Below are 56,072 nucleotides of genomic sequence, written 5' to 3' on the forward strand. Positions count from 1 at the left end.
ACGCGCTGCCGTCCGCAGCCTGCTGGGCCGGCGTCTGCGACGAGCGGGCGGCGTCCGCGGCGACGCGGACCTGGTCCGCGGTGTACCCGCGGTCCTGCTCGACCAGCTTGACCCGCAGCGGCCGGTCGCCGTCGTTGGTGAGCCGGACCTGCTCGGTGGCGCTGTGCCCGGGTCGTACGTCCAGCGACAGGTCGGACTGACGGACCGTCAGCCGGCCCGACTCCAGCGTCCAGTCCCGACGGACGACCCGGTCCTGCTCGACCCGCACCTTCGCCGTGCTGTCGGCGTAACGCAGGCCGCTCACGGTCACCGGAGTGGTTCCGTCGCCTTCGGCGAAGAACCAGTAGTAGCCGTCGTCGAGGGCGGTGTCGTCGTCGGTGGCCCGGCTGGTGGCCAGGGCAGCCCGGTCGGTGCCGGTGGAGACGGTGGCACCGAGGACCGCGCCGCCGGTGTTGTCGTCGCGGACCTGCCCGGCGATGATGCCGCCCGGCACGAGGGCGCACGTCCGCCGGCCCACGAAGACGTTGTCGAGCTGCCACCAGTACGACAGGTTCCCCTGGTAGCGGAACCGGACCTGGATTCCGGACTTCCCGGCCACCTGCGGGATCGGGATCTCCACGTGCCCCCGCACGTCGACGTTCGGGAGGCGGTAGACCTCGTTCCAGGTCGCCCCGTTGTCGAGGCTGAGGTCGATGGAGCCCTCCTGCACGCCGAAGTTGGAGGCGGGGAAGTCACTGTCGAACCCGATCACCGGCTGGGCGATGCCGGCCAGATCCACCGACGGGGTGACAAGGGTCGTGTCGATGTCACCGGACTGGGCCCAGGTGTTGACGGCGGCGAAGCCACCGTCGCCACCGGTCAGGTTGCCCCGGGTGCCCGGGTCGTCGAAGCGCCAGGTCTGGCCGGCACCGGATTCGTCGGTGACCTTCCAGCCGTCCTTCGGCCCGTCGGTCCAGCCGGTGAAGTCGGTGCCGAGGCCCTGGTAGCGCCAGGTGTAACCGGGGGCGGCGCACGACGCCTCGACGGCGAGCCGTACGTCGTGCCGCACGTCGCTCGGCCGGCCCTTGGGCTGCGGGTCGACGCTGACGGTCGCCGTGCTCGTGGTGTAGCCGGGCATGTCGACCGGCGACACGCGCAGGGTGTAGTCGGCACCGACCGGCAGCTCGACCCGGTAGCGCCCGGCGTAGGGGTCGGTGTAGACCGCGTCCGTCGGGTAGCCGTCGATGGCGATCTTCGCGTAGACCGGCCAGCCGTGCCCCGAGCCGTCGGTGACGGTACCGGTGAGCGTGCGGGTCGCGATCGCCGTCATCCTGATGTCCTGGGTCAGCTTCGCGTCGGCGGCGACCACTACCCGGACCGGCGCCGGAGCCTGGTAGCCGAACTCGGCGGCCACCACGTCGTACGTGCCGGCCGGGACGGCCAACTGGTAGGCGCCCTTGGCGTCGGTCACCGCGTGGTAGGTGTTGCCGGCGGTGTCCGTGGCGGTGACCGTCACCCCGTCGAGCGCACCCTGCTTCTTGCCGTGCGGGTTCTTGCCGCTGGTGACCGTCCCGCTGACCTGACCGGTCCGGCCGAGGGTCAGCGCCGAGACACCGTTGGGGGTGCCCAGGCCGGTCGGTCCGTCCCAGCCGGGGCCGGCGGTGCACAGCAGGTCGCCGCACCATCCGTTCGAGCCCTCGGTGACGTCGAAGAGCCCGGCGTCGGCGCCCTTGCGGTACGGGTAGGTGACCGGGTACGTCCCGGGAACCGCGTCACCGGCGAGGGCGTACATCCCGGCGACGAGCGGCGCGGACAGCGAGGTGCCGCCCCAGCGCGCCCAGCCGTCCTGGCCGGAGGTGTTGTAGACGGCCAGTCCGGATTCCGGCGCGGCCGTGGCGGAGATGTCGGCGTTGGCCCGCTTGTCACCGCAGTGCGTGTCGATGTCGTTCTGGTACGACGGCCGCGGCTCGACGAACGAGCACCCGCTGCCCGCCGCTTCCCAGGCGGTCTCCGACCAGCCACGGGCGTTGGAGGCGTCCTTGGTCAGCAGCGTGCCGCCGACCGACACCACGTCCGGGTGGGTCGCCGGGTAGCTCTGCACGTTGCCGATGTCACCACTGGAAACGGTGATCACGATGCCCGGGTGGTCGTAGTGGGCGTGGCTCGCGTACTGGGTGGCCGACTCGCCGGCGACGCCGTACGAGTTGGAGATCGCGTCGGCGCCGAGCCGGGCGGCGGTGTCGACGGCGTAGCCGAGGCTGCCCATCGAGTTGTTGTCGGCCTGCACCAGCAGGATGTCGCACTTCGGGCACGCCGACGAGACGGCGTCCAGGTCCAGGGCGGCCTCGATCGACCAGTCCGGGCTCTCGACCGGGTAGTCGGTCCCGCCGCGCTGGTCGACCTTGCGGAAACAGCCGTTCGCGGTGGTGCACGGCGGCAGGCCGTAGTGGGCACGGAAGACCGCCAGGTCGGCCTCGGCGGCCGCGTACCCGAACGCTCCGACGATGGCGACCGTCTGACCCTCGCCACCGTCGGGAAGCCGGTAGGCGGACTTGATGTCCGCCGGTCCCAGGGCGTCGGCCGGCGGGCCGGCGAGCTTCGTCCGCCGCTGCGTGTCCTCGGCGAGCCCGACCGCGAAGCAGCGGGCCCACGGGCCGTCCTCGCCGGCCTTCTCGTTCGAGGTGGTGTTGCAGCCGGCCGGCTGGTAGCGGGTCGCCTCCCAGCCCGCCGCCGACGGCTCGGCCTTCGGTGCCGCCTGCGCGGGGCTACCGGGCAGCGCGCCGACGGCGAGCAGTGACAGTGTGAGGGCTGCGGTCAGCCCGCCGAGAAGGCCCCTGTGAAGCCGTCTCCGCCGTAAGGGCACGGACATCCATTACTCCTTACCAGTGATGCCACGGACACGCCTCGTCGTTGAGGCCGCGCACCCTCCCGTCAGGACGGACACGATCCTGGACACGAATGGGCCACACGTTGACGGATGATCTTGGCATGCGCCGAAAGCCACGGACAATGTGCCGGGACTTCATGTTCCGGACAGCTGACCGGATCCCGACGGAGGCTTCGGATGTGGCATGTGGTGGACGTCTCGGAGGCCGAGGAGCGCGTCTACGAGGCGCTGGCTCGGCGTCGGCAGGCGACGGCCGGGGATCTCCTCGGCGACGTCGTGCTGTCCCGGGCGCAGCTGACCCGTACGCTCGGCCGGCTGGTCGACCGCGGCTTGGCCAGCCGGCTCTCCGGCCGCCCCACACGGTACGCAGCGACACCCCCCGACCAGGTCGCCACCGTCCTGATCGCCGAACGGGAGCGCGACCTGCTTCGGCTGCGTACCCATGCCGACCAGCTGGCGAAGGAACTTCGGCGACACGACGGCACCGGCCGTCATCCGGCGGAACTGGTCGAGGTGATCGAGGGACCGGTCAACCTACGAGCCACCCTCGTACGGCTTCAGCGCGAGGCGCGCGTGCAGATCCGCGGGCTGGACCGGCCGCCGTACCTCGACAATCCGGTCAGCGGCAACACCGAGGAGGCCCACCAGATCGCCAACCGCGGCCTGACCTACCGGGTGATCTACGACCGGTCGGCGCTGGCGATACCCGGCCGGATGGCGGAGATCTGGCGCGGCATCCAGAGCGGCGAACGCGCCCGGGTCGCCAGCAACGTGCCGATGAAGATGATGCTGAGCGACGACCGGCTCGCACTGATCCCCGTCATGACGGGCGGGCAACTGGCCGACGCCGCGTACCTGATCCACCCGTCCTCGCTGCTGGACGCGGTCTGCGAGCTGTTCGAGGCGCTCTGGGAACGGGCCGTCGCGATCAACCGCGCCGTCGTCAACCGCGGCGGCGCCGACCGGCCGGACGCCGTCGAGCTGGCCGCCGAGAGTCACCCGGACCAACTCTCCGACCGGGACACCGAGCTGATCGGTCTGCTGGCCGGCGGCGCCACCGACGAGCGGATCGCCCGCACCCTCGGCTGGAGCGTACGAACGGTGCACCGGCACGTGCATCGGATCATGACGATGGTCGGCGCCGAGACCCGGTTCCAGGCCGGCATGGAGGCGGTCCGCCGCGGCTGGATCTGACCGGCCGGGCGAGCACTCGCCACACCCGGCCGGTGCGCCGCTCAGCGACCGGTGAAGTCCGGCTTGCGCTTCTCGACGAAGGCGGCCATGCCCTCGCGCCGGTCGTCGGTGGCGAACAGCGCGGCGAAGAGCTGACTCTCCCAGGCCAGGCCCGAGTTCAGGTCCATGTCCAGGCCACCGTCGACGGCCAGCTTCGCCGCGCGCAGCGCCTGGCTCGGACCGTGCACGTACGGGCGGACCAGTTCGACCGCGGTCGAGTAGACCTCGGCGGCCGGCACGACCCGGTCGGCCAGACCGATCCGCAGCGCCTCCTCCGCGTCGACCATCCGGCCGGACATGACGAGTTCCTTGGCCCGGGCCGGGCCGACCAGGCGGGCCAGCCGCTGGGTGCCGCCGGCACCCGGGATGATGCCCAGCTTGATCTCCGGCTGGCCGAGCTTCGCGTCCTCGGCGACGACCCGCCAGTCGCAGGCCAGGGCCAGCTCGCACCCGCCGCCGAGCGCGTACCCCGTGATCGCGGCCACCACCGGCTTCGGAATGCGGGCGAACACGCCGAGCGCGCTGGAGAGGTCGGCCGCCCGAGCCGCCATGTCCACGTAGGACATGTCGGCCATCTCCTTGATGTCCGCGCCCGCGGCGAAGACCTTCTCCCCGCCGTACACGATCACGGCGCGGACCTCGGGGTCGGCGGACGCCTCGGTAGCGGCGGCGCGCAACTCCTCCTGGACCTGCTTGTTCAGCGCGTTCATCGGCGGCCGATCCAGCCGGATGGTGCCGATGCCGTCCTTGGTCTCCAGCCGCACGAACTCGCTCACGCCGCCCTCACTTCCTCGTCGAAGTCGCGTGCCAACCATACGGCCACGCTCGTTTGGTACGTAGTCTGGTGTCAGCCCCGGGGCCGGGAGTCCAGCGATGACGACGTACTACGACGACAGGTCGGTGCAGGTCACCTCGACCTCCATCCGGGTCGACGACCGCATCTACCCGCTCGCCGAGATCAGCATGGTCTGGCACCGGCGGGGCAGCCGCTCCTGGCGGGTCCTCGCGGGCCGGGGTGCGCTCGGCGCGGCCATGGCCGGCCCGCTGGCGGCAGCCGTCCTGGGCGTCGGGCTGGCGCTCTGGCTGGACCGCTCCCCCACCGTCACCATCGCGATCGTCGGCGCCTCGGTGCTGGTCGGGCTCGCCGTCGGACCGGTCGCCGATTTTCTCTTCGAGCGCCTGGACCGCTCCTACGCCCGGGGCAGCCGCCAACGGGAGCTCTGGGTGCGCTGGCAGGGCCGGCCCGTCCTGCTGCTGCGTACCGGTGACTCGCTCCGGTTCGGTCAGATCTACCGAGCCGTGCAGCGGGCGGTCGAGCAGGCGCCGCCGCTGGGAGCAGCCGGGGATGCCGCCCGCCCGGTGCGCAGTCGCGGACGGCGGAACTAGAAACGGATCGGCACGTCCGGCAACATGTCGAGACCGCGTAGCAGGCCATACAGGTCCTGCTCGCCCCAGAACTGCACGATCCGGCCCCCGGCCAGCCGGTACATCTTGCACGCGCTCTGCACCGCCGTCGCACCGGTGGCGTCCCGTCGGTAGGTCAGGGCGAGTGACACGATGACCCGGTCCCCGGCGGGAAAGAGCTCGACGAGCTCCAGGTCGACCACGGTGAGCCCGGACGAGGCGACGGCCCGCTCCACGTAGTGCCGGCCCCGCACCGCCGTGCCGGACCCGTAGATCTGCACGTCCTCCGCGACCACCGCGCGCAGTTCGGCCAGGTCCTTGCTGACGAAGGTACGCAGGTAGCGCCTGACCACCTCGACGTTGCGCTGCTGCTCGGCCCGCTGGTGTTCGGTCCCCTGGCGTTCGGTCCCCTGGCGTTCGGTCCCCTGGTGCTCGGTCCCCTGGTGCTCGGTCCCCTGGCGTTCGGCCCGCTGGTATTCGGTCCGCTCACGCCCGGTCGTCAGGTGCTCACCCATGCCGCGACGCTACGCCCTGCCGGAGCCGCCCACCGCCCCGCGAACCGCCACTCAGCCATGCCCGTCGGCGGAGGCCAGCACGATGCTGGCGCGTGCCGAACGGCTTGCAGCCAGCACTCCAGGACGACAGCCGGCGCTCCAGGACGACAGCCGGCGCTCCAGAGCAGCCGGCGCTCCAGGACGACAGTCGGTGCTCCGGGGCGAGGCCGGCATGGTGTGGCGCCGGTCCGCTGTCGAGCTGCCCCAGATCTGGGGCAGCTCGACAGGATGCCGGCACCTACCGGGCGGACCGGCGAGCGCGGGGCAGACCCGCGAACGCGGAGCAGACCTGCGAACGCAGGGCAGACCTGCGACCGCAGGGCCGAGCCTTGCCGGGGCGTGGTTAGGCTGAGTGATGACGGCCTATTACCGGGACGACGCGGTGCGGGTGACCTCCGAGTCGATCCGTTCGGGTGGTCGCGTCATCGCTCTCGCCGACGTCACGTACGTCTGGCACGCCCGGGGTCGGGCGACACTCGCCGTACGCGGGCGGGTGCTCGGACGCGGTGTGCTGGTCCTGCTGCTCTCGCTGCCTCCGCTGGTGGCGCTGATCTGCGTCGTGTCGCTGGTCTGGTCCGCGCAGGACCGCGGCGAATGGAAGCTCGCCCTGCTCATCCTCGGCGCCTGTGTGGTGGGCGCGCTCGCGCTGACCCCGTTCCTGGAGATTCCGCTCGGCTGGTTGGACCGCTCGTACGAACGGGGCAGCCAGGTCCACGAGCTCTGGGTGCAGCACCACGGCCAGGAGGAACTGCTGGTGCGCACTCCCGACGCGCTGCGGTTCGGCCAGATCTACCGGGCCGTGCAGCGCGCCGTCGAGCAGCACACCGACCATCGCTGACGGCCAGCCCACGGGCGGCGGCCGCGGCGACCACCCGGGGCGGAACGGCAGCCAGGCCGGCTAGCAGTCGCAGCTGACCGTGGATCGGGGTGCGGTCAGTTCGTCGACCGGCCGCCGGGTCAGCCCGGTACCCGTCACCACCGGCAGCCCTTCCCGTACCCAGTACTCGTAGCCGCCGAGCATCTCCTTCACCGGATAGCCGAGCCGCGCGAACTCCAGGGCGGCGCGGGTGGCGCCGTTGCATCCGGGACCCCAGCAGTAGGTGACGACTGTGGAGCCGACCGGCACGGCCTCGGCCGCGAGCGTGGCGATCTCGGCGGTCGGCAGGTGCACCGCGCCCGGCAGGTGCCCCTGCGCCCACGCAGCCGTGCCGCGGGAGTCGACCACCACCAGCCCGGGGATCCCGGCGGTGAGGTCCGCGTACACGTCGCTGACATCGGTCTCGAAGCTCAGCCGGGCGAGGAAGTGGGCGGTGGCGGTGACCGGGTCGGCCGCCGGAACGGCGAAGGTGTGCGTCATGGCATCGATCCTGCGCGTGGACGGCGCGCGAGACGAGTGGCGGTAACGCCGTCCTGCGCTAACATCCCGCCATGGTTCCCGTGCCCGTCCCGATCCACCCCGCCCCTCGTCCGCGTGCCGCAGATGGGGTGGACCGGAGCGTGTCGGTCCTCGCGTACCCGGGTATGTCGGTCTTCGAGACGGGCATCGTGACCGAGGTGTTCGGGCTGCCCAGACCGGAGCTGCACGTCGACTGGTACGACCTCAGGGTGTGCGCCGAGCGGCCCGGCCCGGTGCCGGTGGTCGGTGGCGCCACTCTGGACACTCCGTACGGCCTCGACGTGCTGGGGCAGGCGCGGACGGTGATCGTCCCCGGGGTACCGGACGTGACCGCGGAACCCTCACCGGAGCTGGTCGCCGCGCTGCGCCGGGCGCACCGGCGTGGTGCCCGGATCGTGTCCATCTGCTCGGGGGCGTTCGCGCTGGCCGGTGCCGGTCTGCTCGACGGCCGCCGGGCCACCACCCACTGGCAGTACGCGGACCTGCTGGCCCGCAGGTACCCGGCCGTGCAGGTGCACCCTGACGTGCTCTACCTCGACGAGGGTGAGCTGCTCACCAGCGCCGGTAGCGCGGCCGGCCTGGACCTGTGCGTACACCTGGTCCGGCGCGACCACGGCGCGGCGATCGCCAACGCGGTCGCCCGCCGGCTCGTCATCCTGCCGCACCGGGACGGTGGGCAGGCCCAGTTCATCGAGGCACCGGTGCCGCCCGACCCGGGCGACGACCGGATCGCCGGCAGTCTCACCTGGGCGCTGGCGCACCTCAGCGAGCCACTGACCGTCGCCCGGCTGGCACGGCAGGCGCACATGTCCACCCGCACCTACCTGCGACACTTCGCGCGAGCCACCGGAACGAGCCCGATCCGGTGGCTGGTCGACCAGCGGGTGCGGGCCAGCCTGGCGTTGCTCGAGACCACTGACGTGCCGGTCGAGGAGATCGCCGCGACCGTGGGCTTCGACTCCCCGGTCACCTACCGCCACCACTTCGGCCGGGCCATGTGTACCTCGCCGTCGGCGTACCGGCGGGCGTTCCGCGCCGGGTGACCGTCCGTCGCCGACGGCGGTGGGGCTCAGGCCGGTACGTAGAGCTCGTCGATCTCGGCCCGGTAGGGCAGCGCCACGGATGCGCCGAGCCGGCGGGCACACGCCGCGCCGGCCGCCGCGGCCCAACGCACGGCGTCCACCAGATCCCGGCCCTCGCCCCAGCCCACGGCCAGCGCCGCGGTGAACGCGTCACCCGCGGCCGTCGAGTCCACGGTGTCGACCTTGACCGGGGGCACGTGCACCGCCGTGCCGTCCCGGTCTCCGTACCAGACGCCCTCGGCGCCGAGGGTGAGCACCGCCCTCGGGGTGAGCTCCAGCAGCGCCTGCGGTGCGTCCCGGCCCCGCCCGGTCAGCGCCTGCGCCTCGCGTTCGTTGACCACCAGCACGTCCAGGGCGGCCAACAGCTCCTCGGGGAGGGGCCGGGCCGGCGCGGCGTTGACGACGACCCGCGTGCCGGCGGCGTGGGCGGCCACCGCCGCCTCGGTCACCGTCTCCACCGGGATCTCCAGCTGGGCCACCAGCACATCGGCCGCGCGTACGGTGCTCAGCTCCTCGTCGGTGAGGCTCGTCAGCGCGTCGTTGGCGCCCGGGGTCACCAGGATCGCGTTCTCGCCCTCCGCGTTGACCATGACCAGGGCGACACCGGATGTTCCGTACACCACCCGCAGGTGCCCGGTGTCCACACCGGCCGCGCTGATCCGGGCCTTCAGTGTGACCCCGAACGAGTCGGAGCCGATCGCCCCGAGGAAGGCGCAGGACGCGCCCGCGCGCACGGCCGCGATGGCCTGGTTGGCGCCCTTGCCGCCGGGCACCATCACGAAGTCGGTGCCGAGCATGGTCTCCCCGGGTCGAGGCAGGGCCGGGGCCATCGCCACCAGGTCCATGTTCGCGCTGCCGACGACGGCGATCCGGGTCTGCGCCACCAGCGCCTCCTGTCTCGACTCGGCGGGGTGCGCGTCAGGCGGCCCGGGCGGTGTACCGGTCGCCGGAACGCTGCACGATCAGCGGCAGACCGAAGGTCTTGGAGAGGTTGTCGCCGGTCAGCGTCTCCTCGAGCAGGCCCTGTGCCACCACGCCTCCCTCGCGCAGCAGCAGCGCGTGGGTGAAGCCCGGCGGGATCTCCTCGACGTGGTGCGTGACCAGCACCATCGCGGGGGCGTCCGGGTCGTACGCCAGCTCGGAGAGCCGCGCGACCAGGTCCTCGCGCCCACCCAGGTCGAGCCCGGCGGCCGGCTCGTCGAGCAGCAGCAGCTCCGGGTCGGTCATGAGCGCGCGGGCGATCTGCACACGCTTGCGTTCGCCGTCGGAGAGGGTGCCGTACACGCGGTCGGCGAGGTGGCCGACGCCGAGCTGCCCGAGCAGCGCGCGGGCCCGGACCTCGTCGGTGCGGTCGTAGCTCTCCCGCCAGCGGCCGACCACCGACCAGGCGGCGGTGACGACCACGTCGCTGACCCGCTCTTCGGCCGGCACCCGTTCCGCCAGGGCGGCGGTGGTGAGCCCGATGCGCGTGCGTAGCTCGTTGAGGTCGGTCCGCCCGATCCGCTCACCGAGTACGTGGGCGACGCCGTTGGTCGGATGCAGCCGGCCGGAGGCGAGATTGAGCAGGGTCGTCTTGCCGGCGCCGTTCGGGCCGAGCACCACCCAGCGCTCGTCCAGCTCGACCCGCCAGCTCAGATCCTGCAACAGCGCGGTGCCGGAGCGGCGAACGCCGACGCCGTCGAGGCTGACCACCAGATCCGGGTCCACGGGAGCGGCGGCGGGGGTGGCGCCGGCGGCGCCGGGGATCAGGTCACCAGTCACCCTTCCATCCAACCACGCACGGCCGCGGCGCCCCCCATGGGCGGGCGGCCGGCCCTAGGGTGGAGCGCCGTGGCGTTGGTCACCAATACCGAAGGACGGTCCATGCCGGTTCGGAACAGGAAACCGCGCGGATGAGCGCGGTCATCGAGATCGAGGGTTTGCGTAAGACCTTCAGCAGCGTGCGGCACGGTCGGCGGGTGGCCGTCGACGGCTTCGACCTGACGGTCGGGGCGGGTGAGGTCCACGGCTTCCTCGGCCCGAACGGGTCAGGCAAGACCACCACCCTGCGCGCTCTCCTCGGACTGGTCCGGGCCGACGGGGGGTGGATGAGCGTGCTCGGCGCTCCGTCTCCCACACACCTGGCTCAGGTGGCCGGACGGGTCGGGGCGATCGTGGAGAGTCCCCAGTTCTTCGGCAACTTCACCGGCTACCGGACGCTGCGGCTGCTCGCCCTCGCCGGTGGAGTGCCGGTGAGCCGGGTGGACGAGGCGCTGGAGCAGGTGGGCCTGCACGATCGGGGCGACGAGCGGGTGAAGGGCTACTCGCTCGGCATGAAGCAGCGACTGGCCGTGGCCTCGGCACTGCTCAAGAACCCGGAGCTGCTCATCCTCGACGAGCCGGCCAACGGCCTCGACCCGGCCGGCATCCGGGAGATGCGGGATCTGATGCGGTCGCTGGCCGACGCCGGGGTGACCGTGTTGATCTCCAGCCACATCCTGGCCGAGATCCAGCTGATCTGCGACCACGTCACGATCATCTCGCAGGGCCGCCGGGTGGCGTCGGGACGGGTGGACGAGGTGCTCGCCGGCTTCGACCAGCACGAGTACCTGGTGCGGGTGGCTGAGCCGGAGCGTGCTGCGGAGCTGCTGCGCGCCGGTGGGCTGCCGGCGGACGCGTACTCCGACCATCTCGTGGTCGGTCAGGTGGACGACCCGACGACGATCAGCCGACTGCTCGGTGAACAGGGGCTGTGGGTACGCGAGCTGACCCCGCTGCGACCCGACCTGGAGAGCGTGTTCCTGGAGCTGACCGGCGACGGCGGGCACCCCGAGGTGCCCCGCCAAGCAGCCGGCTCGGGACCGCACGACAGGGTGATCGAACTGGACGCCGGGGTCGGCGACGGCAGAGGAGACAGCGCGTGAACCTGGTCCGTGCCGAGCTGGAGCGGCTCGGGGCCCGCCGCTTCGTCCAGCTCATGCTCGTCCTGCTGGTGCTGGCCTTCGGGGTCACCGCATCGACGACCCTCGCCGGCTCGCACCAGCCCACCGCCGCGGAGTTGACCGAGGCCCGGAATCAGGCCGCCGAGAGCCGACGCCAGCTGGACGATCTCTACCAGCGCTGCGTGGCTCGGGTGAACGGGGAGCTTCCGCCCGGCTCGGAGCAGGAGTACTTCCCGGCCGACTGCAGTGAGGTCGACCCGGCGCGCCAGGACCGGCTCCCCGTGACGACCGACTTCCTGCCGGGCGTGTTCGTCTTCTCGCACCAGGCCGAGCCGCTCCTCTACTTCCTGATCGCCTTCCTGGCGCTCTTCGGCTTTCTGGTCGGCGCCTCCTACATCGGCGCGGACCTCAACTCGGGTGGCGTGGTGAACCTGCTGCTCTGGCGACCGCGGCGGATGACGGTGCTCGGCACGAAGCTGGGCACGTTGATGGGCGGCGTGCTCGGGCTGTCCCTGTTCGCGTCGCTCGTTTACCTCGCCACGTTCTGGGTGATCGGGCAGTCGGCCGGGCTTGCCGGCCAGCTCGACAGCGCGTTCTGGGCCGGTCTCGGCGCCGTGCACGCCCGCGGGTTGGTGCTGGTGCTGCTCACCACCGTGCTCGGCTTCGCGCTCGCCACGCTGGGTCGGCACACGTCGGCCGCGCTCGGCACGGTGGCCGCGTACGCGGTGGTGTGGGAGCTCGGCGCGCGTCTGGTGATGGAGATCGTCGACACCGCGCATCCGGACCGGTTCATGCTCTCCAGCCACGTGGGCGCCTGGCTCTCCGGCCGGCTCGAGTTCTGGGACGGGTCCGCCTGCGCCTCCGCCACCGGATTCTGCGAGCGGGTCTACGCGCTGACCTGGCAGCCCGCGCTGGCCGTACTGCTCGGCCTGACCGCGCTGCTGGCCGTGGCTGCGTTCAGCGTGTTCCGTCGCCGGGACCTGATCTGAGCTACGACAGCGGAGGCCCCATCGCGGGGCGACACCTTGCAGGCACTGATCGCATCGTGAAGAATTCCTTCACATGACGGACCTCGGCCTGCCCCCGCCTTCGCGGGTGGGGGCAGGCCGGGGCGGGTCAGCCCACTGTGGATCCGAAGACCTCGTCGCGGACGGCGTCCAGCGCGGTGCGCAGCGCGCCGTGCAGGATCGGCTCCTCGGTCAACCCGGTCGGCACCACCCGGGGGCGCACCAGCGAGATGTCCGCGACCTCCCGCTGCACCCGGTCGGCGAGGGCCGCTCCGCCGGCCTGACCGACCTCACCGGCGAGCACGACGAGCGGCGGGTCCAGCACCACGCAGGTGCTGGCCACGCCCAACGCGAGCCGGCGGGCCAGCTCGTCGAGCACCGGGCCGCCCTCGGCGCCGGCCTCGATCGCGGCACGAACCGCGTCGGCGGCATTGTCGACCGTGAACCCGTTCTCCCGGGCCACGGCCCGGACCGCGTCCGCGTCGACGAGCCGTTGGAACGCGGGCTTGGCCCGCCGGGCGACGTCGCGCGGGATAGGAACGCCGGGCACCGGGAGGTAGCCGATCTCGCCGGCCGCGCCGCTGCTGCCGTGGTGCAGCCGCCCGCCCAGCATGATCGCCTGGCCGACGCCCGCACCGACCCAGACCAGGACGAAGTCCGACAGGCCCTGCGCCGCACCGGACTGAGCCTCGGCGACCGCGGCGAGGTTCACGTCGTTCTCGAACACGACCGGGGTGTGCAGGTCCTCACGCAGGGCGGCGAGCAGACCGCGGTGCCAGCGTGGCAGGTTGAACGCGAACGTGATGTCCCCGGTGCCCGGGTCTACCAGACCCGGTGTGCCGAGCACGACCCTCCGTACGCTCGACAGCTGCGCCTGAGCACTGCCGGCCACCTGAACCACGGCGTTGTGCACCACACCCACCGGGTCGTCGGTGTCCCGGGTGGACTGTTCCACCCGGCCGATGACCGTGCCGGTGATGTCGGCGCAGGCGGCCACCACCCGGTCCGGGCCGACGTCCACGCCGACCACGTGCGCGCTACCCGGCCGTACGGCGTAGAGCTGGGCGTTCGGTCCCCGCCCGCCGGCCTGCTCGCCGACCCGGGTGACCAGCCCGCGCTCCTCCAGCCGTTCGACCAGCTGCGAGGCGGTCACCTTCGACAGCCCGGTCAGCTCGCCGAGCCGGGCGCGGGTCAACGGTCCCCGTTCGAGCAGCAGTTCCAGCGCCGCACGGTCGTTGAGCGCCCGCAACAGGCGGGGTGTGCCGGGCAGCCGCGTCGCACTCATGCCAGTCCTCTAGTTCAGTAAACTTTGCTAACTGTAAACCAACCTGGAAATGGGTAGCCGTAGCGTATCGGCCACCCGAACCCGGAGTACTCGGTCGACCCGGCAGGGCTGCGCGGGCGGGACGGCCGGAATACGACGCCGCGCCCGGCGGCACCGAAGGGGGAGATCAGTGGGGCTGGATCCAGGACTTCGCCGGCTCGCGCTCGGCACGCTGCTGGCCGCGTACCCGGGGCCGGTCCCGCCCGACTGGGCGGTCGACCTGCTGGCCGAGGGTCTGGCCGGGCACACCCTGTTCGGCACCAACGTGCACGATCCGGCGCAACTCGCGGCGACCACGGCGGCCCTGCGGCAGGGCCGGGCGGACGTGCTGATCGCCATCGACGAGGAGGGCGGGGACGTCACCCGTCTGGCCCATGCCACCGGCAGCCCATACCCGGGAAACGCCGCACTCGGCGCGATCGGCGACGTCGCGCTGACCCGGCGGGTCTACGAGGCGATCGGCGTGGAGCTGGCGGAGCTCGGCATCAACGTCGACCTCGCCCCCACCGTCGACGTGAACACCGCCGACGAGAACCCGGTGATCGGCACCCGCTCCTTCGGCGCCGACCCGCTCCGGGTGGCCGCGCACTCCGCCGCCGCCGTGGCCGGCCTCCAGGCCACCGGTGTCGCAGCCTGCGCCAAGCACTTTCCGGGGCACGGCGCGACGGTCGCCGACTCGCACCACGAACTGCCCACCGTCGACGTCCCGGTCGACGTGCTGCGCCGCCGTGACCTGCCGCCGTTCGCCGCCGTGATCGCCGCGGGCGCCCAGGCCGTCATGACCGCGCACATCCGGGTGCCGACGCTGACCGGCACCGGCCCGGCCACCTTCAGCCGCCAGGTCCTGGTCGACCTGCTCCGCACCGAGTACGGCTTCACCGGCGCCGTCATCACCGACGCGCTGGAGATGAAGGGCGCCTCGACCGCGGCCGGCGGCGTCGGGCCGGCGGCCGTCCGGGCCCTCGCCGCGGGCGCGGACCTGCTCTGTATCGGCGCGAAGGTCGACGCCGAACTCGTCGAACAGGTCGCCGCCGAGATCGTCGAGGCACTCGGCGACGGGCGGCTGGACCGGACCCGGGTCGAGGAGGCGGCCGGACGCGCCGCCACCCTCGCCGCCTGGACCCGGGTCGCGAGCCGCGTCCCGACCGGCGGCGGCACCGATCTGGGGTACGCGGCGGCCCGCCGCGCCGTGAAGATCGACGGGGTGCTCACCGACCTGGACCGGCCGCTGGTGGTGCAACTGCACGCCGCGTCCACCATCGCCGAAGGCCGGGTGCCCTGGGGCCTCGGCCCGCACCTGGCCGACACGGAGGAGGTCCGCGTGGTCGCGGCCGAGACCGACCCGGCCGCCCTGCGCCACCTCGCCGGGGACCGGCCGATCGTGCTGGTCGGCCGCCGCCTCCATCAGCTTCCCGGAGGTCCGGAGCTGATCACCGCGCTGGCCGCCGTACATCCGGTGACCGTGGTCGAGATGGGCTGGCCGGCGCAGTGGCGCCCGGCTGGGGTGCGCGCCTTCGTCACCACGTACGGGGCGAGCCACGCCAACGGCCGCGCGGCCGCCGAGGTGCTCGGTCTGACCGGCTGAACAGGACCCGGCCCACTCCATCACCGGCACGCTGCGTCACGGCTGCCCGTCCGCCGCCAAAGCAACTTCCTTCCAGGTCAAGTCCACAATTCGACACGTCGAACCGGCGCGAGGCGTCTTGCCCGGAAGGCATTCGATACGTAGCGTGATCAGCGGGAGACGCGACCGGGCATGCGCGCGAGTCGCGCCCACGGGGACCTGGGGGGAGGCTGCGGACCGTGGATCCGGCCCGGGATCCACGGTCCGCGCCAATACGGCCCCGCACACCACCACGCCCCGGCGGTCATCCCGGCGTCGAACTCAGCGCGGGTACACCCCGAACGAACGCCAGCCGCGGTCCGGAAACCCGGCGGCGTCGGCCACCCGGGCCGACGCATGATTGCCCCGCTCATGCAGGTAGGTCGGCACCGCCCCCTCGTCGAGCACCCGGCGGGCGGCCTGGGCGACGAGTCGCCGGGCCAGTCCCCGCCGCTGAGCCTCCGGTGCGGTGCCGACGGCCAGCTCGTGGCCGTACGCGTCGTGCCGCTTCACCCCCGCCCCGGCCAGGTAGCGGCCGTCGGCGGAGCGGACCACCAGCACGTCGTTGTCGAAGAGCCGCAGCCACGGCGGCAGCCCCGGCGAGGTGGGCGGGATCCACTCCCCGACGTCCGGTAGCGGCGCGGGGGCCAGGCTCCACCGGAACGCGCCGTCGTGCGTGGCCCAGTCGGGCAGGCCGACGGCCGCCGGTAGCGCCGGGACCAGCCGATCCGGCGGAAGGCCGGCGAGCGCGCGCACCCGCGCGACCCGATCCGGCGCCACGGAGAGCACGGTGCTGCCCCGGGCGCTGACCGCGACGGCGGGCCGGAGCCGGCCGTCCCAGGCCGGACGGGCGCGACGCCGCGAGGACACCACGTGCAGGCCCTGGCCAGCCGGCCACTGCCCGAGCCAGGTCGCCAGGTGCAGGTGGAGCCGCCGGTCGAGCACGCCGCCACCTCCGTGATCCGGTCCTGTCCGGCGGCGGCGTCCGGCCCACGACCGGTCGCGCGGCCACCGGGCCTCGTCGCCGATCACCGTACGCCGGGCGTGTGGGCGGGCGTGGTCCGCGTTCAGGATCGGGCCGGATTCCTCGTCGCGGAGGGGAACCCGGCGTCGGCTCCGTACGTCACATCCACTTCCATATATGGACACCTTTCTCTGGGGCGGTAAGGTCATGCCGAATCAGCCGAAGGACCGGCACCAGCAGGACACCGAGCGCGCCTGGAACGTCGGCGCGAGATTCCCGGCGCAGCCGCCGTACCGCGGCGTGCGGGACTGCGGCGACCCGGATCGGGCACTGGGCTGGGCCGAGTTGAACAAGCTGCCCGCCGGGGCGTCCGCGCGGCACGGTCGGGGCGACCGCTGACGACGCGAGCGGCGACACACGGGTCCGTCCACCCCCGGCTTTCGCACACCTGTCGGGTAACGTCTTCTGGTCTCGAATCCGGCCGACGACAGGAGTAGCTCCGCGCATGGGCAAGAAGACGATCCGTGTCTCCGACTTCAGCGGCACCGTTCTGCAGCCGGAGGACGAGGTGGTCCGCATCGTGGTGCTGGAGCATCCCGACCTGGTCGCCGGGCCCGTGCAGTTGGAGGCCACCCCGGTCGAGGTGGAGAGCATCGACGACGCCGCCCTGGACGTGGCGGTGGTCGAGGTCTACGACCAGCCAGACGGCGAGCCGCGCCGGGTGGTGCTCACCGCCAGCGAGTTCGACTCGATGGCAACCGACACACCGATGGCGCAGTTGCTCAAGACCGCCGAGCGGGTGCGTCCGCCGAAGGCGCGCAAGAGCGTGGAGCGGCTCGACTACGGGACCATCGAGCACGCCGGGAAGCCGCACCGGGGCCGGGTGACCGAGGAGGAGGCCCGGCTGGTGCGGGAGGAGCTCGACGAGGTCAACAAGCGCCTCGCCGACGCGGGCATCCGCCAGATCGACCCGGCCGACCCGGAGCACGCGGCCCGGTACGGCTTCCCCACCGCTTCCTGACCCTGCCGGGTCAGGCCCGGTTCCGCGTGATCTCCTCGAGTGCCGCGGCGATGTCGGCCTCGGCGGCGGCTTTGTCGACGCCGAGGCCGGCCAGCACGCCGCTGCCGTTCTCCAGCTCCAGCAGCGCGAGCAGGATGTGCTCGGTGCCGATGTAGTTGTGCCCCAGCCGCAACGCCTCGCGGAAGGTCAGCTCCAGCGCCTTCTTGGCCTGCGCGTCGAAGGGGATGAGGGCGGGGAGTTCCTCGGACGAGGGCGCCGGCAGCGCGGCGGTGGCCGCCTCGCGCACCTGCTCCAGGGTGATGCCCTGGGCGACGATCGCCTTCGCGGCGAGTGCCTCCGGCTCGCTGAGCAGTCCCAGCACGATGTGCTCCGGCCGGATCTCGGCGTGCCCGCTGGCGCGCGTCTCGGTCTGCGCCGTCACCACCACGTTGCGGGCCCGCGGGGTGTAGCGGCTGAAGCCCTGCTGCGGGTCGAGTGCCGCGTCCTTGGCGACGAACCGCTTCTGGGCCGCCTGCTTGCTGACGCCCATGCTGCGGCCGATTTCCGTCCAGGAGGCACCGGCGCGGCGGGCCTGGTCCACGAAGTGCCCGATCAGGTGGTCGGCCACCTCACCGAGGTGGTCCCCCACGAGGACCGCATCGCTGAGCTGCTCCAGCGGCTCGCTGCGCGCTTTCTTGATCGCCTGGATCAGGTCGTCCAGGCGTACGGGGATGTCCATCGGGACAGGATCAGGATTGGTCATGCGTCAACTGTAGGTTGACGCACTCTCGTCGTCAACCAGTGGTTGACGATCGTGCGGGACGCCGAACGCCTGGAGCGGGTCGGGCGGGTTCGAAAGCTAGGGAAACACCGGATTCCCCGGGTGGCGCACGCCCGTACCGTCAGTGACGCGACCCGCCGCCCCGGTGCCCGAGCCCGCGGGCCGGCGGCAGCGGCAGACACGGTTCCGAGCAGGCAGAACGGAGTCAATCCCATGCGCCGAATGATCGTGCCCGCGCTCTGCGTGGCCGCCCTCGTACTGGTGGGCTGCGACAGCCCCGACTCCAGCAACCCGGATCCGGGCGCGGACATCGGCGCCCCGATCGACGGCGGCGACCTCGCCGACCTCGGCGACGCGGCTGACGCCGCCCCACCCAAGTGCCCGTTCAGCGCCGACCAGGTGTCCGAACTCGTCGGCCAGCCGATGGTCGACCAGGGCAACTGCTTCTTCGGCGACGGCAACGGCGTGGCGACGGCGACCATCACCACCGCGTCCAGGATCGCGGGCGAGATGACGTACGACTACCAGCGCCAGCAGGCCGATCAGATCTACCAGAAGGTGACCGACATCGACCAGGGCGGCAAGGGCTACGTCGCGGTCAAGGACATCGAGGGGCAGGCCGTCCTGATCGCCGCCCCGGGCACGTTCACGATCACGTTGAGCAGTTTCCAGCGTCTGGGCGGCCCCGAGGGCTACGAGCAGACCCTGCGCCGGATGATCGACGTGCTGCCCAAGTGACGTACTGACCCGTCAGGGCGTGTGCGGCACGGGCTCGGCCAGGGCCTGGATCTCCGTGGGCAGCTGCGCCAGCGCCTCCAGGAACTCCCGGTGCCCGACCACGCGATGCAGGGTCTGCAGGACCGCGCCGGCGCCCTGCTCGGCGATGAGCGGGCTCACCTGGGCGCGCTCGGTGACCCGGCGCAGGAACTCGTCGTACCCGAACACCTCGGGCTCCTCCGGCGCCGTGCGGCCGAGGAACGGACGGAGCTCGTGGGCCACGTGGCCGGCCAGCGCGCCCGCCTCGGCACCGCTGATCCGTTCCGCGAGCGTACGCAGGGTGGCCTCGGTCAACGCGCGAGCCGTCACCTCCGGGACGCCCGCCCGGTCGGCGACCTTGTCGTAGAAACTGAGCTCGGCCATCACCCGTCCTTCCCGAAGCGGAGATGCGTGGCTACCCGCAGCCATCGACGGCAAACGGACGCGCCCGATCGGCGCCGGCCGTCGAGGAGACCGATGAGACTCGCCGTATACCGTTTCCGGTGGCCGCCGACGTCCCGGTGAGCGGGCGGACCGGTGCTGTTCGGTCTTCCGGAGAGGTGGGAAGCCTTGCATCTTCACGTGGGTTGCGCGATGTGGTCGCACCGGGCCTGGCAGGGCCGGTTCCTGCCGCATCCCCTGCCCGCCGAAGAGCGCCTGCGGCACTACGCCGGTTGGTGTGACGCCGTCGAGGGAAACACGACGTTCTACGCGACGCCCGCCCGGGAGAGCGTGGCGTCGTGGGCCGAGCAGACCGACCCGGACTTCCGGTTCGTGGTCAAGCTGCCGAAGCTCATCACGCACGAGCGCCGGCTCGGTGACGTCGACGACGCGCTGCGCGGCTTCCTCGATGCCATCGAACCGCTCGGCCCGCGGGCCCACGCGCTCTGGGTCCAGCTGCCGGGATCGTTCGGCCCCACCGACGTGCCCGTGCTCGCCCGTTTCCTGCGCCGGCTCCCCGACTCCCACCGGTACGCCGTGGAGGTCCGTCACCCCGCGTTCTTCGACGACGCCCGCGCGACGCGCCTCCTCGAGCAAGCGCTCACCACGGTGGCCGCCGAATGGGTTCCTTTCGACACCACCACGTTCTTCCAGATCCCGCCGACCAGCGACGCGGAACGGGACGCGTGGGTCAAGAAGCCCCGGATGCCGCTCCGATCCGTCGCGCTGACCGACCGGCCGATCGTCCGCTACCTCGGGCGCGACGACACCGAACGTACGGTCGAGGGCTGGCAGCGCTGGGTCGAGATCGTCACCGGGTGGCTGCGCGAGGGGCGCTCCCCCACCTTCTTCGTCCACACCCCGGACAACGCGGACGCGCCGCTGCTGGCCCGACGTTTCCACGACGAGGTACGGAGCCGGGTACCCGAACTCGCACCCCTGCCCGTACCGATCCCGGCCGAGCCGATGACCCTTTTCTGATCGTCCCCGACGTCTCGTCCGGGCTGGTCGGCGTGCAACGTAGCGCAACGGGTATCCGCCGTGCCTGCAACCTGGGGCCCGGATCGATCGGGTGGGCCACCCGCAGCGCACTCGAGGAGCAGGTATGAGCATCACCGGGCGGGCGCGCCTCTCCCCGAACGCCTCCCTGGTCCTGCTCGCCTCGGTCCTCGTGTCGTTCCTGGCCGCCTCGTCCGCCCCCACTCCCCTCTACGGGATCTACCAGGCGCGCTGGCACTTCTCATCGATCACCACCACCGTGGTGTTCGCCATCTACGCCCTCGCGGTGCTGGGGTCCCTGCTCACCTTCGGCAAGCTCTCGGACCACCTCGGCCGGCGGCCGATCCTGCTCTGCGCGATCGCGGTGCAGATGATCGCGCTGCTCATCTTCATCTTCGCCAACGGCGTGGCCACGCTGCTGGCCGCCCGGGTCGTGCAGGGGCTCGCGGCCGGCGCCGCCACGGGCGCCATCGGCGCCGCCATGCTCGACATCAACCGCACCCGCGGCACGCTCGCGAACTCGTTCGCGCCGGGCATCGGGACCGGCAGCGGGGCGCTGCTGTCGGCGCTGTTCATCCAGTTCCTGCCCGCACCGGCGCGACTCGTCTACATCGTCCTGTTCGTGATCCTGCTGGCCCAGGGCATCGGGATCGTGCTGATGCCGGAGACCGTCACACCGATGGCGGGAGCGCTGCGCAGCCTACGGCCGGAGATCACGTTGCCCCGCGCCGTACGCGGGCCGGTGCTGGCGGTCGCCCCGGTGCTCTTCGCCGTCTGGGCGCTGGCCGGCTTCTTCGGCGCGCTCGGCCCCGCGCTCGTGCGCACCCTCGGGCCCACCTCGATCGTGCTCGGCGGGGTGGCTCTCTTCGTCTTCGCCGGCCTCTCGTCCATCACCGTCCTCCTGCTACGCGACACTCCCGCAGGTACCGTCATGCTCACGGGTGTCAGCGCCCTCATCCTGGGCATGCTCGTCACGCTGGTGTCGGTCATGATGGACCTCGTCGCCGGCTTCTTCGTCGGCATCGCCCTGGGCGGCGTCGGCTTCGGCGGCGGTTTCCAGGGCAGCCTCAAGACCGTCCTGCCACTGGTCGAGGCGCACCAGCGGGCCAGCGTCCTGTCCCTGCTCTACATCGTCAGCTACGTGGGCCTCGGCCTGCCCGCCGTCATCGCGGGCTTCCTCGTCGTCTACGGCGGTGGCCTGCCCATGACGGCCGACGAGTACAGCGTCGCCATCATCGTGCTGGCCGCGGTCGCCCTGTTCGGGCTGCGCAGGGCCAGGAAGAAGACGCCCGCCTGATCCACCCGCCCGCACCATGGCGTACGTCTCCCGGAGACGTACGCCCTCTTCGCCTGCCTGACCCGCGGGGCTACCGTTGCGCGTTCTTTCCGGTGGGTCGTCGCCGTCCGGCCCGCAACCTGCGAGAGAGGCGGGATCACGGTGACGTCCGAGGCGTTCGTGCAGGATGGTGCCGGCGTCGATTCCGCCCGGCCCGACGCGTCGGCGACGACGCAGGAGGTGCTGGTCGGCGTGCGTGGGGGCACGCTGCGCGGCGCACGGGAGAGCGGTCTGACGGTCCTGCGCGGCGTCCGGTACGCGACCGCGGCGCGGTTCGCCCCGCCGGTGCCCGAGAAACCCTGGTCCGGGGTACGCGACGCGCGGAAGCACGGCGGCGTCAGCCCGCAGCCACCGGCCCGGTCCGTGGGGCCCGCCGGGATGTCCGAACTGGGCCTCCAGTCGGAGGACTGCCTGAATCTGACGATCGTGACCCCAGCGGCCGACCAGGCGCGGCGGCCGGTGCTGGTCTGGCTGCACGGCGGCTCGTACCGTTCCGGCTCCGGTTCCTGGGACCGCTACCGGACCGACCGGCTCGCCCGCGAGGGCGACGTGGTCGTGGTGAGCGTCAACTATCGGCTCGGCGCGCTCGGCTACCTGCGGTCACCCGGCGTCTCCCCCGGCAACCTCGGCCTTCTCGACCAGATCGAGGCGCTGCGGTGGGTACGTGACAACGCCGCGGATCTGGGCGGCGACCCGGAGAACGTCACGGTGGTGGGCCAGTCGTCGGGCGCCCACTCGGTGGCCTGCCTGCTGGGTGTGACACAGGCGCGCACGCTGTTCCGCCGTGCCGTGCTGCAGAGCCCACCGCTCGGTCTGGGTCTGGGCAGCCCCGCCCTGGCCGAGCGGGTGGCCGAGCGCTTCCTCACCCGGTTGGGGCGGGATCCGTGGGAGGCGTCGACGGCGGAGGTGATCGCGGCACAGCAGCTGACCGAACGCGACCTGGCGGCACGCGCCGGGTTCGGCATGGCCCCGGTGTACGGGCCGGTCGCCGGCACGGATCCGCTGCCGGACGTACGGGGCTGGCGGGCCGCCGCTCAGGAGGACGCGGAGGACCTGGAGGTGGTGCTCGGCAGCACCCGCCGCGAGATCGCCTACTTCCTGGCCGACGGTCCGATCTCCCGGCACGTCCCCGTGCTGGGACGCGCCGTCGAGAACGCAGTCATCGACCTGGCCACCCGGGCGGTCTTCGCCCGCCCCACCCTCCGGTTCGGCCGGCTGTTGGCCCGGGCGGGGGCCCGGGTCTTCGCGTACCGCATCGACGAGCCGGCCTCGACCTCGCCGTACCGGGCCTGCCACTGCAGCGACCTCCCCCTGCTCTTCGGCGACGAGGCCGCGTGGGCGAACGCGCCGATGCTCGCCGGACTGAGCTGGGCCGAGGTGGCCGACCGGGGTGCCGAGATCCGCTCGGCGTGGTTGTCGTTCGCGTCCGGCGGCGCGGAGGCGTTGGCCGCGCAGGGCTGGGCCGGGTACTCCGGCCGGGCCGCCGAGGTGCGCCGCCTCGCCTAGTTCGCCGCGACCCGGACCACGGACTTGCCCGCCCCCGGCGCGGTCTGGTTCGCGACCATCCGCGGTACCTCGTCGAAGCCGTAGACCGTGCCCACCGGTGTGGTGATGACGCCCTGCTCGGCCAGGTCGGCGAGGCGCTGCCAGACGGCGGCCTCCGCCTGCGGATCCTCCTTGGGCATGGACAGCACGCCGATCACGGTCTGGTTACGCAGCATCAGCTGCATCGGATCCACCGCCACGGGTGCGCCGCTGGCGAGGCCGACGACTGCGATCCGGCCGTTGCGGACGAGACTCTGCATGGCCTTGGCCGCGGTCTCGCCACCCACCGGGTCGTAGATGATGTCCACACCTCGTCCGTTCGTGATCTCGGCGATCCGAGCGGTGAGGTCCTGCGTGCGGTAGTTCACCCCGTGGTCCGCGCCGTACCGGGCGCAGAACTCCAGCTTCTCGGCGCTGCCGGCCACCGCGATCACGGTCGCGCCCAGTGCCTTGCCCAGCTGGATCGCGGTGGCGCCGCTGCTGCCGGCCGCGCCCAGGATCAGCAGTGTCTGCCCCGCCTCGACCGGGGCGCGCTCGACCAGAGCGGTGTACGCCGTCCGAAACCCGATCGGGAACCCGCCGGCCTGCTCGTCCGTCATCCCCGTGGGGATGCGGACGGTCGATGTCTCTCTCAGGTAGGCGTAGTCGGCGTACCCTCCCCAGCCGTTGAGGAATTCGGTGATGCCCGTCACCCGGTCACCCACCGTGAACCGAGAGCCTGCCGGTACGGCGACGACCTCGCCGGCCGCCTCCTCGCCGAGCCCGAACGGAGGATCGCCGAGCAGCGGGAACTCTCCCGCCGTCATCATCGCGTCGGGAAACCCGGCACCCGCGCTTCGCACCCGGATGAGCACCTGTCCCGTGGACGGCTCGGGCCAGGTGAGTTCCTGAAGTTCGATCGCCTCTTCCGGGACGCCGAACCGCGCCACGCGCCACGCACGACCAGAAAACATCTCGGCCCCTCTGCTGTTGATGTGCCGACAACACCTCATCACGATCTTGCCGCCTGCCACGTTCACCGGTGACGACTTCGACACAGCCCGGCACGTGGCTCGAAGGCCGGCGCGCGCCGACGGTCTTCCGATGGGCGGCCAGCACTCGGAGCGAGCCCGGGAGTGCCGGGCGGCGCGTCGCCTCGCCCGCCTGCGCCGTGTCCGGTTCAGTCGGGGCGGGCAGCCAGCATCCTGTGGTCGTTCCACAGCCAACGCAGGTATCGCTGCAGTTCCTCCAGCGTGGCAACCCATCCTCTGGCGTTGTACCGCAGGATGCGCTCCACCTCGCCCGGCAGCAGGTCGTAGGCGGTTGCTCGCGTCTCGGGGGCGGCTCGGTCGGGCGAGACCGGCACGGGGTCCGGCATGACGGGAATGCGGATCCCGCTCCGGCTGAGCGCTTTGAGGACCGTCAGGTAGACGCGGGGCAGGTGGTACGCGGAGACGCTGAGCGCGAGACTCGTGATGCCGGACTCTTTCACCTCAGCGGCGATCCAGGCGGCCTGCAGGCCGGTGTTGGGCGCCGGCTCGGCCTGAAGCCGGACCCCGTCGAGGCGACGAAGGCCGAGCCCGCGCAGGTAGGGCCACGAGATCTCCTGGTACGTGTCTTCCGCCGGGTTCCCGTTCGCGACCAGCAGATGCCTGATGTCCCGGTTGCTCTCCCAGCGTCGGATGGCATGGGTGAGACGCCACTGTTCGCCTTGACCGGTCGGCACCGCCAGCGCTTCGACCTGGTCGGCCGCCGACTGCGGCAGGGCCAGGATCGCCATGACGGCCGTCGTCACGTCCAGCAGTTGGGCGGCGGTGAAACCGGCGAGATCCGCTGCGCGCACGACGCGCGGAGTCGGCCCGTCGCGCGGCGGGACCTCGTGGTGAACCGTCACGCCGGATGCTCGGCTATACGCTGCATGGCTCGAACGTAGCGGTCGGTGAAGACGGCCTGCACCTTGCGGCCTGCCGGGCCGCCGAGCCGGGCCGCCAGTGACGCGGGGCGGGAGAACGCCGAGATGGCGAAGCGGACCTCGCCGTCGGGTTGGAGCCGCACGACGAACAACTCTTCGCCCCGCACGGGGTGACCAGGCAGCGTCCCGTAGGCGAAGCCCCGCCGATCCGGTTCCTCGACGCGGTACACCACGCGGCACGGGATGAGGAAGCCGAGCGGGGGGATCCCCAACCGCAACACCACGACTGCCCCCGGTACGGCGTTCGGCTCCGATGCCGTCACCGCCATGCCCGCGCGGCGGTGCATCTCCCAGGTCAGCAGCCCGTCGACGGCCCGTTCGAAGACGGCGCGGCCGAACCCCAGTGCCGCGTCACGTCGCGCATGGCGGTAACCCGGCGGCAGCCCGCCGCGCGTGGCCCCGGGATCGGCGTACGTCAGCTCGGCCGCCGCGAGCGCATCGAGTCGCTTCTGATCACCAGGGAACCGCAGCACACCCCCGTGTCTACCTGACGGGTGGCGTGGCACACGTCTGATCATCGGCGTTCGGTCAGCCGGGTCATCTCGGGTTTGGCGGCCGACCCGGTAGCCGCACCGCGCTTGACCTGCGTTTTCCCGACTGACGCGTCAGTTGGAGCCAATCGTGACACCGAACTGAGCCAAGATGACTTGCATGTGGTGCCATACGTGTGCCATATTGGCACCATGGATTTGACCTCGTACGTGAGCAACCTCGGGCGTGAGATGGCCGCGCTCGCCGAAGCCGGCGGTGAAGAGGGGCGCGTGCTGGTCGAGCGCCTGACCGGGGCGCTCGAGTCGGCGATCCGGATGACCCTGCTGGACGCGCTGTCGGCCGCCGCCGACGAGATCACCCGGGACCTGGCTCCGGGGTCGGTGGAGCTGCGCCTGCGTGGGCGTGACCCGAACTTCGTCGTGACCCTGCCATCCGCGGAGCCGCTCGGCCACACGCCGCAGGACGCGACGGCGACGTCCGGCGGCACGGCGGACAGCGACCTCCTGATCGCCGAGGACGGCCCCAGCGCCCGGATCAACGTACGGCTGCCCGAGCAGCTCAAGGCCGCGATCGAGGAGGCCGCCGCCAAGGAGGGGCGCTCGGTCAACGCCTGGCTGGTCCGGGCTGCCGCGGCCGGGTTGCAGCGCTCCGAGCGCGATCAGCGTCCCGAGCCAGGTGGCAGCGCGAAGCGGACCCAGCAGCGCTTCACCGGCTGGGTCCGCTAGCCGCACCGCGCGCTCTTCTCACCCCACGTCCCCGGCCCGCGGGGACGACCAACCACTTGTGATGCGGAGACAACCATGCCCAGCTACCAGACCCCCGAACCGATCTCCGTCACCCTCGAGCTCGGCGTCGGCCAGGTGCGGATCGCCGCGAGCGACCGTAGCGACACCGTCGTCGAGGTCCGCCCCAGCGACGAAGCCGACGAGTCCGACGTGAAGGCCGCCCAGCAGGTCCGGGTCGACTACAGCAACGGCACGCTGCGGATCATCGGTCCGAAGGTGCGCGCCTTCGACTTCTCCCGCAAGACCCGGTCGGTCGACGTATCCGTCGAACTGCCCAGCGGTTCACAGGTGGCCGCCGAAATGCAGGTCGGCGACTACCGCTGCGCCGGCCGGCTCGGGCAGTGCCGGTTCAAGACCTCCGCCGGCAACGTCCAGCTCGAGCGAACCGGCCCGCTGCGCCTGAGCACGTCGGCCGGTCACGTCACCGCCGAGGCGATCGCAGGCAACGCCGAGATCTCCACCGGCTCCGGCAAGGTCCAGATCGGCGAGGTCGAGGGCACCGCGACTGTCAAGAACTCCAACGGCGACACCACGATCGGCACGATCACCGGCGACCTGCGGGTGCGTGCGGCCAACGGCAACATCCACGTCGAACGGGCCGGTGCCGGCGTCGACGCGAAGACCTCCAACGGCAGCATCCGGCTCGGTGAGGTGGTCCGCGGCTCGATCGTCCTCGGCACCGCCATGGGCGACCTGGACGTCGGCATCGCCGAAGGCACCGCCGCCTGGCTGGAGGTCGACACCGGATTCGGGCAGATGCGTAACGAGTTGGACAGCACCGACCGACCCGGCCAGACCGACGAGACCGTCGAGGTGCGCGGCCGCACCTCCTACGGCGACATCATCATCCACCGCTCCTGACCCATCCACGGCCCCGGAGGCAGGCAACCATGACCACCACGCAACCCCGGTCGGCGATCGCCGTCGCCGGGCTACGGAAATCGTTCGGCGACCACGTCGTGCTCGACGGTCTCGATCTGCACGTGCCACGGGGCACGGTCTTCTCGCTGCTGGGCGCCAACGGTGCGGGGAAGACCACTACCGTCAAGATCCTGTCCACCCTGCTCGGAGCCGATGCCGGTGACGTCCAGGTCGCCGGGCACGACCTCGCCCGCGATCCGGACGCGGTACGCGCGGCGATCGGCGTCACCGGCCAGTTCTCCGCGGTGGACAAGCTGCTCACCGGCGAGGAGAACCTGCGGCTGATGGCGGATCTGCACCATCTCACCCGGGGCGAAGGGCGGCGGCGCGTCGCCCAGCTCCTCGACCAGTTCGGCCTGACCGAGGCCGCCAGGAAGCCGGCATCGGCCTACTCCGGAGGCATGCTGCGCCGGCTCGACCTGGCGATGACGCTGGTCGGCAACCCGCAAGTGATCTTCCTCGACGAGCCGACCACTGGACTCGACCCGCGCAGCCGCCGGGACATGTGGCAGATCGTCCGGGACCTGGTGGCCGGCGGCGTCACCATCTTCCTGACCACCCAGTACCTGGAGGAGGCCGACGAGCTGGCGGACCGGATCGCGGTCCTCGACCACGGCCGGGTGGTCGCCGAGGGAACCGCGGAGGAGTTGAAGCGCCGCATCCCCGGCGGGCACGTTCGCCTGCGGTTCGCCGACCCACAGGGTCTCGACGCCGCCATGGGCGTGCTGGGTGAGGCCGCACGCGACAACGACGCCCTCGCCCTGCGGGTGCCGAGCGACGGCAGCCTGCGCTCGCTCAAGACCCTGATCGACCGGCTCGACGAGCGGGCCATCGAGGTCGACGAGCTGTCCGTGCACACCCCCGACCTCGACGACGTCTTCCTCGCCCTCACCGGCGACTCCGCCAACGAGAAGGTGACCACCCGATGAGCACCACCGTCCTCACCGGCCCGGCTCCGGCAAGCCTCCGTTTCCACCCACTACGCGACTCGGCGACGATGCTGCGCCGCAACCTCAAGCGCATGCTGCGGTACCCGTCGATGACCCTGATGCTCGTCGGGATGCCCGTCGTCTTTCTGCTGCTCTTCGTCTACGTGCTGGGCGGCACACTGGGCGCCGGGCTCGGCGGGACGGTGCCCGGCGGCGCGGCCGGCGGGCGCGCCGCGTACGCCAACTACGTGGCACCGGCGATCATCCTGATGACCGTGGCGGCCACCGTCCAGGGCACCGCGATCTCGATCGCCATGGACATGACCGAAGGCATCATCACCCGGTTCCGCACCATGCACATCGCCCGCGTATCGGTGCTGACCGGACACGTCCTGGGCAGCATGATCCAGACGATGATCAGCCTCGCGATCGTGATCGGCGTGGCGCTCCTGGTCGGCTTCCGGCCCACCGCCGGGCCGGGCGCGTGGCTGGCCACGGCCGGTTTCCTGGTCGCGGTGACCTTCGCCCTCGTCTGGTTGTCCGTCGCGCTCGGCCAGGTGAGCAGGAGCGTCGAGACCGCGAGCAACCTACCCGCGCCGCTTCTGCTGCTGCCCTTCCTCGGCAGCGGGTTCGTCCCCACCGACTCGATGCCGGCCGGGCTGCGCTGGTTCGCCGAGTACCAACCGTTCACGCCGATCATCGAAACCCTGCGTGGCCTGCTGATGGACGCGCCGATCGGAAACAACGCCTGGATCGCGCTCGCCTGGTGCGCCGTCATCGCACTGGCCGGATACCTCTGGTCGAAGCGACTGTTCAACCGCGAGTCCTGATCCCGCCGAAATCTGCCCACCGCAGAGGACCGCGTCGGGGTTCAGACGTCCCGACGCCCGAACCGGGTGCTGATGGTGGGCCTGCAACAGGAAGAGCTCTGGCGAGGTGGGAAACCACCGAGCCAGAGCTCTTGACGTTGGTGCGCCGCCAGGGACTCGAACCCCGAACCCGCGGATTAAGAGCTTGATCTTGGTCGAGTCAACCGGTCCAACCGGGTCGCGTGAATCCATCTGCTCGCGGTCATGGCCCGATTCGGTCGAGTCAGCGTCCCAGTCAGTCCACCCGACCACGGACCCTTCCACGGCGCCCGAGCACCCGTTGAGCACCAATGTGCCCGCAACCTGATCTGTTGATCCGGGGCTCGGTAGACAGCGGCCTCGAACTGGCCGATGTATGGGGCGCCCCGACGAGGTGAGGGAGGCGGTGCCTTGGCCGCTATCTTAAGCAGATGCGGCGGGGAGGCAGTGGCGGAGCGGCGACCAACGCCGGCATCGATTTCCAACAGCGTGTCGCTGCGTCGATCATGGCCTTCATGGTGTCTGATCAGCCGGATCTCACGATGCTCGGCGAGATGTGGCACGGCTGTTCGGTGACGTCGCTCCGGTTCGAGACCGGCGACCTGATCGACGACTTGGTCGTCGTCACCGATGGGCCAACAGCCTACATTCAGGCGAAGCGAACGTTGAGCCTGTCCGATGCCCCGGCATCGGACTACTCGTCGGTGTTAGCGCAATTCGTCGGCCAGTTCCTCGCTTCCGCCAACTCAGATGGGGAGCGATACGTCATTGCCACCACGCACGATGCGTCAAGCAAGATCCGCACTACGCTTCGCAAGCTCGTCAAGGCGGCACGCTCGAACGCCGACGGGTATGCCGCCAACCCACTGACCAAGGTCGAGACCGAGGTCCAGCGGACCACCGAGATGCTCCTCAACCGTCACTGCCAGGCGCAGACCGGACGCCCGCTGACGAACGACGAACGCGTGCGGTTCTGGCGACTCATGGATGTGACGGTGCTGGACGTGGCCGCCGGTGGCATCTCGGAGGCTGCCGCGATCGCCGCGCTCGGGCCAGGTGGGCGTCATGCTTGGAGCACACTGGTGGCGCTTGGGCTGGAATTGGCCACGGAGCGCCTGTCGATTGACCGGGCAACCATCCGGCGGCGGGCCGTCATCAAGCCTTCAGCCCGGGGCCAGCCGCTGCCGTGGGACACCCCTCATCTGGGCGCGCTGGTGGCGCGCGACGGTCTGGCGGCGGAGTTGAGAGACGCGCTCCTATCTACCGAGCCGTTCGGCATCACGATGGTGACCGGCGTGCACGGCGCAGGTGGTTTCGGCAAGAGCACGCTGGTCGCCCAGGTCTGCCGGATGCCGGAGATCAGAGCGCGGTACGGCGGCCACCTCTGGACCACGGTGGGCGCGGACGTGCACGGTCCGGCGCTCGCTTCACAGCTGAATGACTTGACCGAACGGCTCACCGGTACGCGACCCGGCCTGAGCGATCCCCAGCAGGCCGGTTTCCTGCTCGGCCGAGCCATCGAGGACTCACCCGGCAAGATCCTGCTGGTCGTCGATGATGTGTGGCAGTCCACCCAGCTGGCACCTTTCCTAACCGGCCCCGCGAACTGCACCACGATCGTCACCACCCGTAACGCCGCGCTGCTCGCCGACGCGTCATCGGTTGTTCTGGTCGATCGGATGAGCGATGCCGAAGCCGCTGACGTGCTGACCCGCGGGATTACCGACGCCCCCACCGCCGCGGTCGACGCGCTCTGCACGGTGACCGGCCACTGGCCGGTTCTGCTCAGCATCGCCAACCGGATCCTGGGCCGAATGATCCGCTCCGGCATGAACTCGGCCTCCGCCATCGCTCTGCTGACCGACCGGTTGCGGCGAGACGGACCAGCCGCGCTCGACATCGCCAGCTCCGGGTCGCGGGCCGAGGCGGTCGCCGTAACCGTCGAGGTCGGCCTCGATCAAGTGCCGCCCGGCACCCGCGCCCGCTATTTGGAGCTGGCCGTATTTGCCGAAGACAGCGAGATCCCGTTGGACCTACTCGAGCACTACTGGCGAGAGACCAGCGGCCTCGACCGGGCGGCCGTCGAACAGGCATGCATCGCCATGGCCGACCTGTCATTGGTGACCGATCTTCGCTTTGACCAGCGCACCCTGCGGCTCCACGATGTGCTCCGCGCCTACCTCCGACAGCGTGTCGGCACCGAAGGCATACGCACGTCAAATGCGCACTTCCTCGCCGGCGTCGGCCGCGACGGACCCTGGTGGGAGATGGCGGAAAAGCACCGCTACCTGTCCGAGCACCTGATCGAGCATCTGCCCGCCGACGACGCCGCCCGCCTTGTCGAGGACCTCCGGTGGACCCGGGCGCAGATCGCGACCCGTGGGACCGCCGCCATCGAGGCCGACCTGACCCGGGTCAATTCGCCAGTCGCCGCCCGGCTGGCCGCCGCGATCCGGCAGCACGCCCACCTGTTCGAGCGGGTGGAACCGGCTGCGTCCCTCGGCGCCGTGCTCGTCACCCGGCTGGCGGGCACCCCCGGCTTGGACAAAACAGTTGATGAGTTTCGGCCGCACCTGACGGGCCCGCAGCTGACGAACCGCTGGCCCTTACCCGACCCACCGCACCCTGCGGCGCGACGGGTGATCGGCGGCTACGTGGACGGCATCCGCCGCCTCGCGATCTCGCCCGACGGCAAGTGGTTCGCCTCGCTCGCGGGCTACGACACGGTGACGGTTCGGGACGCCGTCACGACTGCGACGGTCGCGACCTTCCACAACGAGGCTTTTTGCATGATCGACGAGGTGTTGCCCTGTCACGACGGTGCCCGGCTCATCACGACGGAAACCGCAGGAGCCGACCGGGGCCGCGTCCGAATCTGGGAGGCGCACACCGGCACGTTGCAGTACACCTTCGACACGGCATTCGTCCTGTACCACTCCGAGAGGGTGCAGGGGGCGGTCAGCCTGGATGATCGCTGGTTGGCCCTCGTCGACTACGACCCGGACCAGGAACGCACCGTGGTCAGGATCTGGTGCCTCGCCACCGGCGAGCTACTCCGGACCTTGGCGGACGAGGACGCCTGGCCGCAGACGGTGGCGTTCTCACCGGACGGTGGTTGGCTGGTCGCCGGCGACGACGCCTCGGCGGATGACGAGCCCTGTGAAGTCCAGATCTGGAACACGGCGGACGGCCGCTGCATCCGGCGGGTCGCTGGTCCGATCGGCGGCGTAGACCAGATGACGGTCGCCCCGGACGGGAGCTGGTTCGGCGCTGTCGACCGCGCTCGCACGGTCTGGCTATGGAATACGGACGGCACGCTCCGCCACACCTTCCCGACATCCATGATATGGCCGACCATGACGGTCGCGGCCGACGGGACATGGCTCACCTGTCACGACTACACGGGCTCGGTACTCGTTTGGGATGTGGTCAGTGGTACGGAACGCTTCCAGCTGGCAGGTCGGGCCGATCTGGCCCAGCTGGCAGTCGCCCCGAACGGTTCCTGGCTCGCGATCACCGCCGACGGACCCGACGGATCTATGGTCCGCATCCATGACACACGCGACGGCCGGCTCCGTGACCAACTCCAGGGGCACAGCAGCAGTGTCGGAGCCCTGACGGTCGCACCCGACGGCACCTGGCTCGTGACCGGAGACCGCGCTAGCGACGTACGCCGGGACAGCGACATGACAGTGCGGATCTGGGCCACCGAATGGCGCGACCACACCGTGCCGGCGATGGCGTACCCCGCCTTCGACCTGTTACCCGGCGGCACTGAGGTGGCCTTCGTCGCCGCCGAAGGGCCCCGGCTCGCCAGCCTCGATACCGGCGTGTCACGCCCGGTCATCGGACCGGCCATGGCCACGACCCTGGTCGCAGGTCCAAGCTGGCTCGCCGTCTCCGACGGGCAGCGCATCGAGGCCGTGACTCTCCCGGGCGGGAACCGCCGCTGGACGACGCGCAGGTGCGACGGCGTCCTCGAATCGGTGGCCGCCGTCAGCCCGGACGGCGCGTGGCTCCTGACCAGGGAGTCGGCCGCCCATGTCACGTCGTTGCCCCATTTGTACGCGGCGTTCATCCGTGACGCCGCGACCGGTGTAGCGCGGCAAGTGCTGCGGCTGGACGACTACCCCTTCGGTGCCGGGGCGACCGCAGTAGCTCCGGACGGCACTTTCCTCGCCGTCACGAGATCGGGCCGCTCGCGCGACAAGGAGTTTCCGGTCACCCTCTGGGATGTGCGCGACGGGGTGGTACGGCACGTGCTTCCCGGACACTGCGAGGGGGTCGAGGCGATCACTATCGCCCCCGACAGCGCCTGGCTGGTGACCGGCGAGGCGCTGATGAACGAACACGAAAGCTGTGCCGCACGGGTCTGGGACGCGCGGACCGGTGTACTCCGCCTGATACTTCCGAATCATCGTGGCGCGGTATCCGACATCGCGATCGCCGATGACGGCACCTGGATCGTCACCGGCGACGAGGCCGGAGCAGTGCGGATCTGGGACCCCGACACCGGCGTCCTACTGCGCAAGTTCAGCGGCACCGCTCCGGTCACGGCCATAGCTATCTCACCCGGCAACGACTGGATCGCGGTGGCCGACGGCGCAGGCGGAATGGGCACCGTTCGGATCTGGAGCCGCATCGGCGAGCCACTGGCGGCGATGCGGGTAGACGGGCCGCTGACCAACTGCCGGTGGATTCCCGACCGTTCGGGGCTTTGTCTCAGCGGCAGCCGTGGGTTCTATTTGTTTGATTGGCGACCGTAAATCTATGCAACGATACCCAAACCCAGCCTGGCCGGTTCACCAGGCATGGCATGCTTCGGCGGACACGCCGTACGTCGCCGCAACATCGCCACCGCACACCGCGCCGACGCACTACGCTCCCCGAACCCGATGTGTGGAAAGCCCTGTAGGACGCCGCACGAGCGGTCCTCCGGAGAGCTGGGCGACTTCGCCCCGTACGGAGTGTCCCCAGGACCGGCGAAGATCGAAGGACACGTCCTGCCGTACCCACTCAGCCGCGACCAGGCAAACTCGACCGGCTCCAGACGGACCGGATCGCGTCCGGCCAACCATGGCACGAAGACCTACTCAACCGACTCCGGCGCCATACCATCGACGCGGTCGAGGTGCCCGAAATCCCCTGGTCCTACGACCGACCCCTGAAGCAAGGCGTCAGTAACGGGCCAACCAGCCTGCTTCGTCGACCAGCGGACTTTGCACATGCAGCGGGACGAGGCCCAACCTGATAACAAGCCAGGATCACCGGACCTGAACTCTCCTGCGTTGCCGCATGGAGCGTCTTGATGGTGGTCATGCGCCAAGGAACGGTGCGGCTGGTGCTGCAGCGCCCCGGCCGGATCGGCAGCCGCGCTCCCGCATCAGGGCGGTCCGGCTGGGAATTATCGCCACACCGTGCGACGCCTACCGGACTGGCGCGGCTTTGGTCTTGACCGTCGGCTTGGGCCCCGGCTTGGCCGGCTCGTCGCCGATGTCCTTGGTTGGCTTGAGGACTCGTACGTCGAGCATCCGGGCGCGCAGGGCCATGCTCGTGTCCATGGTCAGCAGCCGGACGGGGAGCGTTCGGGTGTAGGGCTGCAGCGCGAGTGTCCTGTCGATGATCTCGTCGTCGCTGTCGGTCAGCCGAACGTGGTACGCATCGTCGAACAGCACCTCGATGGTGACCTTGTCGTGGGGGACACCGCCGGTCTCGATGACCTCTTTGTGGTTATCGGCCTCGCGGATCGTCACGCGTGATCGCGGGTGCTCCAGCAGCTCGTCCAGAACGCCTAGGGTGTGCGCGGCACGCCATCGGCTCTGCTGGTTGCCCGACTCCTTGAGCCGGTCCAACTCGTCGATCACCACCCGGGGCACCACGAGGCGTACCTCTTCGTACCCGATGTTGAGCAGATCCGCGTACGCGATGTCGCGGATCTTGTCTGGGTAGTGGATGAAGACGCTGGTGTCCACCACTATCACGTAGGCGTCGGAGCTCCACCTGTCGATCTCGGCCTTCAGCGCTGACCATGCCTGTTCCCACACGTCGGCCCGCTCGGTGAGCTCGGCGCTGAGCAGGTCCTGGGTGAACCGGTCACGGCGGTCGCCGAACTCGGCCAGGTGCCAGAACCGTGGCGTGAAGATGAGCCGGTCGATGTCGGTGGGCCGGATCTGGTTGCGCAGGACCCGGGCGTTCTCGTTCGCCCAGTCCAGGTACTTGGTCAGGTCACCGTGGTTATTCCCGATCGTGGCCTTGGCCCGGAACAGCAGGTCGAGCACGTGGGATGTCTGGGCGCCGGGCGACAGGGTGACGAGCATGACGACGATCTTGCCAGCGCTGTCCACCCAAGCAGCAGTGACGATCGGCGGCAATCGCAACTGACTTTCGGACAGCATTCAACATCCGGACAGCGCACGTGGCGAAGCCAGCCCTCACGGGCCGGAGCGAGCACAATGGTCAGATGGTTGCAGAAACCGGAGTGTCGATCCCCTACCGCGCTGCATGGGTGCCGGACGACGATCCGGAACGAGATTGGGACACAGCCTCAGCGCTGGCCCTGCGGTGGCTGGATGCGGAAGCATCCCACTCGGGCGGCACTGTCGTTCTGGTGACCCACTCGTTCGACAACGGTGCGGGCAGCCAGGTGCTCAGCCGGTTCACCCGCGGCCGCAACCACCTGACCACGCGGTCCAGCTCGTTGCCCGGCGTCCGCGGCCCGGTCCTGGCGTACGTTCCCACTAGTGAGGTGCTCGCCCTGGCGATCGCCAGGGCGCAGGGGTCGGCGCTGTGTGTGGTGGAGAGCGTCTCCAATCCTGTGCGCGGCTGGGCGATGGTCACTGGTGCCGTCAACTTGATCACCGGGGAGACGGAGGTACTCGACGAACGGCTGCGCCAGCACCTGGACCGCTTGAAGTTCTACGGCAACAACGGCTACGGCCCGAAGTTCGATCAGGATCGCGCCCGCAATGTGTTGGACGACCTCAGAACCGATGGCCTGCTCAACGTCGATGTCATCGTAAGCGCGCTCGCCGCGCTGAACGTCTCCGTGCGGGGGCAGGAGAAGATCCGCGAACTGGCGAAGAGGTAGAGGCTCCGACTCGCGCGGAAGGTAGGGGCAGCAGGCAGCACGGGATGGTCCTGCTGCCTCTACCTCGGCCGGATGTGGTGCCAAGACCTTGTCGTCTACGTTGCGGCCGGTCTGGTGCGGGAGCCCAACTGGATACCAGCTGATGCGGTAATGGTGGTCACCGCACGGTCTGAGCTATAGAACGTCGAGTCAGCAAAGGCTAGCGATGAGGGGAGATCGGGGTTTCCATCCTGGCGAGCCTGCGAGAAGGCCAGGTCGGCAGCGACTTCCTCGCACTGTTGACCAAGGTCATGCGGACGCAGTTGAAACGTCTTCCGATCCTGCACAATGGTCGGCACATGGATGATGATCTTGTGCTTGACTTTGTGCAGGACTTTGCCGAGCAACGCTGGGAACGTACGGTCACGGCGATCCTTACAGGGGCAAGCGACGACGAGTCCATGCAGCCGCTGCTGTCCAAGATCGTATATAACTGGCTAGTTGACGGGGTCCGCAAGACCGACGTCGGATCGGTGCTGCGCCGACTCCGAGAGCACTTGACCGAGGACTCGACGTTCGAGATGGTTGCCGAAGGCGAGCCGGGCGCGGGGCGGTGGCGCTTGTCAGACACCGACGGGCCGCCCTGGGGCGGGCGCATCGAGGACCTAGTTGCCGCTGCCTATCGGGTGCCTGCCCGAGCGGTTCGCTGGAGTGATCCGACTCGGCGACCTCCGATCGCCAACGCTGCTGATTTGACGGCCGTATTGCGGGAGGTGCTTGAAGCCGCCGGTGGTAAGAGTGTCGAGCTGCATCAGCTCGTAGCGGTGATCGTGCAGCGCTTCCCTGCGACGCTCGACCCGGAGTCCCGTGCGATCGACGAGGAGCGCCACCCGGTCCAGGCCACCGAGCTGCCTCCGGACCTTGCATGGGAGGTTCAGCTGGAGGCGTCCGAGCAGATCGACCTCGCAGCCAGCATCTTCGCCCAGCTCACGTCCCAGGAGCGGCAGCTACTCCCTCTGCTTGTCGACGTTTCGGCCGTTCAGGCGCATCTGGGCTGTGGACGCAGCACCGCCTACACCAAGATCAAGAATTTGAAGGTCCTGATTCAGGAGCTTACCGGCGCCTGTGACGACCCCGAGCAGGTTGGGCGGGAGGTACTGGTGCTGTGTACCGGCTAATAGGTGCCCTAGAGGGGCACGCCAGCGCCGCCCGCTTGCTGGGATTGGACAATTTGGCTGGTGTGCCGTCAGTTCCTGGTAGAGCGTGCCCCAGTGCCAGAGGAGGTTCATGGTGATGGCCGAGCTGCCTGACCGTCTGCGCCGCCTCGCGGAGTCGCTACAGGTCCCCCGCACACTGACCACTGCGGCTTTGTGTGACCGGCTCGGCGATCCCTGCCAGGTCGAACCAGCAACCGGACAGGTGTGGCAGGCCGAATGGGACAACGTCTCGCAGCTGGTACTGCTCCTCTCTACGGAGGGGCGGCACTGGCACGTCGTGCCGGTGTCGGTCGAGCCGACCGGGGAAGACGAGCAAAGTCTCCTCGTTAGCCCGGACTGCACAACGCTTCCAGTTGAGGTCACAGCATGGGCAGGGCTGGCCACCTCGATTCCGACCGGGACGCTTAGCCGCGCTATCGACAACTGGTCCGCCAGTATCACCGCCTGGTGCGCCGACACCTCAACCGGCACCATCCGCACACCCCCTCCAGGTACCCGTCGAGGACGGCCGGCTGTCAATCCTTTCGACAGCAGTACCGCGGTCCGCGCCAGCCTGTCGGACGATCTTGACGTCCTGGGAGCCGCGCCGCTGGTCCCGGTACAAGCAGCGCAGGCCGTGAACCTCAAGTCGGCCGCCGCCCGTGTGGGACTACCTGCCGTGATCACCGCTCTCGGGCTCCCACAGCCCACCGTGATGAAGATTTTGCAGGGAAAGCAGCCGGTGACCCTGCAGCAGGCCGAGGTCCTGGCTCAACTGCTTGGCTACGCCGCCGAGGAAATCATGGCGACGACGGGCGGGCTGCCTGCGGACCTTGCGGTGGAATTGGAGCAGCCGCGATGGCGGACAGCATGGCGATCGATCGCCCGCCGTTTGGACGTTTCAGAAGACGTCGCACGGCTTCGAGCCGGGACTGGAACGTTCGCGATGGCGTTTCGTCAGACTGGCGGCACCGCCCCGGACTGGCGCAGGCGGATCGGCCAATGGCTCGCAGCCTCCGAAACCGCGACAAGCGGAGCCGAGCATGGCGAGTAGGGCAACATCGGCCGCCGTAAAGACGCAGGCTATGGCCATGCTGGACCGGGTGGAACAGCGCCAGCCCGGCGTACTTGACCGGCTGCGCGTCGATGCGCTCGCCGAGGTGCAGACCTGGCCGGACGTGCAGGTGCGGCTGGTCGATGAGACCTCGTCGACCGCCGGGGGGTGCTCGGTGGCGGGAAGCTACAACGACGAAACTCAGCCGCCAACGCTCTGCGTGGCCGTGTCGGCCTCACCAGGTCGTCGTCAGTTCACCGCGCTGCACGAGCTCGGCCACCATCTTCAGAACACCGACACAGACCTCGGCACCAGGATCCTAATGGCCGCCGACGACCGTTTCGAGGACGACGCCTGCGACCTGTTTGCTGCCCGAGTGCTACTGCCCGACGCGGTGGTGTCCGGCTGCTTCGGCGACCAGACGCCCACGGCCGGCGACATCGTCGCGCTCTACCGCAAGTCCAGCGCGTCGCGCGCCGCTTGCGTCGTCCGTGCGGCCGAACACCTCGCCAGCTTCGGCGCGGTCGTGCTCTACGACGCAGACGGCGCCGTGTCGTTCGCCACGGCCAAGGGCATCTACCCGCCGGCTCGCGGCAGCGACCAGTCCCAGACAGCGCTGGTCGCCGCCGCATTGCGCGACCCGTGGCGTGCCGACGGCGCGGCGTTCACCGCCGACAGCACCACGATCCGCTACCGCTCCGGACACAGCAGCGACCCGCTCTACGGGCAGGCCGCATGGTGCGACGGCTACCTGATCGCCGTCCTGGTGACGGACCACGCCCCGTGGCAGACGTTCTCCCCACCCCGGCCCGGCGTGCCGGCCCAGCGGCAGCCGACCGAGGCCGAGTGCGAGGTGTGCGGCAACCTCTTCGAGGTGACCGGCCTTTGCGCCACCTGCAACGAGCCCCGCTGTCCCTCCGGACACTGCACATGCACGCTGAAACGCGAGCGCCGCTGCGAGCATTGCATGTTGACGTACGGGCTGGCCATGTTCCCGGCCGGCGGAACGGTTTGCCGGGACTGCCTCTGACCTGCGCGTCATCGCAGGTTGGACGGATCCCGAGATGCGTCGTCAGAGGTGGATGAGGGCCACCGACGGCCCTTCAGCACCCCGACCAGGGTGCTGCCGACGAAGCGCTGCGCCGCGATGCAGCGCGGATTGGGGGCCACCATATGGGTCACACCGCCGAACTCCTGTCCACCGTCCGTCTCCAGATCGACGCCAGCGACGTCCCGCTGAAGGAGGCCCGCGTCCGGCTGCAGCTGGTGCGCGACCTCGCGACGGGGTTGCCCGGCTCGCTCCGGACCTACGCCAGCGGTTCACTGGCGCACCACACCATGAACCACCCGGTGACCGACGGCGACGGCGGGCTCGTGCTCGACCGTCGCTGCTACCCCAACCTCGGCCCGGAGGGCGGGGGTGAGACGCCGACCAGGGTGGCTGAGCAGCTGTGTGCGCTACTCGGTCCGGGAGTCCGCAAGACGTACCCGAAGGCACGCTGCGGCACTTCGAAGCGTGGACCGAAGTTGTCGTTCAGCGCCCCGGTCGATGGCCAGGACCCGACGGTCGACCTGGTCGTGGCACTGACCCGCCGCGACGGCGACGGCCTGTGGATCCCGAACCTGGAGAAGGACCGCTGGGAGGCCTCGCACCCCGAGGGCCATGTCCAGCTGTTCAACGCCGGACCGGCCCCGCTGCGCACGACCCGCCGGATCGTGATCCGGCTCCTCAAGGCCTGGAACAAGCAGTACACGACCCCGGGCATGTCGTCGTTCCACCTGTCCACGCTCGCGTGGGAGTTCGTCGACACCGGCATGGGCGTGCCGACCGCCCTGCACACGGTGCTCGACCGCGCGGCCACCCGGATCAGCCGTGGGTACGCCACGCCCGACCCCGCCGAGGTGTCCGCACCGTTGAAGCTGCTGCTCGACCGCACGGTCGTGGCGACCCGGCTGCGCAAGGCCGCCGACGCGCTCGCCGAGGCCCTCGCGAACGACACCGACGAGATGGCGGTGCAGGCGGCGCTGCACAAGATGTTCTGGAAGTACATCGACGACCCGAACAACAACGGGCTGGCCGCCGTAGCCGACCTGCTGCGCCAGCGCCAGCCGGTACCCACCACCGCGCTGGGGCTCGCCGGGCCGGCGGCGCTGGTGGTCCCGACCCGCGCCTACGGCGGCCGGTCGCCGCGGTGACCCGGAGGCCCTGGCGGGAGCCGGCCTGGTTCGCCAGGCCGGCTCCACGGCTACGGTTCGCTGCTCAGCTCGCCGCCACCGGCGTGCCAGTCGGGGTAGTTCGCCCACCTCGGCGGTTCCGGGGCGGGTACGCGGTGCGGTGCACCGTGTTCCCGCCGGGTATTGAACCGAGGCAGGTGACCATCGTGTTCTCCACCGGCTCGCCGGAGGTGCCACGGGTGTTCGTAGACGGACCCACTGAGTCCCCGCACCGCTACGACGGTGGGGAGCTGTGCATGTGGTGGCCGTTCGACGGCCCGGAGCAGCGGTGGCTGCGTCGCGATGGCGCGGCGGCGCTGCTCGGGCATGTCGTCGCGCATCTGGTTCGGGAAGAATGGTGGCGAAGGACGGGCGAGTGGGTTGGCGACGAGGCACCCCACAACCGTTAGGAGAACGTGTGCCCCCTACCCCACCGCCGACGGCACTAGCCGGCCTCGTGCCGGCCCTCTCCAGCGCCGCTCCCCCGGTACCGCTGTCGAGCAGTAGCGCGATCGTCGTGGCAACGGTCGGGACCGGGCCGCCGCCCCAGGCCCCGCAGCCGCAAGCGGCCTCAACCTTGGCCGTGGCCGGCGTACTTTCCGGGGCGGTGTTTGCTGCAGTCCTGACCGCCTGTATCACGGTGTGGACCTCGCGGCGCAAGAGCCGTGAGGAGGAACGCGCCCGGCAACGTGACCTATTCGCCAGCGCCTTTCAGGCGTACGCGGCATACAAGGAGATGCCGTACGCGATCCGTCGGCGCCGCCACGACGACGGTGCCGCCGAGCGTGTCCGATTGTCCGAAGCAACGCGGGAGATCCAAAGCAAACTGAGCTACTTCACCGCTTGGACCGCCGCCGAGTCCAGCACCGTGGGCGAGGCGTACACCGCTCTCGTGCGCGAACTGCGCAAGGTCGCCGGGGGTGCGATGCGCGAGGCATGGCAAGCCACGCCAATCACCGAGGACCCCGCGATGAACATCCCGCCGACAGTCATCGACCTATCGTCGCTACTCCCGCTGGAGACCGCCTTCACCGATGCCGTACGCGCCCACCTCGCCGCGCTTGCTCCCTGGTGGGCCAGATAGGCGGTGCCTTTCAAGCCAGCTTGGAGAAGCGCTCGAAGTATTCGGTCAGCTTCGCGATGACGCGCTCCTTCTTGGCGCCGAGGTTGTTGTCCTTCGCGAAGCGCGAGACCGGTGGCAGGACCTGGGTGATCGCCGTTCCGTTGGTTGCGATCGCGCCGTCGCGGAAGGCCGCTTCAATAAACGACTTCGTATGCTCGGGCCGAAGGCGCTCGGCGTCGATGATCTCGGCGAGTTCGGCTTCTCGTCGTCGAGTGACGAAGACGCGCCAGTCGTCGTTGACCTCGCCGGTGACCGACATGGAGTCGACAAATTCCATGATCAGGTCCTTCTTGTTTCGCAGCGACGGGCTGGCATCGATGGCATCCTCGATGGCACGCAGCGGCATCCTGCCTTCGTCGCCCATATTGGCCTGGCCCTCGTCACGCCACCTCTGTACCAGCATCAGGATGTAGTCGAAGTTGACCTCAACCTGCTTGATGAGCTCGATCTCGAAGACGACATCGTCGAGGATTGACTCCTTCTCGCCGGTGTCCCGCTTGCGGCGCCTCTCCCAGAGTGCGTTGTAGACGCTCGTGTAGTTCTGCAGTTGCCTCGGTGGCAGCGACTCGTCGTGAGCAAACTCGTCGAAGGAGGTCAGGATGTTGCGCAGTCTGAGGATCCGGCCGAAGAGCACGACGAACGCCCTCTCCTGAGCCTCCCCGAATGGCTCGGTTCCGGGCGGGCACTGCTCCAGAAGTTGCTCAACCAGGCTGACGTACGCGGTGTGGTAGTAGGTGTACGGCTTGAGCAGCACCACTCCGTTGGCCTCGGAGTTGCCGAAGAGCACCAGGGCATCGTCGACGGCCTTCTCCAGATTGCGGAAGCAGACGATGTTGCCGTAGGCCTTGACCGAGTTGAGGATCCGGTTGGTGCGGGAGAACGCCTGGATCAGCCCGTGGGACTTGAGGTTCTTGTCCACCCACAGCGTGTTCAGTGTGGTTGCGTCGAACCCGGTCAGGAACATATTGACCACGATGACCAGGTCGACCTCGCGATCCTTCACTCGACGCGCGAGGTCCTTGTAGTAGTTCTCGAACTTCGCCGCCGAGGTGTCGTACGTCGTGCCGAAGGTGACGTTGTAGTCGCTGATCGCGCGTTCAAGGAAGTCGCGGGACGAGGCGTTGAGCTGGTCCGCGTCCATCGCCTCGTCATCGAGGATGCCGCCGACCTCCTCGTCCTCGTTGACCGCGTAGCTGAAGATCGTGGCGATCTTCAGCGGCTGGTAGGACGGATCCGCGGCCGCACGCTCGGTCTGCTGCCGGGCGAACTCGTCATAATAGATCTTCAAGGCGGGGATTGACGCGGTCGCCAGCATCGAGTTGAAGCCACGTACTCGCTTCTCACTCAGGCTGTACCCTTGGGTGCGCATAGTCTTGGTATCGAAGTGGTCGAGGACATACGCCACAATCTTCCGAATTCGCTCGGGATGGCGCAGCACTTCTTCGATGTCGATTCCGGCGACCTGCTTGTCTTCGACGTCGTCTGCTGCCTGCACGGTGTTTTGGTAGGAGACGCGGAAGGGAAGCACGTTCCCGTCGTTGATCGCGTCCAGGATCGTGTAGCTGTGCAGTCGGTCGCCGAAGATATTCTCGGTAGTGTCCTTTGTCGCCCCGCCGGCGTTCTGCGGGAAGATCGGGGTGCCGGTAAACCCGAAGAGGTGGGAGCGGCGGAAGGCCTTGCGCACCGCGGTCCCCATATCCCCGAACTGGCTCCGGTGGCACTCGTCGAAGATCAACACCACGTGACCCTCGGTGATCTCGTGGCCCTTGTTCTGCTCGATGAACCGCGACAGCTTCTGGATCGTGGTGACGATGATCGAGGCGTTCTGATCTTGGAGTTGCCGCTTGAGCTCGGCGGTCGAGCGTGACCCGTTGACCGAGTCCCTCTCGAAGCGGTTGTACTCCAGCATCGTCTGGTAGTCGAGGTCCTTGCGGTCCACTACGAAGAGAACCTTGTCGATACCCTCCATCTTCGACGCAAGCTGCGCGGTCTTGAACGATGTCAGCGTCTTTCCCGACCCTGTTGTATGCCAGATGTAGCCGCCGGCCTTCGGCCCAGTCGCCTTCGCCGAGGACACCACTCGCCGCAGGATGCGCTCAGCCGCCACGATCTGGTAGGGCCGCATCACCAGCAAGATGCGAGAGACGTCGAAGACGCAGTACTTCGTTAGCACGTTCAGCAGCGTGTGCTTGGCGAAGAAGGTACGCGTGAACGCGGTGAGGTCGCCGATGCGCCGGTTTTCCGCGTCGGTCCACCACGAGGTGAACTCGAACGAGTTCGATGTCTGCTTACGCCTACGCTTGCCGCCCTCGGACTCAGCCACCTTCCGGGCACGAGTCGTGTTCGCGTAGTACTTGGTGTGCGTGCCGTTGGAGATCACGAAGAGCTGGATGTACTCGAACAGTCCGGCATCGGCCCAGAACGACTCCCGCTGGTAGCGGTTGATCTGGTTGAACGCCTCCTTCAAGGGCACCCCACGCCGCTTCAGCTCGATATGCACCAGCGGCAACCCGTTAACCAGGATCGTCACGTCATAGCGGTGCTTGCGAGCCGTACCGGCACCCTCACCGATCGTATCGTACTGGTTGATCACTTGGAGTCGGTTGGCATGGATGTTCGACTTGTCGATCAGCTTGATGTTCTTGCTCGTGCCGTCGTCACGCGCGAGGACCTGGATCGGGTCCTCCTGAATGCGCGCCGTCTTCTCGACGATGCCCTCATTCTTCGAGGCAATCTTCTTGGCGAAAAACCAATTCCACTCATCGTCACTGAAAACCACACTGTTCAACAGCTCCAGCTGACGCCGAAGGTTTACCTCCAGGTCAGCCGATGACGCAATGCGAAGTCGCTCGTACGCCTGCTGCTCGAGCAGCTCGATGAACTCAGCTTCAAGCTGGGCCTCGGACTGGTAGCTCTGATCGACACCATCGTCCGGCTCGTACGCCGCAACGACGGTGGATTGGTCGCTCATCGCGATGGGCGCATATCGTAGCGCCGAGTCGGGTGCCTCCACTCCGCTGGCCGGACTCACGCCACCCGCTCCTTGAACTTCAGCAGCTTGTCTCGGTAGTGCTCGTACTGGCGCGTGCGGGCTTCTAGCTCAGCTTGCAGCTCAGCTTGCAGCTCAGCTTGCAGCTCACTCATCTTATCGAGAATCCGTACGATTTCGTCCTGAAGCTCGGGTGGAGGAACCGGGATAGTGACTTTGCTCAGACCGCTACTGGAGAGCCTCTTCACCTTGGCGCGTGCGACATACTGCTCCTTCTCGGCGCGGAAGGCGCTCGTCTGGAAGTAGTAGGAGACGTAGGTCGGATTTAGTTCGCTCCGGAACAGAAATGAGTCATCGTGGATAGCGACCTCTCCTTCACCGAGCCATGCCACGGCCTTACCCACATCATCAACCGTCTCCCCTACACCAGCGACGATCACATCCCCCGGCTGGGCGTAGCGCAGCTGATTGCGCAGATCTTCTCTCACATACGAGACGGTGGCGCTCGCGGACACGCCATATTCTGTGTAGATTTCCCCGTAGTGGATACAGGGAATTCCTTCTTCAACCATGTCAGCCTTAGTGAAGCGACGTCCGCGGACAAAGGTTCCGATCTCACCGAGCCTCATGCTCTTGACACCATCCGGGCAGTGCTCGGCAAGCAGTTTACCGATCTTGCTCATGGTGCCATCACTCCACTTGATGAGACGTTCACTCTGCCAATATTCCATCCGAGTGCATCGATCGCGCGCTTCATCTCCTGGTCGCTGGCGACATTCTGGATGATTCCGATAACTAAGCTTCGGCAGGGGTGGTACTTCTGCAGGGCCACTTCCTCGTTTGAATTGCCATGGACGACTTCACTCAGCTCGCTGAACAACTTGTATCCGTCGCTGGAGAACGCCAAGGGTATGATGTGATGCTGCTCATCAACCTCTCGAAGGAGGTGTCGGAACGGCTTGGGTCGGCCATTGTTGCCCATGGTGGTTATGCCTGCGATATCGGCGACCTGGTTGGTGATTGCTTCGAAAATCTTCCGGAGGTAGACCATGGATCCTGCACCTAGCTGCACCTCGTATGCGAGCTGCGCTCGCTCCAGTAGGTTATCGAAATCACCTGCGCCGACTCCGACCCGACTCGCCATGCCGCGTCGGTTGTCTACATAGCGCTCCAACCTCACGGTCGGTGCCGGTCCGTCGAGTTCATCCCTGGACACTACGAGGAACCAGGCTTCTACGGGCGCTCCGCAGACCGGGCATTTGAGGCACGCGTCGATGCTTACCACACGATCACCAACGCCAAGGCAGGACAGCTTGTCACCCGACATGAACGTCCGAACATCGTCGCAGGTCTTGCACTTGAAGTTGATGGCGACCTTGCCGACCTCGATCGTCTTATGTTTACCCCAGGCTAGGCGAGCGTTGAGGAAGCGCTCGACCTGTGCTTCCTCACTGGCAGGAGCTTTGGATAGCAATTCAGACAGTCGCATCGTCAGATTCCAGGTCGCCGACAATGGCGTCGATTTGGGTACGCAGCTCAGCCTGGCGGGAGACTACGCGGGAGATTTCGGCGTTTAGCACCTTGATATTGACCGCTTCGCGAACGTCCTCCGCCGCGACGTAAGAGCTGACAGCGATGTTGTAATTGTTGTCACGGATGGCCTCATAGTCAACCAGAGCCGCGAAGTGGTCAACGGGCGCTCGACGGGTGAACGCCTCCAGAATTTTGGCTTGGTGACCGGCGGCGAGCTTGTTCTTATTTCCCTGGCGTGTGAACTCTGCCGAGGCGTCGATGAAGAGCACCCGGTTGTCGGTTTTCGCCTTTTTCAGCACGATGATGCAAGTCGCGATCGCCACGCCGAAGAAGAGGTCCGGTGGGAGCTGAATGACGGTGTGGACGTAGTTATTGTCGATGAGATATCTGCGGATTTTTTGCTCCGCACCGCCGCGGTAGAGCACACCGGGAAACTCAACGATCGCGGCCGTTCCGTTGACCGCCAACCACGACAGCATGTGCATCGTGAACGCCAAGTCAGCTTTCGATTTCGGCGCCAGCACGCCCGCGGGGGCATACCGCTCGTCGTTGATCAGCAGCGGGTTCGAGTCGCCTTCCCAGCGCGTGGAGTAGGGCGGGTTGGAGACGATCGCCTCGAACGGCTCGTCGTCCCAGTGGTACGGGTCGATCAGCGTGTCGCCGTGGGCGATATCAAACTTCTCGTACGGGATGTCGTGCAGGAACATGTTGATTCGGCACAGGTTGTACGTGGTTAGATTGATCTCCTGACCGAAGTAGCCCTGCCGGACCCCATTGGGCAGCACCTTCTTGAACTTCAGCAGCAGCGAACCCGAGCCGCAGGCGGGGTCGTAGACCTTGTTCACCTCGGTCTTGCCGACCACCGTGATCCTGGCGAGCAGCTCGGAGACCTCCTGCGGTGTGTAGTACTCGCCGCCAGACTTGCCGGCCGAGGATGCGTACATCTGCATCAGGTACTCGTACGCGTCACCGAACAGGTCGATGGTGTTCTCATTGAACTCGCCGTTGCCGAAGTTCAGCGATCCGATCGCGTCGAGGAGCTTGACCAGCCTCTCGTTGCGCTTCGCGACCGTGGGGCCGAGCTTGCTGCTGTTGACGTCGAGGTCGGCGAAAAGGCCTTTGATGTCGTCCTCCGACGGGGTGCCGACCGCACTGGCTTCGATGTTGGTGAATACCCGCGTCAGAGTCTCATTGAGATTCTCATCCTTGCTAGCCCGCTCACGCACGTTTGCGAAGAGGTCTTGGGGCAGGATGAAGAAGCCCTTCTCCTTTACCGTCTCCTTGCGCCCGAGCTCGGCGTCGGCGTTGGACAGATAGCGGTAGTCGAAGTCCTCGTTGCCTGCGCGGCGCTCGGCCTCGTTGAGGTAGGCCGTCAGGTTCTCGGAGACGAATCGGTAGAAGAGCGTCCCCAGCACGTACGCTTTGAAGTCCCAGCCATCCACGCTTCCACGCAGGTCGTGGGCGATCTTCCAGATCACCCGGTGAAGTTCAGCTCGCTCCCGCTCCTTCTTGCGGTCCTCAGCAGCGGTGGTCCAAGCCGGCTCTGTCGTCACAGGGTGAAGTCTTACCAGAGCTCGTCGGCGCGACAAGGGAGTGGCCTCGTCGAAGCACTCGACTTGCCACCTGCGAGGTAACTCACGGTGGTATAGCCGCGACCGCGGGCGAGCGCGTGGTTGCCGTCGAACTGGGCCAGCCAGCTGACAGCTCTGCCTGATCTACTGGCCCGTCCGCCTGGCATCGCATCGCGTCCACCGACGCCGATCCCGGTCCAACGGCTCCCGAGCAGCCACCGTGCCCACACCCAATCACGGACGTACGCAAGAAGACCCTGACCCGTCAGAGATCGAGCAGGCCAGGGCCTTGATAGTTGGTGCGCGTTGGCAGCGGCGGCGGGACACCGCTGAATGCTTCCTGGTCGCCTTCGGGGCCTGCTTACGCTGTCAACCACTGACCCCCTACGAAGATCAGCAGCGAGAACGGGCGGCGGTGGCCGGGCTACGCCGACCTTTCAGCGGCGCGCTGGCGCGGGACGATCGACGCAGTGGCTTCGGCGGCGGCGTGGGATAGCTCGGGTAGAACGTCGCCGTAGAACTTGGCGGTGAAGTGCGGGCTGGAGTGGCGGAGTCGGCTAGAGATGATCTTCATCTGCACGCCGGCGGCCAGGCCCATGGTGGCGGCGCCGTGGCGAAGGTCGTGAAGTCGGATGGGTGGTAGCCCGGCTTGGGTGGCGAGGTGGTGGAAGTGGTCGGTGACGTCGGCCGGGTGGAGCCGCCCACCAGTGGGTGTAGTGAACACGAGTCCGGTGGTGGTCCAGGCCGCACCGGCGGCGAGGCGTTCGCGGTGTTGCCGGGTGCGGTGGGCGCGCAGTACCGCGACGGTTTCGGTGTCGAGAGCGACGGTGGCTTCGCTGTCGGTGGTTTTGGGGGTGTCGATGGTGGTGGCCCAGCCGTGTTGGACGAGTTGCCAGCGAACGGTGAGGGTGTGGGCGCCGAGGGCGAGGTCGTCCCAGTGCAGGCCGCAGGCTTCGCCTCGGCGGAGGCCGGTGAAGGTGATGAGGTGGTAGAGGGCGTAGAGCCGGTCGCCGGCGTCGTGGGTGTGGTCGAGGAATCGGCCGGTGTGTTCGGGGGTCCAGATCATGACGGGGCTGGGGGTTGTGCCGGTGTCGCGCCAGGTTTTGACGCGTTGCTCGGTCCAGACGGTGGGCTTGGGTGGTCGGGCTGTTGGTAGTTCGATCATGAGGGCGGGGTTGATGTCGATGTAGCGGTGGCGGCGCATCGCGTCGTTGAGGGCCTTACGCAGGGTGGCGTGGATGACGTGCAGGGTTCTGGGGCCGACGATCCGCTGGTTCTTGACCTGGTCGCGTTTGGCGGGCTCGCGGCTGGCGCGCAGGGTGGCGATGGTGGTGTTGCGCTCGGCGATGGCGTCGTACATGGCGTCGATGTGTCCGGGGCGGAGCCGGTCGATGCGCAGGTGGCCGAGGTGCGGGATCAGGTACAGCCGAATGTGTCCCTCGTAGGAGCGCAGGGTGCCGGTCTTGATGTTCTTGCGCCCGGCGAGCCAGTCGGTCAGGTACGCCTGCATGGTGGGCAGTTCGGTCGGGGTGATGTCCAGGTGCAGCGCCCGCCGGACCTGATCCGGGGTGGGGACGGGCGCGCCGGTCTTGACGGCAGTTTCGATCAGGTCGCCGGTCTTCACGGTGGTGTGCGGGTCGGTGGGGTCGGGGACGGCGAGCGTGGCTCGGATGCGGTCGAGGACGGTGTCGGCGTCGGCCTGGGTGGCGTAGGGGCCGTGGCGGAGCGGGCGGCGAGTGCCGTCGGCGCGGGCGGGTACTTCGATCTGCCAGTGCCAGTGGCCGTGGGTGCGGGACCAGCCGCCGCCGGGCCGGTGAAGCTGGGGACAGGAGCGTCCCAGTCGCCGGCCCGTGACTCTGTCGCGGCAGCCGCAGCGTTTGAAGGTGGATCCCTTCACTCATCGTCTCCTGGATGCTTCGTATGGTGCCGCCAGCGGTGTCGGGTGGAATCCGCTGGTGGCGGGGTCATCGCATCCACGCTCACCTTCGCCCCGGCTTCAAGTCGCCCGCCGCCGGCCGCGGCAGGGCCTGGCTGCAGAAGGTCCAGGAGGGCGGCGACCGGGACGATGATGCGGCTGCCGGCCCGGATCAGCGGTATGGGGAACTGGTCGGTGGCGGCGAGCCGGTACGCCTGGGATCGGCTGATCCCGAGCACCGACGCGGTGGTGGCGAGGGTGGTGGTCACGCCGAGGGCACGGATGCGCTCGATCGTCCACACCTGCCCAACACTGGGCGCGGTGGTGTTGTCGGTCGTCGTGCGGGTGGTCTGGTCAGCGGGGTTCGTTGGGCTGTTCATGATCAGGCTTCTCCTGGTTATGAGATGGATGGCTGTGCGGTAGGAGCGGGGTAGCCCCGTCGGGGTCGACCGGCGCAGGGGTGGCTGCTCCGCCACCGTTGCGCCGCTCCGGTGACAGAGGCGGTGGCGTCGGGTTGGTCGGTACGGCCGGGCTCGCGATCAGCTCAGGTGGTGCCGACGACTCAACCTTGAGGGTCTTGAGCAGTTCGGATATTCGGGTGTTGGACACGGTGTGACCGGCTGCGCGAAGGGCTTCGGCGAGCGCCGCCCGGGTCAGTGCCTGCCCGTCCGCAGCGAGCCGGTCCCGGACCTTTCGCGCCGCTGGCAGTAACTCGGCCACCGCACGGGACGGCTGCGGGGACGGTCCCCGGTCCGCTCGCTCCCGCCGTTCCCGTCCGCCCCCGTGACGACGAGCATCCGATGAGCGGACGGTCCGGTTGCTGGACCGCTCCCCCGCCGTGACGGCGGGCCCCACGGTCTCGTCCGGTCCGCTGTCCGGACGGGTCCATCCGGCCTCATCCGATTGGCAGTCCAGACCCGCCACGGCAGGGGCGGGCATGGCGGTACTGGTCCGGCCGAGGGCGATCTTGACCATGACGAGAAACCCGAGCGCGGGTACGGCGGCAGCGACCCACCCGATGATCGAGGGTTCGGCCTCGACGACCTGCGCTGCCAGGGACAGGGTGACCGCACACGCCAGCACCGTGGCCGGGAACACGGTGGAAGTGTGGGCGCGTTTGCGGCGTCGGAGTTCCAGGCCGGAGGCGATGGACATCAGCTCTAGGACGATCGCGTCGGCCCAGGCCAGCCAACCGGGCTGGCCGTGCGCGGCGGCCACGTTGTGTACGTGGGTGAAGCTGGCCGCCCCCGCTGCGCCGCCGATGGCCAGCATGATGACAACCTGGACGACACCCTCCACGCGGCTGCCACGCGGACTGCCGTCCGGGTCACGGACCGGCGCTGTCGTGACCCATCACCCCCTCAACCCTGACCGGCGTTCCGGTCCCGTCCGCCAGCGGTAGGCGGCAGGACCGGGTAGCGGACCGACCCGGCGTCGGACAACAGCCGGGACGGGGACCGGACATCGGTCGCGGACCGCCCGACGCGGACGCCGGAGCGAGAAGGGGTCCGCCGCTGTGGGAGCGGACGACTGGTGCTCTCACGGATCTGTCAGCGCCGACCGCGCTGCTCACGACAGATCCGTGACAGACGCCGGCCGTTGATGGCCGCTCCGGCGCGGAGGTACTGTCCACGGCCGTTGTGCCGTCGCCGATCACGCGGCCTCACCCGCCCGGCCGGAGACGTCAACGGCATATCCGGCCAGGTCGGCCAGCCGCAGCCGCTGGCCTTCCCGGCCGGCCATGGCCCACACCGCCTCTGCCGGGCTCAGGCCCGTCGTCGCGGCGTGGTCGCGGGCTCCGGTGGCAATCGGCACCGCCAGCGGCACGTCGGCCAGCACCCGGCGCAGGTTGCGCTCGCGGGCGGCCGAGTGCAGCCAGAACAGCACCGGCCACGCCCGCTCGATCGTGCCGAACAGCTCTTGATAGCCGTCCACCTTGCCGGCCAGGATCGACAACTGCTCGGCGCCGGTGTCGTACTCGACGAAGAACGGCACCTCGACATCGTTCTCGACCCACCGGCCGTAGCCGTCCGGGCGGACCCGCGGCTGATACGCCCGCACCAGCCCCGGATCGCGCCGGCTGGTGAACGTCCCGGCGCGCTGGCACACCGCCTCCGGCAACCACTCCATCAAGCCGGTCCCCGGATGGGTGCGGGCGTGCCCGGCCAGGTCGGTGAAGAAGCCGTTCACCCCGAGGCGGTGGGTGAGGCTGCGGGTCGAGGTCCAGCGCCGCCGCTCCGCCCGGGAGTGGTCGCGCCGTGGGGGGCGTTCGTCCCGGCTGGCCGCGACGACCTCGGCGCCGAGCTGGTCGATGACGTAGTGGTACGGGTACGAGCCGCCGTCGGCCCGCTGTGGCCGGAACCGGGCCACCATCCGCAGCCGGTACAGGGTTCGCAGCCGCCGCTGGCAGAAGTCCAACGACGGGAACAGAGCGTGCGCGATCTGGAACGACGTCAACACGCCGTGGTCGTACAACCAGCCCAGCAGCACACGGTCACGGCCGGTCAGCTGGGACTGGACCCGAAGGACCGGATCATCCACCGGCTACCACCTCCTTCCCCGGTAGGAACGCCAGCCCCAGGGGGAGAGACCCGAGACCAGGCAGGGTCTGTCGCAGGACAAGCCGACGGCGCTGACAGACGGACTGACCTGCGGTGTGAGAGGAAACAGGGGGTCGGTTCGGGGGTCCGGCTGAAGACTGACGTCAACGCTGACGCCAAGCCCGACCCCCGAACGGAGATCAAGCCGGAACTCGTCACTACCAATGCCTATGGCAGTAGGTGAAGGTGTCAGCGAAAGCACGAGAACTCCTTAGTTGAGGATCCAAAATGTGGTGCTGGCGGCCGTAGCTGGAGTACGACCAGGACTGCTGCCGGAGAGCAAAGCGTCTGGAGAGACGCAGTCCGGCGCTGGACCCACCGGACGGGTCCGTGCCGCGGTCACCCGTGCTGGCCTGCGTGCTGCGTCAGAAGCCAAGCGAGAACGTCTGGGACACTAGGGACCTCGTCTACGAGGAGGAGCACCCGTGATCCGAGCGATGTGGCAGGCCAGGCGCACCGGGCACCAACTTCGGCACGAGGAGATGATCTGGTCTGGGGAAAGGGCGAACGTCTACTTCTGCTCCTGCGGTGAACAGTTCTGGCCGAAGGAGGCGCCATACCGTGACTGGCGCGACAACCCGGTCCGCCGGGAGCGGGCCGAATGAACTAGCAAGTGCGTCGACTGGCCCCACCGCGGCGAGGTGGGCGTATTGCACTGGAAGACCCATAGGCTGGTCGAGTGGGCGCGCGGCGCAAGGACGCCCTTCGCCTGGGTCGACGACCAGATCTCCTACGACGATCACAGTGGGCTGCCCGGGCAGCGTGACGTGGTGCGGTCACGATCCGACCTCGATGAGGCGACACCTGCCGATGTTCCCCGGCACCTGCCATACCTGCTCGTCCGGCCAGTGGCGGTACAACAACTGCTGCGTAGTCGTGGCGACAGCGTTCCGCAGTGGCTCGTGGAGCAGGTCGGCCCGCAGCCGTTCCTCCCGCTCGGTGTCCTGGGCGATCAGCAGAACCGCTCCGACCGGCACCAGCCGGTCCGCGCGCCGGTAGCCGGCCAGCAGTCCACCCAGCCCTGACACCGGCCGCTCGTGCTCGGCGACAACGTCGCCGATCGGGCCACGGTCGACGTGTACCAGAAACCGCAGGCACCGCCCGTCCTGCAGCCATACGCCGTAACCGTCGGCCCGCAGGTGCGCCAGGTCGTGCTGCCGTAACCACGACGAGGTCTCCATCGTCGCCAGCCACTGGAACAGCTCGCACCGCCCCGGGTTGCGCCGCGACACCTCGACCAACGGCAGAAACAGCAGGGCATCCGCCGCGTTGGAGGGCCGCTGACCCAACTGCAGTGGAACCGGCCGCCCCGACGCCGTCAGGGCTCGGCGGAGCATCTCGGTTCCCTCGGGCGTGACCCCGTACCACCAGGTATGGGTCCGGTCCTCCGCCGAGCGCTCGCGGCGCACCAGTCCCGCCTCGTGCAGCCACATCATGTCCCGATGAGCCGTCAGCCGCGACACCGCACAGACAAGTGCCACGTCCAGCGTCGACGCGGAACCATGCTGCGCCAGGTACGACAGGATTCGCCGCCGCCGCGGAGACAACCGCCGCGTGGCACCCTGCTTATCCATCCCCCGATGATCCCTCCGGGCGCCGACAGTCCGACACCCCGTTCCCGACAACCGCAACAGAGAGTATTCAATGCGTGAACTGGGACACCGAAACTCAGGACCACCGTGACCGGAAACGGCGCTCGCCGCGGGCCGCTGGGTGACGCGTCAGCGGGCCGTGCGAGCACCCACATACCCAAACCGTGGTTTTGGGGTCGATTTTGGAGATCACTGTTCAGTGAATCAGCCGAATAGCTGAGGGCAGAAAACGCAGTACGGTCAAATCGGGCCGCCAGTAGTTGATCTCCCCGATTAGCGTCATACTGCGGCACCGATCTTCCAGAAGCACGCGACAAGCCTCTCCCGACTCGGCGATGACGCCCCACGCACCGAAGCGGGCTGTTACTGAACGTAACTACGCCAGCGGGTCATTCCTGCGTCTTCCCTCGGCAACGAGCTATACGCCAAGGGCCCATCCAGGTAGACGACCGGACGAGCCGGGGACTGTGTCTGCGACGAACTGGCCACTCGCTCGATCTCGCGGCTGTTGCCTCAACCACAGCCGCAGCTGTAGCGGCGTCAGCGGTCGTGGCCCCGCGCCGCGTCAGCGCGGACGTCGATGCTCAGGGCGTCGATGGCCATCCGAGTCAGCTCGGGAAGCTGCTCCTCGGTGAGGGCGACGCCCTGCAAATTGTCCAGTGATGCCGCGAAGGCGTGCAGTCGACTGCCCCGCAGGTCAGCGCCGTCGAGACGGCACGAGTCCAGTTCCAGATCGCTGAGGTCGCACGACCGCAACACAACACCGGAGAGCCGGCAGGATGACCAGGTGCCGTGGACAAGGGTGCAGTCGATGAAAGCCACCGAACCGGCGGCGCTGACGCGGCTCAGGGTGGCGTAGTCAAACCGGCAGTTGTCGAACAAAACGTCCTTCAGGCGAACGTCGATGAGTCGGGTTCCAGTGAAGCGGGAGCCGGTGACCGAGCACCGCTCCATGCTGACGCCGGTCAGGGCCGCTCCGGACAGGTCCGTCTGGACGATCTCGCAGCCATAAAGGGCACCGCCCTCCCAGGCGATCTCACCGAGATCCGCTCCGGTGATCCGGCAGCCTCGGATGCTCCAGTCCGCGATCTGCTGACCTCGCCAGGAGACCTCCTCCAACAGGCCGTCGCGGAGGTCGTCGTCGGGTAAGCCGGCGGCCTGGTCGAGGTCTTCCGGGTCGAGGTCGGGCAGGAGGATCGTCACGTCGCCCACGGTGGTCGTACGCATGTCTTTCCAACCTGTTCGGGCGCAGGGTGGGCACGCCACCCCGCACGTCGATCGTGTTGCCGGTCGGCGGGCTACTTCTTCTTGTTCCAGTTGTCCCAGCCGGGGCGGCTGTCGAACTTCCCCTTGTTGTCCCAGGTGGGGCGGTTGTCGAACTTCGCCGCGTCGATCGACGCTACCGCGCGCTTCGGGTCGACGCCGAGGAGGGCGAGGCGGTCCGGCGGTGCGTCGAGAAGCGCAGCGAGGGCGTTGGTCATGACGTGCCTCCTTGAGGGGTGAGGTGATCCGCGGCGGCGCGGATCAGGGCTTGCCGGGTGGTGCGGCAGTAGGCGGTCTCCCGGGCGGTGAAGGTGCCGTGTTCGAAGTAGCGGTTGCCGGCCTGAGCGCCCCGGCAGAAGTCGTAGAACGCGCAGCGGTCCGCGCAGTCGTTGAGCGCCGTCACGAACTCGGTGACGTATCGCAACTCACCGGCGCGGGCCACCATGTCGCCGATCGGTTCGCCGAGCACGTTGCCCGCGATGAAGTCGCCGTACCGCGGGCTCTTGATGCCCAGCAGTTCCGGTGACAGCAGGACCACCTGGCCGTCGTGGGCGACTGTCGGGATTGGTTCGTACGGGCCATGGTCGGTGAGGCCGGCACGGGTGCCGCCGAGGTAGCCGGCCAAGCGATCCAGGTCGCGGATCCGCAGCGGACTACCGGCGAGTCGGTGCCGGACGAGTCGACTCCAGAACCGGTACGCGGCTTCCTCCGGCACCGGCGCGCGTTCGGCGCCTTCTTGCTCCTCGATGTTGAAGCCCACCGACTCGCACCCGGGCAGGGCGGTGAAGAACTCGACGAGGTCGTCGGCGTTGTCGATG

General features: G+C 69.1%; 52 protein-coding genes (2 of these 52 cut by a window edge). 26 read left to right on the forward strand and 26 right to left on the reverse strand.

Annotation, left to right across the window (positions count from 1 at the left end):
* Positions 1 to 2,848, reverse strand: the 5' portion of a protein-coding gene (locus AB0F98_RS03810) for a kelch repeat-containing protein (RefSeq protein WP_357728116.1). The gene continues 1,055 nt to the left of window position 1, outside the view; only the first 2,848 of its 3,903 coding nucleotides appear in the window; it begins with the start codon at positions 2,846 to 2,848; its stop codon lies beyond the left edge, outside the window.
* Positions 2,849 to 3,043: 195 nt separating this feature from the next.
* Here AB0F98_RS03810 and AB0F98_RS03815 point away from each other — a divergent pair, with 195 nt between their 5' ends.
* Entirely contained in the window at positions 3,044 to 4,060 is a 1,017-nt protein-coding gene (locus tag AB0F98_RS03815; protein ID WP_357728119.1) for a helix-turn-helix domain-containing protein, read from the forward strand.
* A 41-nt stretch (positions 4,061 to 4,101) separates the two neighbouring features.
* Here AB0F98_RS03815 and AB0F98_RS03820 read toward each other — a convergent pair whose 3' ends face one another.
* Positions 4,102 to 4,875, reverse strand: a complete 774-nt coding sequence (locus AB0F98_RS03820) for an enoyl-CoA hydratase-related protein (protein ID WP_357728122.1) — start codon at positions 4,873 to 4,875, stop codon at positions 4,102 to 4,104.
* 97 nt (positions 4,876 to 4,972) lie between these two features.
* Between AB0F98_RS03820 and AB0F98_RS03825 the strand changes: the two genes are divergently transcribed.
* Positions 4,973 to 5,485, forward strand: a complete 513-nt coding sequence (locus tag AB0F98_RS03825; RefSeq protein ID WP_357728125.1) for a DUF6232 family protein — start codon at positions 4,973 to 4,975, stop codon at positions 5,483 to 5,485.
* Here AB0F98_RS03825 and AB0F98_RS03830 read toward each other — a convergent pair.
* Entirely contained in the window at positions 5,482 to 6,018 is a 537-nt protein-coding gene (locus AB0F98_RS03830; RefSeq protein ID WP_357728128.1) for a nuclear transport factor 2 family protein, read from the reverse strand. The two genes, AB0F98_RS03825 and AB0F98_RS03830, sit on opposite strands and share 4 nt — an antisense overlap.
* A 394-nt stretch (positions 6,019 to 6,412) precedes the next feature.
* Between AB0F98_RS03830 and AB0F98_RS03835 the strand changes: the two genes are divergently transcribed.
* Positions 6,413 to 6,895, forward strand: coding sequence for a DUF6232 family protein (locus AB0F98_RS03835; protein ID WP_357728130.1), 483 nt, complete (start codon positions 6,413 to 6,415; stop codon positions 6,893 to 6,895).
* Between the two features lie 60 nt (positions 6,896 to 6,955).
* Here AB0F98_RS03835 and AB0F98_RS03840 read toward each other — a convergent pair whose 3' ends face one another.
* The gene (locus tag AB0F98_RS03840) at positions 6,956 to 7,414 is read right to left on the reverse strand and encodes a rhodanese-like domain-containing protein (RefSeq protein WP_357728133.1); all 459 of its coding nucleotides are present in this window, start codon (positions 7,412 to 7,414) and stop codon (positions 6,956 to 6,958) included.
* A gap of 128 nt (positions 7,415 to 7,542) precedes the next feature.
* On the opposite strand from AB0F98_RS03840, the gene ftrA reads away from it, so the two are divergent.
* Positions 7,543 to 8,496, forward strand: coding sequence for a transcriptional regulator FtrA (gene ftrA / locus AB0F98_RS03845; RefSeq protein WP_357729069.1), 954 nt, complete (start codon positions 7,543 to 7,545; stop codon positions 8,494 to 8,496).
* Between the two features lie 26 nt (positions 8,497 to 8,522).
* Here the strand turns inward: ftrA and AB0F98_RS03850 are convergent, their stop codons facing one another.
* Together AB0F98_RS03850 and AB0F98_RS03855 are read right to left on the reverse strand one after the other, a co-directional pair.
* Positions 8,523 to 9,419, reverse strand: coding sequence for a ribokinase (locus AB0F98_RS03850; RefSeq protein WP_357728136.1), 897 nt, complete (start codon positions 9,417 to 9,419; stop codon positions 8,523 to 8,525).
* 34 nt (positions 9,420 to 9,453) lie between these two features.
* On the reverse strand, positions 9,454 to 10,296 hold the full coding sequence (locus AB0F98_RS03855) for an ABC transporter ATP-binding protein (RefSeq protein WP_357728139.1): 843 nt from the start codon (positions 10,294 to 10,296) through the stop codon (positions 9,454 to 9,456).
* 131 nt (positions 10,297 to 10,427) lie between these two features.
* On the opposite strand from AB0F98_RS03855, the gene AB0F98_RS03860 reads away from it, so the two are divergent.
* Both AB0F98_RS03860 and AB0F98_RS03865 read left to right on the forward strand, forming a co-directional pair.
* Complete coding sequence (locus AB0F98_RS03860; RefSeq protein WP_357728142.1) at positions 10,428 to 11,438, forward strand: ATP-binding cassette domain-containing protein; 1,011 nt, start codon at positions 10,428 to 10,430, stop codon at positions 11,436 to 11,438.
* On the forward strand, positions 11,435 to 12,445 hold the full coding sequence (locus tag AB0F98_RS03865; protein ID WP_357728145.1) for an ABC transporter permease subunit: 1,011 nt from the start codon (positions 11,435 to 11,437) through the stop codon (positions 12,443 to 12,445). Before AB0F98_RS03860 ends, AB0F98_RS03865 begins: the two co-directional genes overlap by 4 nt.
* Positions 12,446 to 12,572: 127 nt before the next feature.
* Here the strand turns inward: AB0F98_RS03865 and AB0F98_RS03870 are convergent, their stop codons facing one another.
* Positions 12,573 to 13,748, reverse strand: a complete 1,176-nt coding sequence (locus AB0F98_RS03870; protein ID WP_357728148.1) for an ROK family transcriptional regulator — start codon at positions 13,746 to 13,748, stop codon at positions 12,573 to 12,575.
* A 169-nt stretch (positions 13,749 to 13,917) separates the two neighbouring features.
* Here AB0F98_RS03870 and AB0F98_RS03875 point away from each other — a divergent pair, with 169 nt between their 5' ends.
* A complete protein-coding gene (locus tag AB0F98_RS03875) occupies positions 13,918 to 15,372 on the forward strand; it encodes a glycoside hydrolase family 3 N-terminal domain-containing protein (protein ID WP_357728151.1) in 1,455 nt (484 codons plus the stop codon).
* A gap of 300 nt (positions 15,373 to 15,672) precedes the next feature.
* Here the strand turns inward: AB0F98_RS03875 and AB0F98_RS03880 are convergent, their stop codons facing one another.
* Positions 15,673 to 16,335: a GNAT family N-acetyltransferase gene (locus tag AB0F98_RS03880; RefSeq protein ID WP_357728154.1), complete on the reverse strand. Its 663-nt coding sequence runs from the start codon at positions 16,333 to 16,335 to the stop codon at positions 15,673 to 15,675.
* A 196-nt stretch (positions 16,336 to 16,531) separates the two neighbouring features.
* On the opposite strand from AB0F98_RS03880, the gene AB0F98_RS03885 reads away from it, so the two are divergent.
* Together AB0F98_RS03885 and AB0F98_RS03890 are read left to right on the forward strand one after the other, a co-directional pair.
* A complete protein-coding gene (locus AB0F98_RS03885) occupies positions 16,532 to 16,753 on the forward strand; it encodes a DNA repair protein (RefSeq protein WP_357728157.1) in 222 nt (73 codons plus the stop codon).
* A gap of 106 nt (positions 16,754 to 16,859) precedes the next feature.
* Complete coding sequence (locus AB0F98_RS03890; protein ID WP_357728160.1) at positions 16,860 to 17,375, forward strand: hypothetical protein; 516 nt, start codon at positions 16,860 to 16,862, stop codon at positions 17,373 to 17,375.
* Positions 17,376 to 17,385: 10 nt separating this feature from the next.
* Here AB0F98_RS03890 and AB0F98_RS03895 read toward each other — a convergent pair whose 3' ends face one another.
* Positions 17,386 to 18,117 (reverse strand): Clp protease N-terminal domain-containing protein, encoded by a 732-nt coding sequence (locus AB0F98_RS03895; protein WP_076470395.1) that lies wholly within the window; start codon positions 18,115 to 18,117, stop codon positions 17,386 to 17,388.
* A gap of 231 nt (positions 18,118 to 18,348) precedes the next feature.
* On the opposite strand from AB0F98_RS03895, the gene AB0F98_RS03900 reads away from it, so the two are divergent.
* Positions 18,349 to 18,873 carry a hypothetical protein gene (locus tag AB0F98_RS03900; RefSeq protein WP_357728163.1) on the forward strand — a complete coding sequence of 175 codons (525 nt, stop codon included), beginning with the start codon at positions 18,349 to 18,351 and terminating at the stop codon, positions 18,871 to 18,873.
* Between the two features lie 12 nt (positions 18,874 to 18,885).
* On the opposite strand, the gene AB0F98_RS03905 is transcribed toward AB0F98_RS03900, so the two are convergent.
* Positions 18,886 to 19,275 carry a DUF2267 domain-containing protein gene (locus tag AB0F98_RS03905; RefSeq protein WP_357728166.1) on the reverse strand — a complete coding sequence of 130 codons (390 nt, stop codon included), beginning with the start codon at positions 19,273 to 19,275 and terminating at the stop codon, positions 18,886 to 18,888.
* A gap of 210 nt (positions 19,276 to 19,485) precedes the next feature.
* On the opposite strand from AB0F98_RS03905, the gene AB0F98_RS03910 reads away from it, so the two are divergent.
* The 3 genes from AB0F98_RS03910 to AB0F98_RS03920 all read left to right on the forward strand — a co-directional run bounded on the left by AB0F98_RS03910 (position 19,486) and on the right by AB0F98_RS03920 (position 23,173).
* Entirely contained in the window at positions 19,486 to 20,313 is an 828-nt protein-coding gene (locus AB0F98_RS03910) for a DUF72 domain-containing protein (RefSeq protein ID WP_357729072.1), read from the forward strand.
* 124 nt (positions 20,314 to 20,437) lie between these two features.
* On the forward strand, positions 20,438 to 21,628 hold the full coding sequence (locus AB0F98_RS03915; protein ID WP_357728169.1) for an MFS transporter: 1,191 nt from the start codon (positions 20,438 to 20,440) through the stop codon (positions 21,626 to 21,628).
* 141 nt (positions 21,629 to 21,769) lie between these two features.
* Positions 21,770 to 23,173, forward strand: a complete 1,404-nt coding sequence (locus AB0F98_RS03920; protein ID WP_357728172.1) for a carboxylesterase family protein — start codon at positions 21,770 to 21,772, stop codon at positions 23,171 to 23,173.
* On the opposite strand, the gene AB0F98_RS03925 is transcribed toward AB0F98_RS03920, so the two are convergent.
* The 3 genes from AB0F98_RS03925 to AB0F98_RS03935 form a co-directional block, all read right to left on the reverse strand.
* Positions 23,170 to 24,165, reverse strand: coding sequence for an NADPH:quinone oxidoreductase family protein (locus AB0F98_RS03925; RefSeq protein WP_357728175.1), 996 nt, complete (start codon positions 24,163 to 24,165; stop codon positions 23,170 to 23,172). The genes AB0F98_RS03920 and AB0F98_RS03925 overlap by 4 nt on opposite strands.
* Positions 24,166 to 24,371: 206 nt before the next feature.
* Positions 24,372 to 25,085, reverse strand: a complete 714-nt coding sequence (locus tag AB0F98_RS03930; RefSeq protein WP_357728178.1) for a hypothetical protein — start codon at positions 25,083 to 25,085, stop codon at positions 24,372 to 24,374.
* A complete protein-coding gene (locus tag AB0F98_RS03935) occupies positions 25,082 to 25,636 on the reverse strand; it encodes a DUF1990 domain-containing protein (protein ID WP_357728181.1) in 555 nt (184 codons plus the stop codon). Before AB0F98_RS03935 ends, AB0F98_RS03930 begins: the two co-directional genes overlap by 4 nt.
* Before the next feature lie 210 nt (positions 25,637 to 25,846).
* On the opposite strand from AB0F98_RS03935, the gene AB0F98_RS03940 reads away from it, so the two are divergent.
* The 5 genes from AB0F98_RS03940 to AB0F98_RS03960 all read left to right on the forward strand — a co-directional run bounded on the left by AB0F98_RS03940 (position 25,847) and on the right by AB0F98_RS03960 (position 33,904).
* Entirely contained in the window at positions 25,847 to 26,380 is a 534-nt protein-coding gene (locus AB0F98_RS03940; protein ID WP_357728184.1) for a YlcI/YnfO family protein, read from the forward strand.
* A 75-nt stretch (positions 26,381 to 26,455) separates the two neighbouring features.
* A complete protein-coding gene (locus tag AB0F98_RS03945; RefSeq protein ID WP_357728187.1) occupies positions 26,456 to 27,301 on the forward strand; it encodes a DUF4097 family beta strand repeat-containing protein in 846 nt (281 codons plus the stop codon).
* 29 nt (positions 27,302 to 27,330) lie between these two features.
* Positions 27,331 to 28,290 carry an ATP-binding cassette domain-containing protein gene (locus tag AB0F98_RS03950; protein WP_357728190.1) on the forward strand — a complete coding sequence of 320 codons (960 nt, stop codon included), beginning with the start codon at positions 27,331 to 27,333 and terminating at the stop codon, positions 28,288 to 28,290.
* Positions 28,287 to 29,120 (forward strand): ABC transporter permease, encoded by an 834-nt coding sequence (locus AB0F98_RS03955; RefSeq protein ID WP_357728193.1) that lies wholly within the window; start codon positions 28,287 to 28,289, stop codon positions 29,118 to 29,120. The genes AB0F98_RS03950 and AB0F98_RS03955 overlap by 4 nt, the downstream gene beginning before the upstream one ends.
* Positions 29,121 to 29,569: 449 nt before the next feature.
* Complete coding sequence (locus AB0F98_RS03960; RefSeq protein ID WP_357728195.1) at positions 29,570 to 33,904, forward strand: NB-ARC domain-containing protein; 4,335 nt, start codon at positions 29,570 to 29,572, stop codon at positions 33,902 to 33,904.
* A 660-nt stretch (positions 33,905 to 34,564) separates the two neighbouring features.
* On the opposite strand, the gene AB0F98_RS03965 is transcribed toward AB0F98_RS03960, so the two are convergent.
* Entirely contained in the window at positions 34,565 to 35,482 is a 918-nt protein-coding gene (locus AB0F98_RS03965; protein WP_357728198.1) for a PIN domain-containing protein, read from the reverse strand.
* Positions 35,483 to 35,598: 116 nt separating this feature from the next.
* Here AB0F98_RS03965 and AB0F98_RS03970 point away from each other — a divergent pair, with 116 nt between their 5' ends.
* The 7 genes from AB0F98_RS03970 to AB0F98_RS04000 all read left to right on the forward strand — a co-directional run bounded on the left by AB0F98_RS03970 (position 35,599) and on the right by AB0F98_RS04000 (position 41,752).
* Positions 35,599 to 36,225: a hypothetical protein gene (locus tag AB0F98_RS03970; protein WP_357728201.1), complete on the forward strand. Its 627-nt coding sequence runs from the start codon at positions 35,599 to 35,601 to the stop codon at positions 36,223 to 36,225.
* A gap of 278 nt (positions 36,226 to 36,503) precedes the next feature.
* Positions 36,504 to 37,382 (forward strand): hypothetical protein, encoded by an 879-nt coding sequence (locus AB0F98_RS03975; RefSeq protein ID WP_357728204.1) that lies wholly within the window; start codon positions 36,504 to 36,506, stop codon positions 37,380 to 37,382.
* Positions 37,383 to 37,491: 109 nt separating this feature from the next.
* Positions 37,492 to 38,454 (forward strand): hypothetical protein, encoded by a 963-nt coding sequence (locus AB0F98_RS03980; protein ID WP_357728207.1) that lies wholly within the window; start codon positions 37,492 to 37,494, stop codon positions 38,452 to 38,454.
* Positions 38,455 to 38,491: 37 nt separating this feature from the next.
* Positions 38,492 to 39,484 carry an ImmA/IrrE family metallo-endopeptidase gene (locus AB0F98_RS03985; protein ID WP_357728210.1) on the forward strand — a complete coding sequence of 331 codons (993 nt, stop codon included), beginning with the start codon at positions 38,492 to 38,494 and terminating at the stop codon, positions 39,482 to 39,484.
* A 143-nt stretch (positions 39,485 to 39,627) separates the two neighbouring features.
* Complete coding sequence (locus AB0F98_RS03990) at positions 39,628 to 40,650, forward strand: hypothetical protein (RefSeq protein ID WP_357728213.1); 1,023 nt, start codon at positions 39,628 to 39,630, stop codon at positions 40,648 to 40,650.
* 176 nt (positions 40,651 to 40,826) lie between these two features.
* The gene (locus tag AB0F98_RS03995; protein ID WP_357728216.1) at positions 40,827 to 41,078 is read left to right on the forward strand and encodes a hypothetical protein; all 252 of its coding nucleotides are present in this window, start codon (positions 40,827 to 40,829) and stop codon (positions 41,076 to 41,078) included.
* Between the two features lie 197 nt (positions 41,079 to 41,275).
* Positions 41,276 to 41,752, forward strand: coding sequence for a hypothetical protein (locus AB0F98_RS04000; protein ID WP_357728219.1), 477 nt, complete (start codon positions 41,276 to 41,278; stop codon positions 41,750 to 41,752).
* 10 nt (positions 41,753 to 41,762) lie between these two features.
* Here AB0F98_RS04000 and AB0F98_RS04005 read toward each other — a convergent pair whose 3' ends face one another.
* From AB0F98_RS04005 to AB0F98_RS04040, 8 genes are all read right to left on the reverse strand, one after another.
* Complete coding sequence (locus tag AB0F98_RS04005) at positions 41,763 to 44,822, reverse strand: type I restriction endonuclease subunit R (RefSeq protein ID WP_357728222.1); 3,060 nt, start codon at positions 44,820 to 44,822, stop codon at positions 41,763 to 41,765.
* A complete protein-coding gene (locus AB0F98_RS04010; RefSeq protein WP_357728225.1) occupies positions 44,819 to 45,463 on the reverse strand; it encodes a restriction endonuclease subunit S in 645 nt (214 codons plus the stop codon). The genes AB0F98_RS04005 and AB0F98_RS04010 overlap by 4 nt, the downstream gene beginning before the upstream one ends.
* A complete protein-coding gene (locus AB0F98_RS04015; RefSeq protein WP_357728228.1) occupies positions 45,460 to 46,269 on the reverse strand; it encodes a hypothetical protein in 810 nt (269 codons plus the stop codon). The genes AB0F98_RS04010 and AB0F98_RS04015 overlap by 4 nt, the downstream gene beginning before the upstream one ends.
* Positions 46,256 to 47,866 (reverse strand): type I restriction-modification system subunit M, encoded by a 1,611-nt coding sequence (locus tag AB0F98_RS04020; protein WP_357728231.1) that lies wholly within the window; start codon positions 47,864 to 47,866, stop codon positions 46,256 to 46,258. Before AB0F98_RS04020 ends, AB0F98_RS04015 begins: the two co-directional genes overlap by 14 nt.
* A 442-nt stretch (positions 47,867 to 48,308) precedes the next feature.
* Positions 48,309 to 49,781 (reverse strand): tyrosine-type recombinase/integrase, encoded by a 1,473-nt coding sequence (locus AB0F98_RS04025; RefSeq protein ID WP_357728234.1) that lies wholly within the window; start codon positions 49,779 to 49,781, stop codon positions 48,309 to 48,311.
* Positions 49,778 to 50,179 (reverse strand): hypothetical protein, encoded by a 402-nt coding sequence (locus AB0F98_RS04030; protein WP_357728237.1) that lies wholly within the window; start codon positions 50,177 to 50,179, stop codon positions 49,778 to 49,780. Before AB0F98_RS04030 ends, AB0F98_RS04025 begins: the two co-directional genes overlap by 4 nt.
* Positions 50,154 to 51,098 (reverse strand): DUF2637 domain-containing protein, encoded by a 945-nt coding sequence (locus tag AB0F98_RS04035; RefSeq protein WP_357728240.1) that lies wholly within the window; start codon positions 51,096 to 51,098, stop codon positions 50,154 to 50,156. Before AB0F98_RS04035 ends, AB0F98_RS04030 begins: the two co-directional genes overlap by 26 nt.
* A 354-nt stretch (positions 51,099 to 51,452) precedes the next feature.
* Positions 51,453 to 52,340 carry a replication-relaxation family protein gene (locus tag AB0F98_RS04040; protein WP_357728243.1) on the reverse strand — a complete coding sequence of 296 codons (888 nt, stop codon included), beginning with the start codon at positions 52,338 to 52,340 and terminating at the stop codon, positions 51,453 to 51,455.
* 484 nt (positions 52,341 to 52,824) lie between these two features.
* Between AB0F98_RS04040 and AB0F98_RS04045 the strand changes: the two genes are divergently transcribed.
* Positions 52,825 to 53,004 (forward strand): hypothetical protein, encoded by a 180-nt coding sequence (locus AB0F98_RS04045; protein WP_357728246.1) that lies wholly within the window; start codon positions 52,825 to 52,827, stop codon positions 53,002 to 53,004.
* Between the two features lie 171 nt (positions 53,005 to 53,175).
* Here the strand turns inward: AB0F98_RS04045 and AB0F98_RS04050 are convergent, their stop codons facing one another.
* The 4 genes from AB0F98_RS04050 to amcB all read right to left on the reverse strand — a co-directional run.
* Positions 53,176 to 53,973, reverse strand: coding sequence for a DeoR family transcriptional regulator (locus AB0F98_RS04050; protein ID WP_357728249.1), 798 nt, complete (start codon positions 53,971 to 53,973; stop codon positions 53,176 to 53,178).
* Between the two features lie 558 nt (positions 53,974 to 54,531).
* The gene (locus AB0F98_RS04055; RefSeq protein WP_357728252.1) at positions 54,532 to 55,218 is read right to left on the reverse strand and encodes a pentapeptide repeat-containing protein; all 687 of its coding nucleotides are present in this window, start codon (positions 55,216 to 55,218) and stop codon (positions 54,532 to 54,534) included.
* Between the two features lie 71 nt (positions 55,219 to 55,289).
* Entirely contained in the window at positions 55,290 to 55,472 is a 183-nt protein-coding gene (amcA, locus tag AB0F98_RS04060) for a multiple cyclophane-containing RiPP AmcA (RefSeq protein WP_357728255.1), read from the reverse strand.
* Positions 55,469 to 56,072, reverse strand: partial view of a cyclophane-forming radical SAM peptide maturase AmcB gene (gene amcB / locus AB0F98_RS04065; protein WP_357728258.1) — the 3' portion only. Its footprint extends 539 nt past the window's final position; 604 of the gene's 1,143 nt are visible here — the last part of the coding sequence; its start codon lies off the right edge, out of view; its stop codon occupies positions 55,469 to 55,471. Before amcB ends, amcA begins: the two co-directional genes overlap by 4 nt.

Source organism: Micromonospora sp. NPDC023737, from assembly GCF_040639715.1.
GTDB lineage: Bacteria > Actinomycetota > Actinomycetes > Mycobacteriales > Micromonosporaceae > Micromonospora.

Excerpts from the sequence above, each read along its gene's own strand:
- AB0F98_RS03870 (WP_357728148.1), bottom strand. The coding sequence starts at position 13,748 with ATGAGTGCGACGCGGCTGCCCGGCACACCCCGCCTGTTGCGGGCGCTC.
- amcA (WP_357728255.1), bottom strand. The coding sequence starts at position 55,472 with ATGACCAACGCCCTCGCTGCGCTTCTCGACGCACCGCCGGACCGCCTC.
- AB0F98_RS03860 (WP_357728142.1), top strand. The coding sequence starts at position 10,428 with ATGAGCGCGGTCATCGAGATCGAGGGTTTGCGTAAGACCTTCAGCAGC.
- AB0F98_RS03900 (WP_357728163.1), top strand. The coding sequence starts at position 18,349 with ATGCGCCGAATGATCGTGCCCGCGCTCTGCGTGGCCGCCCTCGTACTG.
- AB0F98_RS04050 (WP_357728249.1), bottom strand. The coding sequence starts at position 53,973 with ATGGATAAGCAGGGTGCCACGCGGCGGTTGTCTCCGCGGCGGCGGCGA.
- AB0F98_RS03910 (WP_357729072.1), top strand. The coding sequence starts at position 19,486 with ATGTGGTCGCACCGGGCCTGGCAGGGCCGGTTCCTGCCGCATCCCCTG.
- AB0F98_RS03840 (WP_357728133.1), bottom strand. The coding sequence starts at position 7,414 with ATGACGCACACCTTCGCCGTTCCGGCGGCCGACCCGGTCACCGCCACC.
- AB0F98_RS03955 (WP_357728193.1), top strand. The coding sequence starts at position 28,287 with ATGAGCACCACCGTCCTCACCGGCCCGGCTCCGGCAAGCCTCCGTTTC.
- AB0F98_RS03835 (WP_357728130.1), top strand. The coding sequence starts at position 6,413 with ATGACGGCCTATTACCGGGACGACGCGGTGCGGGTGACCTCCGAGTCG.
- AB0F98_RS03925 (WP_357728175.1), bottom strand. The coding sequence starts at position 24,165 with ATGTTTTCTGGTCGTGCGTGGCGCGTGGCGCGGTTCGGCGTCCCGGAA.
- AB0F98_RS03985 (WP_357728210.1), top strand. The coding sequence starts at position 38,492 with ATGCTGGACCGGGTGGAACAGCGCCAGCCCGGCGTACTTGACCGGCTG.
- AB0F98_RS03905 (WP_357728166.1), bottom strand. The coding sequence starts at position 19,275 with ATGGCCGAGCTCAGTTTCTACGACAAGGTCGCCGACCGGGCGGGCGTC.
- AB0F98_RS03950 (WP_357728190.1), top strand. The coding sequence starts at position 27,331 with ATGACCACCACGCAACCCCGGTCGGCGATCGCCGTCGCCGGGCTACGG.
- AB0F98_RS04055 (WP_357728252.1), bottom strand. The coding sequence starts at position 55,218 with ATGCGTACGACCACCGTGGGCGACGTGACGATCCTCCTGCCCGACCTC.
- AB0F98_RS04010 (WP_357728225.1), bottom strand. The coding sequence starts at position 45,463 with ATGAGCAAGATCGGTAAACTGCTTGCCGAGCACTGCCCGGATGGTGTC.
- AB0F98_RS03915 (WP_357728169.1), top strand. The coding sequence starts at position 20,438 with ATGAGCATCACCGGGCGGGCGCGCCTCTCCCCGAACGCCTCCCTGGTC.
- AB0F98_RS03990 (WP_357728213.1), top strand. The coding sequence starts at position 39,628 with ATGGGTCACACCGCCGAACTCCTGTCCACCGTCCGTCTCCAGATCGAC.
- AB0F98_RS03945 (WP_357728187.1), top strand. The coding sequence starts at position 26,456 with ATGCCCAGCTACCAGACCCCCGAACCGATCTCCGTCACCCTCGAGCTC.
- AB0F98_RS03890 (WP_357728160.1), top strand. The coding sequence starts at position 16,860 with ATGGGCAAGAAGACGATCCGTGTCTCCGACTTCAGCGGCACCGTTCTG.
- AB0F98_RS03825 (WP_357728125.1), top strand. The coding sequence starts at position 4,973 with ATGACGACGTACTACGACGACAGGTCGGTGCAGGTCACCTCGACCTCC.
- AB0F98_RS03940 (WP_357728184.1), top strand. The coding sequence starts at position 25,847 with ATGGATTTGACCTCGTACGTGAGCAACCTCGGGCGTGAGATGGCCGCG.
- AB0F98_RS03830 (WP_357728128.1), bottom strand. The coding sequence starts at position 6,018 with ATGGGTGAGCACCTGACGACCGGGCGTGAGCGGACCGAATACCAGCGG.
- AB0F98_RS03815 (WP_357728119.1), top strand. The coding sequence starts at position 3,044 with ATGTGGCATGTGGTGGACGTCTCGGAGGCCGAGGAGCGCGTCTACGAG.
- AB0F98_RS04015 (WP_357728228.1), bottom strand. The coding sequence starts at position 46,269 with ATGCGACTGTCTGAATTGCTATCCAAAGCTCCTGCCAGTGAGGAAGCA.
- AB0F98_RS03980 (WP_357728207.1), top strand. The coding sequence starts at position 37,492 with ATGGTGATGGCCGAGCTGCCTGACCGTCTGCGCCGCCTCGCGGAGTCG.
- AB0F98_RS03960 (WP_357728195.1), top strand. The coding sequence starts at position 29,570 with ATGCGGCGGGGAGGCAGTGGCGGAGCGGCGACCAACGCCGGCATCGAT.
- AB0F98_RS03895 (WP_076470395.1), bottom strand. The coding sequence starts at position 18,117 with ATGACCAATCCTGATCCTGTCCCGATGGACATCCCCGTACGCCTGGAC.
- AB0F98_RS03970 (WP_357728201.1), top strand. The coding sequence starts at position 35,599 with ATGGTTGCAGAAACCGGAGTGTCGATCCCCTACCGCGCTGCATGGGTG.
- AB0F98_RS04030 (WP_357728237.1), bottom strand. The coding sequence starts at position 50,179 with ATGAACAGCCCAACGAACCCCGCTGACCAGACCACCCGCACGACGACC.
- AB0F98_RS03885 (WP_357728157.1), top strand. The coding sequence starts at position 16,532 with ATGGACACCTTTCTCTGGGGCGGTAAGGTCATGCCGAATCAGCCGAAG.